Source organism: Nocardiopsis sp. CC223A, assembly GCF_030766825.1.
In the GTDB taxonomy this organism is placed as follows: domain Bacteria; phylum Actinomycetota; class Actinomycetes; order Streptosporangiales; family Streptosporangiaceae; genus Nocardiopsis.
The window spans coordinates 115,344-165,468 of the sequence record NZ_JASFDV010000003.1; the positions used below are offsets into that span (position 1 = coordinate 115,344).

39 protein-coding genes and 2 pseudogenes are annotated in these 50,125 nt (G+C 73.5%); 18 read left to right on the plus strand and 23 right to left on the minus strand.

Features of this window, described 5'->3' with window-relative positions; genetic code table 11:
• Positions 1 to 42: 42 nt before the first annotated feature.
• The gene (locus QJS33_RS02305) at positions 43 to 1,437 is read right to left on the minus strand and encodes an RNA polymerase sigma factor (RefSeq protein ID WP_306366154.1); all 1,395 of its coding nucleotides are present in this window, start codon (positions 1,435 to 1,437) and stop codon (positions 43 to 45) included.
• Between the two features lie 443 nt (positions 1,438 to 1,880).
• A complete protein-coding gene (locus QJS33_RS02310; RefSeq protein ID WP_372339568.1) occupies positions 1,881 to 3,062 on the minus strand; it encodes an AMP-binding protein in 1,182 nt (393 codons plus the stop codon).
• A gap of 223 nt (positions 3,063 to 3,285) precedes the next feature.
• On the opposite strand from QJS33_RS02310, the gene menB reads away from it, so the two are divergent.
• The 4 genes from menB to QJS33_RS02330 all read left to right on the plus strand — a co-directional run bounded on the left by menB (position 3,286) and on the right by QJS33_RS02330 (position 9,966).
• A complete protein-coding gene (gene menB, locus QJS33_RS02315; protein ID WP_306366155.1) occupies positions 3,286 to 4,125 on the plus strand; it encodes a 1,4-dihydroxy-2-naphthoyl-CoA synthase in 840 nt (279 codons plus the stop codon).
• Complete coding sequence (locus QJS33_RS02320) at positions 4,122 to 5,096, plus strand: o-succinylbenzoate synthase (RefSeq protein WP_306366156.1); 975 nt, start codon at positions 4,122 to 4,124, stop codon at positions 5,094 to 5,096. The genes menB and QJS33_RS02320 overlap by 4 nt, the downstream gene beginning before the upstream one ends.
• A gap of 157 nt (positions 5,097 to 5,253) precedes the next feature.
• Positions 5,254 to 6,969 carry a 2-succinyl-5-enolpyruvyl-6-hydroxy-3-cyclohexene-1-carboxylic-acid synthase gene (gene menD / locus QJS33_RS02325; RefSeq protein ID WP_306366157.1) on the plus strand — a complete coding sequence of 572 codons (1,716 nt, stop codon included), beginning with the start codon at positions 5,254 to 5,256 and terminating at the stop codon, positions 6,967 to 6,969.
• 2,430 nt (positions 6,970 to 9,399) lie between these two features.
• On the plus strand, positions 9,400 to 9,966 hold the full coding sequence (locus QJS33_RS02330) for a dihydrofolate reductase family protein (RefSeq protein WP_306366158.1): 567 nt from the start codon (positions 9,400 to 9,402) through the stop codon (positions 9,964 to 9,966).
• 9 nt (positions 9,967 to 9,975) lie between these two features.
• Here the strand turns inward: QJS33_RS02330 and QJS33_RS02335 are convergent, their stop codons facing one another.
• On the minus strand, positions 9,976 to 10,356 hold the full coding sequence (locus QJS33_RS02335) for a helix-turn-helix transcriptional regulator (protein WP_306366159.1): 381 nt from the start codon (positions 10,354 to 10,356) through the stop codon (positions 9,976 to 9,978).
• 264 nt (positions 10,357 to 10,620) lie between these two features.
• Between QJS33_RS02335 and QJS33_RS02340 the strand changes: the two genes are divergently transcribed.
• Complete coding sequence (locus QJS33_RS02340) at positions 10,621 to 10,944, plus strand: carboxypeptidase-like regulatory domain-containing protein (protein WP_306366190.1); 324 nt, start codon at positions 10,621 to 10,623, stop codon at positions 10,942 to 10,944.
• 413 nt (positions 10,945 to 11,357) lie between these two features.
• Here the strand turns inward: QJS33_RS02340 and QJS33_RS02345 are convergent, their stop codons facing one another.
• From QJS33_RS02345 to QJS33_RS02395, 11 genes are all read right to left on the minus strand, one after another.
• Positions 11,358 to 11,876, minus strand: coding sequence for a transposase (locus tag QJS33_RS02345; protein ID WP_306366160.1), 519 nt, complete (start codon positions 11,874 to 11,876; stop codon positions 11,358 to 11,360).
• Positions 11,873 to 12,283, minus strand: coding sequence for a flavoprotein (locus QJS33_RS02350; protein ID WP_372339565.1), 411 nt, complete (start codon positions 12,281 to 12,283; stop codon positions 11,873 to 11,875). Before QJS33_RS02350 ends, QJS33_RS02345 begins: the two co-directional genes overlap by 4 nt.
• Positions 12,284 to 12,350: 67 nt before the next feature.
• Entirely contained in the window at positions 12,351 to 13,769 is a 1,419-nt protein-coding gene (locus QJS33_RS02355) for a glutamine synthetase family protein (protein WP_306366161.1), read from the minus strand.
• On the minus strand, positions 13,766 to 15,571 hold the full coding sequence (locus QJS33_RS02360) for an IucA/IucC family siderophore biosynthesis protein (protein WP_306366162.1): 1,806 nt from the start codon (positions 15,569 to 15,571) through the stop codon (positions 13,766 to 13,768). Before QJS33_RS02360 ends, QJS33_RS02355 begins: the two co-directional genes overlap by 4 nt.
• Entirely contained in the window at positions 15,568 to 17,373 is a 1,806-nt protein-coding gene (locus tag QJS33_RS02365; RefSeq protein WP_306366163.1) for an IucA/IucC family siderophore biosynthesis protein, read from the minus strand. Before QJS33_RS02365 ends, QJS33_RS02360 begins: the two co-directional genes overlap by 4 nt.
• Entirely contained in the window at positions 17,366 to 18,634 is a 1,269-nt protein-coding gene (locus tag QJS33_RS02370) for an MFS transporter (protein ID WP_306366164.1), read from the minus strand. Before QJS33_RS02370 ends, QJS33_RS02365 begins: the two co-directional genes overlap by 8 nt.
• A complete protein-coding gene (locus tag QJS33_RS02375; RefSeq protein WP_306366165.1) occupies positions 18,631 to 19,965 on the minus strand; it encodes a lysine N(6)-hydroxylase/L-ornithine N(5)-oxygenase family protein in 1,335 nt (444 codons plus the stop codon). The genes QJS33_RS02370 and QJS33_RS02375 overlap by 4 nt, the downstream gene beginning before the upstream one ends.
• Positions 19,962 to 21,539 (minus strand): aspartate aminotransferase family protein, encoded by a 1,578-nt coding sequence (locus QJS33_RS02380; protein WP_306366166.1) that lies wholly within the window; start codon positions 21,537 to 21,539, stop codon positions 19,962 to 19,964. The genes QJS33_RS02375 and QJS33_RS02380 overlap by 4 nt, the downstream gene beginning before the upstream one ends.
• Before the next feature lie 202 nt (positions 21,540 to 21,741).
• Entirely contained in the window at positions 21,742 to 22,326 is a 585-nt protein-coding gene (locus tag QJS33_RS02385; RefSeq protein ID WP_306366167.1) for a GNAT family N-acetyltransferase, read from the minus strand.
• Between the two features lie 134 nt (positions 22,327 to 22,460).
• Complete coding sequence (locus QJS33_RS02390; protein ID WP_306366168.1) at positions 22,461 to 23,726, minus strand: alanine racemase; 1,266 nt, start codon at positions 23,724 to 23,726, stop codon at positions 22,461 to 22,463.
• Between the two features lie 103 nt (positions 23,727 to 23,829).
• Positions 23,830 to 24,849, minus strand: coding sequence for an ABC transporter substrate-binding protein (locus QJS33_RS02395; protein ID WP_306366169.1), 1,020 nt, complete (start codon positions 24,847 to 24,849; stop codon positions 23,830 to 23,832).
• 175 nt (positions 24,850 to 25,024) lie between these two features.
• Between QJS33_RS02395 and QJS33_RS02400 the strand changes: the two genes are divergently transcribed.
• The 4 genes from QJS33_RS02400 (at position 25,025) to QJS33_RS02415 (ending at position 30,411) form a co-directional block, all read left to right on the plus strand.
• On the plus strand, positions 25,025 to 26,101 hold the full coding sequence (locus QJS33_RS02400; RefSeq protein WP_306366170.1) for an iron ABC transporter permease: 1,077 nt from the start codon (positions 25,025 to 25,027) through the stop codon (positions 26,099 to 26,101).
• Entirely contained in the window at positions 26,098 to 27,216 is a 1,119-nt protein-coding gene (locus QJS33_RS02405; protein WP_306366171.1) for an iron chelate uptake ABC transporter family permease subunit, read from the plus strand. Before QJS33_RS02400 ends, QJS33_RS02405 begins: the two co-directional genes overlap by 4 nt.
• On the plus strand, positions 27,213 to 28,055 hold the full coding sequence (locus QJS33_RS02410; protein WP_306366172.1) for an ABC transporter ATP-binding protein: 843 nt from the start codon (positions 27,213 to 27,215) through the stop codon (positions 28,053 to 28,055). The genes QJS33_RS02405 and QJS33_RS02410 overlap by 4 nt, the downstream gene beginning before the upstream one ends.
• Before the next feature lie 340 nt (positions 28,056 to 28,395).
• Entirely contained in the window at positions 28,396 to 30,411 is a 2,016-nt protein-coding gene (locus QJS33_RS02415) for a PhoX family phosphatase (protein ID WP_306366173.1), read from the plus strand.
• Between the two features lie 72 nt (positions 30,412 to 30,483).
• Here QJS33_RS02415 and QJS33_RS02420 read toward each other — a convergent pair whose 3' ends face one another.
• From QJS33_RS02420 to QJS33_RS31340, 4 genes and pseudogenes are all read right to left on the minus strand, one after another.
• On the minus strand, positions 30,484 to 30,936 hold the full coding sequence (locus tag QJS33_RS02420; protein ID WP_306366174.1) for a GNAT family N-acetyltransferase: 453 nt from the start codon (positions 30,934 to 30,936) through the stop codon (positions 30,484 to 30,486).
• Positions 30,937 to 30,959: 23 nt separating this feature from the next.
• Entirely contained in the window at positions 30,960 to 32,282 is a 1,323-nt protein-coding gene (locus QJS33_RS02425; protein ID WP_306366175.1) for an isochorismate synthase MenF, read from the minus strand.
• 371 nt (positions 32,283 to 32,653) lie between these two features.
• The gene (locus tag QJS33_RS31335) at positions 32,654 to 32,854 is read right to left on the minus strand and encodes a zinc ribbon domain-containing protein (RefSeq protein ID WP_372339566.1); all 201 of its coding nucleotides are present in this window, start codon (positions 32,852 to 32,854) and stop codon (positions 32,654 to 32,656) included.
• A 24-nt stretch (positions 32,855 to 32,878) separates the two neighbouring features.
• Positions 32,879 to 32,926, minus strand: a pseudogene (locus tag QJS33_RS31340) (hypothetical protein); the annotation flags it as partial.
• 133 nt (positions 32,927 to 33,059) lie between these two features.
• On the opposite strand from QJS33_RS31340, the gene QJS33_RS31345 reads away from it, so the two are divergent.
• The 8 genes from QJS33_RS31345 (at position 33,060) to QJS33_RS02465 (ending at position 39,901) form a co-directional block, all read left to right on the plus strand.
• Positions 33,060 to 33,332 carry a hypothetical protein gene (locus QJS33_RS31345; protein WP_372339567.1) on the plus strand — a complete coding sequence of 91 codons (273 nt, stop codon included), beginning with the start codon at positions 33,060 to 33,062 and terminating at the stop codon, positions 33,330 to 33,332.
• Between the two features lie 8 nt (positions 33,333 to 33,340).
• Complete coding sequence (locus tag QJS33_RS02435; protein WP_306366176.1) at positions 33,341 to 35,020, plus strand: glycoside hydrolase family 10 protein; 1,680 nt, start codon at positions 33,341 to 33,343, stop codon at positions 35,018 to 35,020.
• 103 nt (positions 35,021 to 35,123) lie between these two features.
• Positions 35,124 to 36,212, plus strand: coding sequence for a serine/threonine-protein kinase (locus QJS33_RS02440; protein WP_306366177.1), 1,089 nt, complete (start codon positions 35,124 to 35,126; stop codon positions 36,210 to 36,212).
• A 187-nt stretch (positions 36,213 to 36,399) separates the two neighbouring features.
• Positions 36,400 to 36,801, plus strand: a complete 402-nt coding sequence (locus tag QJS33_RS02445; protein WP_306366178.1) for a molybdopterin-binding protein — start codon at positions 36,400 to 36,402, stop codon at positions 36,799 to 36,801.
• On the plus strand, positions 36,794 to 37,579 hold the full coding sequence (modA, locus tag QJS33_RS02450; RefSeq protein ID WP_306366179.1) for a molybdate ABC transporter substrate-binding protein: 786 nt from the start codon (positions 36,794 to 36,796) through the stop codon (positions 37,577 to 37,579). Before QJS33_RS02445 ends, modA begins: the two co-directional genes overlap by 8 nt.
• Complete coding sequence (locus QJS33_RS02455) at positions 37,576 to 38,400, plus strand: ABC transporter permease (RefSeq protein ID WP_306366180.1); 825 nt, start codon at positions 37,576 to 37,578, stop codon at positions 38,398 to 38,400. Before modA ends, QJS33_RS02455 begins: the two co-directional genes overlap by 4 nt.
• A complete protein-coding gene (locus QJS33_RS02460; protein ID WP_306366181.1) occupies positions 38,382 to 39,434 on the plus strand; it encodes an ABC transporter ATP-binding protein in 1,053 nt (350 codons plus the stop codon). The genes QJS33_RS02455 and QJS33_RS02460 overlap by 19 nt, the downstream gene beginning before the upstream one ends.
• 176 nt (positions 39,435 to 39,610) lie before the next feature.
• Positions 39,611 to 39,901, plus strand: a complete 291-nt coding sequence (locus tag QJS33_RS02465; RefSeq protein ID WP_306366182.1) for a DUF3040 domain-containing protein — start codon at positions 39,611 to 39,613, stop codon at positions 39,899 to 39,901.
• A 34-nt stretch (positions 39,902 to 39,935) separates the two neighbouring features.
• On the opposite strand, the gene QJS33_RS02470 is transcribed toward QJS33_RS02465, so the two are convergent.
• The 3 genes from QJS33_RS02470 to QJS33_RS02480 all read right to left on the minus strand — a co-directional run bounded on the left by QJS33_RS02470 (position 39,936) and on the right by QJS33_RS02480 (position 45,883).
• Positions 39,936 to 43,163: a penicillin-binding transpeptidase domain-containing protein gene (locus QJS33_RS02470; RefSeq protein WP_306366183.1), complete on the minus strand. Its 3,228-nt coding sequence runs from the start codon at positions 43,161 to 43,163 to the stop codon at positions 39,936 to 39,938.
• A gap of 373 nt (positions 43,164 to 43,536) precedes the next feature.
• Entirely contained in the window at positions 43,537 to 44,883 is a 1,347-nt protein-coding gene (locus QJS33_RS02475; RefSeq protein ID WP_306366191.1) for an FAD-dependent oxidoreductase, read from the minus strand.
• 304 nt (positions 44,884 to 45,187) lie between these two features.
• Entirely contained in the window at positions 45,188 to 45,883 is a 696-nt protein-coding gene (locus QJS33_RS02480; protein WP_306366192.1) for a 1-acyl-sn-glycerol-3-phosphate acyltransferase, read from the minus strand.
• A 268-nt stretch (positions 45,884 to 46,151) separates the two neighbouring features.
• On the opposite strand from QJS33_RS02480, the gene QJS33_RS02485 reads away from it, so the two are divergent.
• Positions 46,152 to 46,796 carry a cyclase family protein gene (locus QJS33_RS02485; RefSeq protein ID WP_306366184.1) on the plus strand — a complete coding sequence of 215 codons (645 nt, stop codon included), beginning with the start codon at positions 46,152 to 46,154 and terminating at the stop codon, positions 46,794 to 46,796.
• Between the two features lie 40 nt (positions 46,797 to 46,836).
• Here QJS33_RS02485 and QJS33_RS02490 read toward each other — a convergent pair whose 3' ends face one another.
• Both QJS33_RS02490 and QJS33_RS02495 read right to left on the minus strand, forming a co-directional pair.
• Positions 46,837 to 48,954 (minus strand): FUSC family protein, encoded by a 2,118-nt coding sequence (locus tag QJS33_RS02490; protein WP_306366185.1) that lies wholly within the window; start codon positions 48,952 to 48,954, stop codon positions 46,837 to 46,839.
• A 578-nt stretch (positions 48,955 to 49,532) separates the two neighbouring features.
• Positions 49,533 to 50,125, minus strand: a pseudogene (locus QJS33_RS02495) (hypothetical protein); the annotation flags it as partial.

Below are 50,125 nucleotides of genomic sequence, written 5' to 3' on the forward strand. Positions count from 1 at the left end.
AAGGGCCGCCTCCCGGGTGCGGGAGGCGGCCCTTCGCGGCGGCTAGCTGGCGAAGTCGAGCAGCTGCTGGGCACGGCTCGGGTGGCGCAGCTTGGAGAGCGACTGCTTCTCCAGCTGCCGGATGCGCTCGCGGGTCAGCCCCAGGTGCTTGCCGATCTCGTCCAGGGTGCGCGGCCGGCCGTCCATCAGGCCGAAGCGCAGCGACATGATGGTCGCCTCGCGCGGCTCCAGGTCGGACAGGGCGTTGCGCAGCTGGTCGGCCATGAGCTGGCGGTCGACCACCTCGGAGGCCTCCGAGGCGTCCACGTCCTCGATGAGGTCGCCGATGCGGGTCTCGCCGTCCTCACCGATGGTGGAGTCCAGGCTGATGGGCTGGCGGGTGACCCGCAGCAGCTCCTCGATCTGGGCCGGGGTCTTGTCCAGCTCCAGCGCCAGCTCCTCCGGGGTGGGCTCGCGGCCCAGCGCCTGGTGCATGTCGCGCTCCAGGCGGCTGACCTTGCTCAACAGCTCCAGCACGTGGACGGGCAGGCGGATGGTGCGCGCCGAGTCGGCGAAACCGCGCTGGATCGCCTGACGGATCCACCACATGGCGTAGGTGGAGAACTTGAAGCCCTTGGTGTAGTCGAACTTCTCCACGGCGCGGATCAGGCCGAGATTGCCCTCCTGGACCACGTCCAGCAGCGACATGCCCCGGTCGCTGTACTTCTTGGCCACCGACACCACCAGGCGCAGGTTGGCCTCCAGCATGTGGGACTTGGCCTTGCGGCCGTCCTCGGCGATCCACTCCAGCTCGTCCCGCTCGACCTCGGACATCGGCACGGAGGTGTCGACCTCGCCGTGCAGGCCCAGCCGGTACTCCGCGTACAGACCGGCCTCGACCCGCTTGGCCAGCTCGACCTCCTGCTCGGCGGTGAGCAGCTGTCGGCGGCCGATGGCCTTGAGGTAGGTGTGGACGGAGTCGCCCATGGCGGGGGACTGGTCGTCCAGGTCGGCCTCGCCGGTCTCCGGGTCGATGGTGGCCTGGGATGTGTCCTCGGTCTGCTTGGTGCGCCGCGAGGTGCGGGTCTTCCTCCGGGGGGAGGGGCCCTTGCGCGGTGCGACCTTGCCGGATACGGCCTTGGGTGCCTCGTCGGTGTCGGGCACCGTCGCGATGAGAGTGTTTTCCAGCACGTCGTCCTCGGCGTCGGGTTCGGCCACCGGTGCGGAGTGGTCGCCCCCGTTGGCGAGCCGGACCCCGTGGTCGGTGAGTTCACGCAGGATGGCGCGGCCGTCGCCAGCGGAGACTCCGGCCGCGGAGAAGGCGGTGCGCAGTTCGGTGAGGGACAGCTGCCCCTGGGCGCGCCCGCGGGTGAGCAGGTCGGTCAGTGCCGCGCGGTCGGCCGCGAGCGGAGCGGTGCCGTCGGTGGGCGCCGAACGGGTCCGGGCAGTGCTCGTCATCCGGACACCTCCCTCCCTTCCATGACGTGTGGCACGTGGCGGAAGGCTCCCGCCGACTGGACGCGCCAATATGTCCAACGTGTCGGGGTGTCAAATGTTCCCCGTCTCGATTGGATATCTTTCGAAGTGGCATGGATCACCGCACGTTCAGTGGCGGGCGGTGGGAGACAGCGGGTATGGGAGCCCGCTCGGACGGCCGTGCCGGGGCACGGCGCTCCAGGCGCGGGGGAGGGCGCAGGGGCGTGGGCGGGTGGACTCGTGGCTGTCGCCAACTGCGGACCTCCTTGGCAGAGGGGCCGTGGAATCCGGGCATTCGTGCTGCCCGGATACTCAGGTAGACGCCGGACGGCCCGGGGAAGTTCCCCACCACGGGCGGACATGTCCGCCTTCGGTGACGGCGGCCGGTCCCGCCCGGGGTGCGGACGGCCCGTCCGGAACCGACCTCAGCCGCGGCGCAGCGCCACCAGGTCCGGTTTGCCCGAGGCCAGCATCGGCAGCCGGTCGCGCACCTCCACCTCGCGCGGCGCCGCATAGGCGGGCAGCCGGTCGCGCACCACCGCCCGCAGGTGCTCCAGGGCGGGCGGAGCGGCCGGGTCGGCGGGCACCACCACCGCGCACACCCGCTCGCCCCACTCGGGGTCGGGGCGGCCCACCACCACCGACTCGGCCACCGCGGGATCGGCCATGATCAGTGCGTTGACCTGCTCGGGCACCACCTTGTGTCCGCCGGTGTTGATCACCTCGTCCATCCTGCCCAGGACCGTCAGCCGCTCCCCGTCCCAGCGCCCCAGGTCGTTGGTGCCCAGCACCCGGGCCCCGTCGGCGGCGGTGTCCGGGCCCGGCACCGGCTCCGCCCCCGGGGCGGTCCGGTAGCGGGTGAGCAGGACCGGCCCCGACAGCAGCACCCGGCCGGCGCCGTCCGGTCCCGGGGCGTCGATCGCCACCCCCACCCCGTCCAGGGGCACCCCGTCGTAGACGCACCCGCCGCAGGTCTCGCTCATGCCGTAGGTGGTGACCACCCGGCCCCCGGCGGCGCGCGCCGCCGCCAACAGCCCGGGTTCGGCGGCCGCCCCGCCCAGCAGGACCACCCCGAACGCCGACAGGTCCGCCCCCGCGGCCAGCAGCCGCCGCAGCTGGGTCGGCACCAGGGACACGTGCGGACGGAGCTCCTCCGCCCGGGAGAGCACCCCCTCCACCGAGAACGGCGCGTGCACCGCCTCGGTGCCCGTGACCAGGGCGCGCAGCATCACCTGTAGGCCGGAGATGTGCCCGGCGGGCAGCACGCACAGCCAGGAGTCGCCCGGCCGGGCCCCGATCCGCGACACCGACGCCCGCGCCGAGGCGAGCAGCGCCGCCGCCGACAGCTCCACGCCCTTGGGCGCACCCGTCGACCCGGAGGTGGTGACCACCAGGGCCGTCCCGGGGGCCGCGGGCAGGCCGCCCGCCAGCGGGGACTCGCCCCGGGGGGTCAGAACCGAGGAGGGGCGCATCGCCCCGAGCAGCTCCCGCACCCGGGCGTCCGGGGTGCCGGCGGGCACCGGCATCAGCGCCGGGCCGTCGCCCTGAAGGGCCGCGGCCAGCAGATCGGACAGGTGACCCGGCTCCAGCCCGACGGCGGCACGCAGGGCCGGGCCGTCGGCGGTCGTCGGGTCGGGGACGTCGGGAAGGTTCGCGGAAGCCACGGGGCACAAGGGTACGCCCGCCACGCTCACGGGGGGCGTACCCGATCGTCCCCGTCGGCCTGGCACAATGCGTAGGGTTGACGCGGGGGCCGCCCCGGGAGGGGCTCCGTGGGAGCCGGTCCGGGCGCCCGCCGTTCCGATGTTCCCGTGAGGAGAAGCAGTAGCCGTGAGCAGCGTGATCGACTGGCAGCGGTCGGGCGAGTATTCCGACATCATCTACGAGACCGCGGAGGGCATCGCCAAGATCACGATCAACCGGCCCGAGCGGCACAACGCGTTCCGGCCGCAGACCCTCTTCGAGCTCCAGCAGGCGTTCAACATCGCCCGCGACGACTCCGAGGTCGGCGTGATCATCTTCACCGGCGCCGGCGACCAGGCGTTCTGCTCCGGCGGCGACCAGAAGATCCGCGGCGACGACGGCTACATCGGCGACGACGCCGTGGCCCGCCAGGGCATCGGCCGCCTCAACGTCCTGGACCTTCAGGTGCAGATCCGCCGCCTGCCCAAGCCGGTCATCTGCATGGTCGCCGGGTGGTCCATCGGCGGCGGCAACGTGCTCCAGGTGTGCTGCGACCTCACCATCGCCGCCGACAACGCCAAGTTCGGCCAGACCGGCCCCAAGGTCGGCTCCTTCGACGGCGGCTACGGCTCCTGGCTGCTCGCCGAGACCGTCGGCCTGAAGAAGGCCCGCGAGATCTGGTACCTGTGCCGCCAGTACAGCGCCCAGGAGGCGCTGGACATGGGCATGGTCAACACCGTGGTGCCGCTGGCCGACCTGGAGAAGGAGACCGTCTCCTGGGCCCGCGAGCTGCTGGAGAAGTCCCCGCTGGCGCTGCGCATGCTCAAGGGCGCCATCAACGCCGTCAGCGACGGCGCCGCCGGGATGCAGCAGTTCGCCGGTGACGCCACCATGCTCTACTACATGAGCGAGGAGGCCCAGGAGGGCCGGGACGCCTTCAAGGAGAAGCGCCGTCCGGAGTTCGACAAGTTCCCGCGCCGCCCGTGACACCGTCCCCCGACCCCGCCGCGGAGACCGGTCCCGGAGCGGGCCGGGCCTTCGTCATCGGCCTGCGCGACCGGTTCCGCGGCATCAGCGTGCGCGAGGGCATGCTGGTGCGCGGGCCCGCCGGGTGGGGCGAGTTCTCGCCCTTCGCCGAGTACGGCCCGCGCGAGTGCGCCCGCTGGTGGGCGGCCTGTCATGAGGCAGCCCACCTGGGGTGGCCCGCCCCGGTGCGCGACCGGGTCGCGGTCAACGTCACCGTCCCGGCCGTGGACCCCGGGAAGGCCCACGCCATCGTCACGGCGGGCGGCTGCACCACCGCCAAGGTGAAGGTCGCCGAGAAGGGGCGGGACCCGGCCGAGGACCTGGCCCGGGTGGAGGCGGTGCGCGACGCCATCGGCCCCGCCGGGAAGGTGCGCGTGGACGCCAACGGGGCCTGGGACGCGGACACCGCGGTACGGATGGTCCGCGCCCTGGACCGGTACGGGCTGGAGTACGTCGAGCAGCCCTGCGCCACCCTTGACGAACTCGCCGCGGTGCGCCGCCGGGTGGACGTGCCGGTGGCCGCCGACGAGTCGATCCGCCGCGCCGAGGACCCCCTGAAGGTGCGTGCGGCCGACGCCGCCGACATCGTCGTGCTCAAGGTGCAGCCCCTGGGCGGGGTGCGCGCCGCCCTGCGGGTCGCCGATGCCTGCGGGCTGCCGGTGGTGGTCTCCAGCGCCGTCGAGACGTCGGTCGGCCTGGCCGCCGGGGTGGCGCTGGCCGCCGCCCTGCCGGAGCTGCCCTACGCGTGCGGGCTGGCGACCATGCAGATGCTCACCGCCGACGTCACCGCCGACCCGCTGCTGCCCGAGAACGGGTACCTGCCGGTGCGGCCGGTGCGGGTCGACGAGGAGCGGTTGCGCGCGGTCGAGACCGACCCCGCTCCCTGGCGCGCCCGCGCCGCGGCCGCCATCGCCGCCGAACAGCGGGGTTGACCGGTTCGGGACGCGGATCACACGTGCGGGCGTTCGCCGTTCGCACCCGGACGGGGTTCACTGGAAGGTGTGCGCCCGTGCGAAGAGGGGTGCCGTGCGGCACACCGGCACCCTGCGGTGATACTTGTTGCACACTTTGACGAACGAAAGCGTTTGCATGAATCCGTCTACCGCCCTGGCGCGGGTCCTCGTCGATGAACTGGCCCGCTGCGGCCTGGCCGAGGCCGTGGTCGCGCCGGGGTCGCGCTCGACGCCGCTCGCGCTCGCCCTGGTCTCCCACCCCGGGATCCGGGTGCACGTGCGCGTGGACGAGCGGTCGGCGTCCTTCCTCGCGCTGGGCCTGGCCCGGGTGTCGCGCCGTCCCGTGGCCGTGGTGTGCACCTCCGGGACCGCCGCCGCCAACTTCCACCCCGCGGTGCTGGAGGCCGACGAGAGCGGGGTGCCGCTGCTGGTGCTGACCGCCGACCGGCCGCCCGAGCTGCGCGGCACCGGCGCCAACCAGACCGTGGACCAGATCGGCCTGTACGGCGGGGCGGTGCGGATGTTCGCCGAGGTCGGCACCCCCGACCCGGTGCCGGGGATGGTCGCCTACTGGCGTTCGCTGGTGGGGCGCGCCTGGGGCGCCGCCCGCGGCGGGCGACCCGGCCCGGTGCACCTGAACGTGGCGTTCCGCGACCCGCTCACCCCCGACGGGCTCGGCCAGGAGTGGCCCGAGCCGCTCCAGGGGCGGGCCGACGGGGCGCCGTGGATCTCCCGGCCGGGGCCGTCGGCCGAACCGCCGGCGTTCGTGCTGCCCGACGTGGAGCGCGGCGTGATCGTGTGCGGCGACGGTGACTACGACCCGGTGCCGTTCCTGGCGCTGGCCGAGCTGACCGGGTGGCCACTGCTGGCCGAACCCACCTCCAACGCCCGCCGGACGGGCGCGGTGTCCGCCTACCGGCAGTTGCTGGCGTCCCCGGCGATCGCCGCGGGGCCCGCTCCGGACCTGGTGGTCAGCGTGGGGCGGCCCAACCTGTCCCGGCAGACACTGGCGTTCCTGCGCCGGGCCCGCCGCCACGTGGTGGTCACCGCCGGGTCCCTGGGGGACCCGTGCGCGTCGCTGCCCAACGGGTTCGCCGACCCGGCGCGCACCGCCACCGACGTGGTGGCCGCCGTCGCGGCCCCGGCGGGGCTCTCCTTCGAGGAACCGCGCCGCACCGACTGGTCGCGGCTGTGGGGGCGGGCCGAGTCCGCCGCGCGTACCGCCCTGGACGCGGTGCTGGACGAGCAGGAGACGCCGACCGAGCCGCGGTTGGCCCGCGACCTGGTGTCGCACCTGGCCGCCGGGTCGCTGCTGTTCGCGGGGTCGAGCATGCCCATCCGCGACCTGGACGCCACCATGCGCGCCCGCTGCGGGGTGCGGCTGGTCGGCAACCGGGGGGTGAGCGGTATCGACGGCACGGTTTCCGCGGCGATCGGCGCCGCCCTGGCCCACCAGGCGGCCGACCCGGCCGCGGGGGCGTTCGCGCTGCTGGGCGACCTGGCGGTGCTGCACGACCAGAACGGGCTGATCATCGGGCCGGGCGAGCCGCGCCCGGACCTGGCGATCGTGGTGGTCAACAACGACGGCGGCGGCATCTTCTCCGGGCTGGAGCAGGCGGGGCACCCGGACTTCGAGCGGGTCTTCGGGACCCCGCACGGGGTGTCGATGGAGCGGGTGGCGGCGATGGCCGACGTGCCCTACGTCCACCTGGAATGGGCCACGGACCTGCCCAAGGCCCTGCTCGGCGAGGGGGTGCGCATCGTGGAGGTGCGCACCGACCGCGCCGAGAGCGCGGCTCTGCGCAGACGTCTCCAGACGGCCGTCGACGCCGCTCTCGCCGAAGCCCTGTAGCCCGGGGCGCCCCGCACCCCGCCGGACCAGCCGAGGCCGGGGGCGTGTCCACCCGCCCCGGGGCGGTCGTCTCCTGGAACCTTCAACGCCGTGTGCGGTGCGGGTGTGCCTGTCCGGGGTCGCGGTACTTCTGGTGGGCGGACCACTTCATCCGGCTCCGAACGGTCGGGGCGGCATCCCCCGGCCCCCGGTCACGTAGGGGCCCCGGCCGCGGCCTGGAGCCCCCGACCGCAACCGGAGGGCGTCACGCGGCCTCCGCCCCGGGGGGTCACCCGCCCGGGGCGCCCGGCCCCTGCCGGAGGGCATCGCGCGACCCCGGCGCAGGGGGTGAGGGCCGCGGTGATCTGCCCGCACGGCTCCAGGGGGTGGAGGCTGCGGTGACCTGCCCGCCCGGCCTCAGGGGGTTGCCCACCGGACCGGGAACCCCGGCCCCTGCGGGAGGGCATCGCGCCGTCCCCGCCGCAAGGGGTGAGGGCCGCGGTGACCTGCCCGCCCGGCTCCAGGGGGTGGAGGCCGCGGTGATCCTCCTCGTCCGACCCCAGGGGGTGGAGGCCGCGGTGGTCCTCCCCGCCCGGCCTCAGGGGGTGCCCATCCGCCCGGGGCGCCCGGCCCCTGCCGGAGGGTGTCGCGCCGTCCCCGCCGCAGGGGGTGAGGGCCGCGGTGACCTGCCCGCCCGGCTCCAGGGGGTGGAGGCTGCGGTGACCTGCCCGCCCGGCCTCAGGGGGTTGCCCACCGGACCGGTAACCCCGGCCCCTGCGGGAGGGCATCGCGCCGTCCCCGCCGCAAGGGGTGAGGGCCGCGGTGACCTGCCCGCCCGGCTCCAGGGGGTGGAGGCCGCGGTGATCCTCCCCGTCCGACCCCAGGGGGGTGCCCACCCGACCGGGAACCCCGGCCCCAGGGGGTCTTCGCGACAGAGGTGAAGGTTTCCAAAAGCTCAGCCGCTTGGAAACGGACGGGGCGCTACGCGTGGGCCCGGCCCCGGCCGCAGTCGGCGCACCGGCAGAGCGCCGGAGGGATTCGTTGGGCGCCCGTCCGGGGTGGTGGGGGTGTGACTGCCGGAGCCGGGTGCACGTGGAGCGTGCACACCCGCACCGCTCGGGGTGGGAGGCAATGGTCCGCCTGCAAACGGCGGGATGCTCCACGCTCGTTTGAAAGCCCGACCACAGGTGGGGTGACCCCGGCGGTGCCCGCCCTCCGCCACCGAAGGGGGGTGAAGGGAAGCAAGAACCGCTCTCCTTCACTCCAGGGGGTGAGGGCCGCACGCACCCGCGACCCCGGCCCCGGACCGGAAGAAGAACCGCGACCCCCACGCAGGGGGGTGTGGACCCGGGCGTGCTCGCGACCGGGCTCCACAGGAGTGAACCAGAGCGCTCCCGCTCACTGAGGTGCCGGTGGCGAAGGCCGTGATCCCCCTTTGTTCCGGACGCCCCCGGGCGGCCAGGGCCGGAGGCCGGGTGCGGGTCGCATCCCTTTCGGGGTGGTGGAGGCCGACGGTTCTTCCTCTCTTCCCCCCGCCCCCCTTCTGCGGCGGGGGGGCGTGGACAGGCCCGGGTTCGCCCCTTCTGGGGTCGGGGCCGCAGATGTGTGCTGCCTTCACCCCGGGCGGCCGGGGTGTGCGGTCCTTCCTCCGGTCTGGGGTCGGGGGTCGTGGGAGCGCTCCGGTCCACCCCCCTGGGGTACAGGTCGCGGGAACGCCTCCCTCAACCCCCCTGTGGTGGCGGAGGGCGGGCACCATCGGGGTCACCCCACCTGTGGTCGGGCTTTCAAACGAGCGTGGAGCATCCCGCCCTGTGCAGGCGGACCATTGCCTCCCGCCCCGAGCGGTGCGGGTGTGCACGCTCCACGTGCACCCGGCTCCGGCAGTCACACCCCCACCACCCGGGACGTGCGCCCAACGATTCCCTCCACCACTCTGCCGGGCGCCGACTGCGGCCGGGGCCGGGCCCACGCGTAGCGCCCCGTCCGTTTCCAAGCGGTGGCCCTTTTGGAAACCTTCACCTCTGTCGCGAAGACCCCCTATGGCCGGGCACCCCACTGGCGTGACACGGCTCGGGCTGAGCATTCCGGTCGGGTGAACAACCCCCCGGGGCAGAGGCGGCGGTTCTCCTTCCGGCTGGGGCCGGGGTTCCCGGTCGGGTGAACAACCCCCTGGGGCGGGGGGCGGCGCGATGCCCTCCGGCTGTGGCCGGGCACTCCGGTCGGGTGAACAACCCCCCGGGGCAGAGGCGGCGGTTCGCCTTCCGGCCGGGGCCAGGCACCCCGGTCGGGTGAACAACCCCCCGGGGCCGGGGGCCGCGCGATGCCCTCAGGTTGCGGGGCGCGCTGTTCCAGGGACGGGTCACCGGGCACATGAGGGATCGTGCGGGTCGCGATGAGTTCTGCCGGGTTCGGTGGTCTTACTGTCGAACCCGTGACAGAGGAGGGTGTGAGATGCGCAGCGTGATCTGTTCGATGGGCGTGTCGTTGGACGGCTACATCGTCGGGCCGGACGGTTCCTTCGACTGGTCGGTACCTGATAAGGAGGTCTTCGACCTCGCCACCGATGAGGTGCGCCGGGTCGGCGTCCACCTGCTGGGGCGGCGGTTGTACGAAACGATGGTGTACTGGGAGACCGTCGACCAGAACCCGCAGCACGACCATTCCACCCTGGAGTTCGCCGCGCTCTGGCGGGCGCTGCCCAAGGTGGTGTTCTCCACCACGCTGTCGGAGGTGCGGGGGAACACCCGCCTGGCCTCCGGCGGTCTGGCACAGGAGATCGAGCGGTTGCGGGCCGAGCCGGGGGAGGGCGACATCGCGATCGGCGGCGCCACCCTGGCGGCCGAGGCGGCCGCGCTGGGCCTGGTCGACGAGTACCGGATCCGGGTCTACCCGGTGCTGGTCGGGGGCGGCACCCCGTTCTTCCCCCGGGCCGAGCGCCACGTGGACCTGGACCTCGTCGAGTCCCGTGCCGTCGGTCCCTCGAAGGTGGTCTACCTCCGCTACCGCGTGCGGCACTGACCGGCTCGCCTATCCGGCCGGCTGCCGGGCCCGGTCCCGGAACTTCTTGGGCGAGACGCCGACCACGCGGTGGAACGCGGTGCTGAAAGCGCTCTCGGACCCGTAGCCGGTCCGGGAGGCGAGTTCGGAGATGGACATCGTGCCCTGGCGCAGCGCCTCGCGTGCCAGGCGCATGCGCCAGTGGATCAGGTACTCCAGCGGCGGGACCCCGACCTGGTCCTTGAAGGACCGGGCGAACGCCGAACGCGACATGTGGCCGACGTCGGCGAGCTCCTGGAGCGTCCAGGCGTGCGCCAGGTCCTCGTGCATGGCCGTGCCGATCCCGTCGGCGTTGAGCGCGCAGAGCCAGCTGAAGGGCCGGTCGGCCCGGCTCGCGTGGGTGCGGAGCATGTGGATGAGCAGGACCTCCCCCAGGCGGTCCAGGATCAGCGATCCGCCGGCGGTGGCCTCGAACTACGTCACCCTAAATTCCATGCACCAGTGCCAGAACTGGTGCGCCCTTGCGATCCACACATGGGGACCGTATGGAGCCTACGAATTGAATCGGGGCACGCGCATCACCGAACCCGTTCTGGCGAACTATGTAAACTGGCGCACATGAGCTCAGGAACCTCCTCCGGAATAACGAGACACCTCCAGTCCTTGGTCGTCGCCATGGCGGCCATAGCCATAGTCACCGCATGCCAGCCTTCTGGCAACGGAACGGTCTCGGGGGTGGTCACGGACACCTCAGGGAAACCACTCCCAAATTGCAACATGATCCCCGAGATAACTTCACGCCCCCGACCACCGATGAATGAACAAGGCTACCTCACAGGGACTGACGGCAGCTATTCCATCACGTTACCGGCCGCCACCTATACCCTCACCGCACTCTGCTCCGAAACACCAGGTGCGGAAGAAGTGTCCGCTATGGAACTGGTCGTAGAGGACGGCAAGGAAGAAATCGTCGACTTCGATATCCCAATATCACCTTGAGAGATCATCTCAAAATCCATCGACGTGCTTGTCCAGGCGCTTGTCACAGATGAAAATACAGGCGATGCTGAGCGCGCCCAGGAAGACGGAGGCCTTAATACTGCAACAACGGGTTGCGGTGAGGTGGCCACAAACAGCAAATAACTGCGCGTGGCCACCACTGAATAATTCTTTCCTTTCCTCCAGTCGCTTTTGAGCTTGCCCGGAAGGCCTTCTCAAGGCGGGGCGATTTCAAAGTTGACCTCGATTCGTCAGAGGGCTGATGTGCTCTTCCGATCCGGCGCTTCGCCCGTGATGTTCCTGGTCCGGGCAGGAACGAACCCTCGCGTGTCGCCGCGGACGCGCCGGGATCCACAAGTCCCGGTGGCTTCTCCTGTCCTCCTTCCTGCTGCTCGTCGGGGCGGACCCGCAGGTCAGGTCGGAGCCGACAGGGCGGTCAGCCGCCGCCAGCAGGTGGTGAACGCCTCCGCCCAAGGCCAGGTCCGCTCGATCCGCAGGACACGGCGGCGAGCGTGGGCGGCCAGCCGGGCGGGCAGGTGGTAGAGCCGGAACCGCATGGTCTCGGGCTCGGCGTCGGCCAGATCCCCGTGATCGTGCAAGGTGAGCAGCCGCAGCCAGGCGTCCAGGTTCGCCGCGAGCACCCACCCCTGGTTCACATCCCAGGACGATGACGGCAGCAGACCCAGCCCCATGCCTTGCTCGTGCGCACCCGGTCCTGAAACCTCGGCGTGATCGCGGTGCAGCGCGTCCAGGAACTGCGCCTGGTGCGAACCGGCGATGCGGTGCATCCGGCCGATGTTCGTGGCGCACACGGAGTAACGCCACCCGGTGCGCTTCTCCAGAGCGGTCGGCTTCTTGGCGTGCCTGCGGGAGGGGCGGACCCGTCGGACGATCAGCCGCATCCCCTGCGGCCAGCCGGTGCGGGTGCTCAACCCGGTGAGCTCGGCGGCATGGTAGCGGGGTGGCCGGTCGGCCTGGCGCCGGGCTTGGGGACCAGGAACGTCGGCACACCGCACCCGAGCATCTCGCACACCAGCGCGACCGCGAACGTGTCCGTGATGCCGAGCGCCGTCTTGTTGGTGCTGTTGAACGACCACGGGCAGGCCAGAACAGCATCTGGAGGTGCCAGGCTCACGCCCGTGCCGGGGCGGCGGAAGTCCACGAGCACCGGCTCGCCGGTCAGCTCCTCCAGCGCGGCGAGGTCGTGGAAGCGGGTGCCCGTCGGCGTGCACAGCACGGTGACCCGCCACCCCTCGTTCTGGAGCAGGCGGACCAGGTCGGGGGCGGTCTCCTCCGGTGTCGTGGAGGCGGCCGAGAGCGTGAGGTAGAGGGTTCTCATGCGGTCCAGCCTGGCCGTCGCGGACGGACGGCGCCCCGCCGGGGAGGCCCGGCGGGGCGCGTCGGCGTCAGCCGCGCTCGAAGTGGCGGCGGCGTTCGAAGTCGGTGACGGTCGCCGAGAAGGCCGCCAGCTCCGCGCGCCCGGCGGCGGCGTAGTGGCGGACGATGTCGGGGCCGAACACCGACCGGGCGATCTCGCTGTTCTCCCAGGCCAGGACGGCCTCCTCCAGGGAGCCCGGGAGCCGGGGCAGGTCGGCCGCACCCGCGTCACCCGCCGTGGGCTCGGGCAGCGGCAGTGCCTGGTCGATCCCGTACAGCCCCGCGGCGATGATCGCCGCCACCGACAGGTACGGGTTCGCGTCCCCGCCCGGCACCCGGAACTCGATCCGCGCCGACTCGCCCTGCCCGACGACCCGCACCGGGCAGGTGCGGTTGTCCAGCCCCCAGGCAATGGAGCTGGGCGCGTAGGCCTGCGGCGACAGCCGCTTGAACGAGTTCACGTTGGGCGCGTGCAGCAACGAGAACTCGCGCATGCACGCCAGCTGCCCCGCCACGAAGTGCTCCATGTGCTTGGACATCCCGTAGCGCCCCGACCCGTCGTCGGCGAACACCGGCGCCCCGGTCTCGTCGCGCAGCGACAGGTGCACGTGGCAGGAGTTGCCCTCGCCCCCGTCGTACTTGGCCATGAACGTCAGCGCCACACCCGCCTGGGCCGCCAGCGCCTTGGCCCCCGCCTTGTACACCACGTGGTTGTCGCAGGTCCGCAGCGCGTCGTCGTAGCGGAACACGATCTCGTACTGCCCCGGATGGCACTCACCCCGTGCCGACTCCACCCGCATCCCCGTCCGCTCCATCGCGGTGCGGATCCGCCGCATCAGCGGGTCGATCTCGGTGACCTCCGGCAGCGCGTAGTCGGAGTTGAACCGGGTCGCCGTGGTCAGGTTCCGGTAACCCCCCTCGAACGCCTCCTGGTAGGAGTCGCGGAACACCAGGAACTCCAGCTCCGTCCCCGCCAGCGCCCGCCACCCCCGCTCCGCCAGCCGCTCCAGCTGCTCCTTGAGCACCTGCCTCGGCGCCACCGGCACCGGCCGCCCGTCGGCGTCCAGGGCGTCGCCCAGCACCAGCGCGGTCCCCGGGTCCCAGGGCAGGTAGCGCAGCGTCCCCGGGTCGGGCAGGATCGCGAAGTCCCCGAGCCCCCCGCCCCACGGGTCGGTGGCGTACCCCGGCCGCGACTCCATCTCCACGTCGGTGGCCAGCAGGTACAGGCAGGCGTCGAACCCGTTCTCCAGCACCCGTTCGGCGAAGTCGCGCGGCGCCACCCGGCTGCCCTGCACCCGCCCCTGGAGGTCGGGCAGGGCCACGATCACGTCGGTGATCCCCCCGGCCTCCACGTCGGCGCGCAGCCGCTCCAGGGGCACCGGGAACGGCGGTGGCGGGGGAGAGGGCGGCAGCGTCTCGTGCAGGGGCGGCAGTCCGTCGCCGATCATCGCTTCTCTCCCGGGGTGTGCAGCGGGTTGGGGATCGCCGGGGCGTCCAGGTGGAACTCGGCGTCGCGTTCGGCGCGGTCGTGGTAGCCGTCGCCCAGCAGCCGCTCCCGGTTCAGGCACACCCGCTCGTACTCCGGCGCCAGCAGGTCGAACAGCGCGAACCGGTCGGCCAGCTCCGGGAACTCGTCCTGGTAGCGGTCGATCTCGGCCCGCACCAGTGCCCAGAACCGCTCCTCGGACACCCCGAGCTGTTCCTCCACCAGCGGCGCCAGGTACCGGAAGTGCCCGATGAACAGGGACTTGGCCACCGACGAGGTCAGCTCGTGGGCGTCGAAGCGCATCAGCACCCCCAGCGCCTCGGCGGGCAGCCCCTCGTACTCGGGCAGGTCGGTGTCCAGGAGCTTCATGTCGTCCACGAAGTCCTTGACCGCCAGCCGCACCGGCCGGTCCCGCTCGTCGTAGACGACGATGGTGTTCTCCCCGTGCGGGTTGAACGCCAGCCCGTACCGGTAGAGCAGGTGCAGCAGCGGCGGCAGCACCGTCCCGAACAGCGCGGCCAGCCACTCCTCGGCGTCCAGCCCCGAGCGCTCCACCAGTTCGGCGGTGAACGCCCGGCCCTGCCCGTCCACGTGCAGCAGCGCCGCCAGGGTCCGGGCCCGCTCGCCCGCCTCCAGGCTCTCGGCGACCGGTTCGCGCCACAGCGCGCCCAGCAGCTGCCGGTGCCGGTACGGGGCGTCGGGGATGTCCTCCAGCACCGGGTGGCGCACCGCGACGGCGGCCACCTCACCGGGCAGGATCACCCGGTGCCGCTCGGCCAGGAACGCGTCCTTGGCGTGCAGGGCGTGCACCCACCCCGTGCTCACCGGGGCGGCCCGGCACAGCTCGGTGGGGATGCCCCGGTAGACCATGGTGTTGAGGATGGCCAGCGACAGCTTGACGTTGAACCGGTCCGGCCGGGTCAGGTTGGTGAACGTGCGGATGGACTGCTGGGGCAGGTAGTCGTCCCCCGCCTCGCCCAGCGGGACGATGAGCCCGCGCGCCAGCTCGCCCGCGAACAGCGGGACCACCACCTCGTCCCACTGCCAGGGGTGCACCGGCAGCCACACGAACGCGGCCGGGTCGGCCCCCGCCGCCGCCAGCCGTTCGGCGAACCGGGCGGTGGTCTCCTCGCCCAGTTCGCGGGCGTGCAGCACCTCCGGCTCCAGGCCGGGTACCGCGTGGTACTCGGCCAGGGAGGCGTGCACCGCGATCCACGGCAGCCGGGCGGGCCGCCGCGCCTCGGGCGGGAAGTCCGCGCGGTCGCGGGCGGAGAAGCCCACCCGCCCCTTGTTGGCGAAGATCCACGGGTGCCCGGTCTGGTACCCCTCCAGGTCGGCGTAGGACAGGTCGGCCAGGTCGGCGGCGGTGCGCCGCTCCACGGCCAGCCGGGCGTCGGCGGACAGGGTGGCGGTCAGCTCGCCGACGGTGAACGCCTCCACCGCCGGGTCCACGATCCGGGCCGCGCCCAGGTCGCGCAGCAGCGCGAACGGGGAGGCCGGGGCCTCGGCCCCGTCGGCGCCGACCCGGGTGACCCCGGGCAGCACCCGCCACCCGTCCAGCAGGGTGCGCCGCCCCTCGAACCGGTAGCGGGCCCCGCCCACGGCGGCGCTCCAGCGGCCGGGCCCGTCGGCCTCGGGGGTCAGCGCGTACTCGAAGCACAGCTCGGCGACCATCTTGGCGGCCAGCAGGTCGCAGGCCCGGTCCCAGTGCTCGGCGGTCAGTTCGGCGGGCACCGGCAACGGCGTGGCGGTCATGTCGTTCATTCCTTCTCCCCGGGGGCGGCCAGCGGGTTGTCGACCAGGCCGTGCATGACGTCGAACTCGGCGTCGCGTTCGGCGCGCTCGTGGAAGCCGCCGCCCATGAGCTGTTCGCGGTTGAGCGCGACCCGCCCCACCCGGGGCGCCAGCAGGTCGAACCAGGCGAAGCGCTCGGCCAGCTCGGGGAAGCGCGCCTGGTAGGCGAGCACCTGGGCGCGGGCCAGCGCCCACAGCCGCGCCCCCGGCACGCCCAGGTCGTGCTCGACGATGTCGGCGAGGAACCGCAGGTGCCCCGCGCAGATCGCGGACAGGACCGAGTGCGCCAGCTCCTGCGGCTGCCAGCGGTGCAGCACCGACCGCACGTGCTCGGGGATCTCGGCGTACTCGGGCAGGTCGAAGGGGAGCAGTTCCACGTCGGAGCCGAAGTCCTTCAGGGCGATGCGCACCGGGACCTCGTTCTCGTCCAGGATGAGCACCACGTTCTCCCCGTGCGGGGTGAAGGACGCCCCGTACCGGTACAGGTAGTGCAGCACCGGCGGGAACAGGGCGGCGACGAACCGCTCCAGCCAGGCCTCCACCCCGAGCCCGGAGCGCTCGATCAGCTCGGCGACCAGCGGGTGCCCGTCGGAGCCGCGCAGCAGCAGGCAGGCCATGGTGCGGGCCCGCTCGCCCTCGCGCAGGTGGCGGTGGATCGGCTCGCGCCAGATGGTGCCCAGCAGCTCGTGGAACCGGTAGGGGGCCTGCGGCATCTGTGCGAACACCGGGTGCGGGACGGTCGCCGAGGCGCGCTCGGCGAGCATCACCACCCCGGTCTCGGCGAAGTAGCCGTCGCGTTCGGCGAGGGTCCGCAGCCAGGTGCTGGTGTGCGGGGCGCAGCCGGTCTGGGTGCCCGACAGCCCGCGCCACACCAGGGTGTTGCGGATCATCAGCGGCACCTTGACGTTGAGCCGGTCGGGCCGGTCCAGGTTCATCAGGGTGCGGATGGACTGGAAGGGGCGGTACCGGTCGCGGCTCTCGCCCAGGCGGACCACCCGGCCCAGGGCGATCTCCCCGGCGAACAGCGGGGCGACGACCTCGTCCCACTGGAAGGGGTGGACGGGGATCCACAGGTAGGCGTCGGGGTCGCCGCCGCGCTCGCGGATCCGGTCGGCGAACTCCGTGCGCTGGTCCGCGTCGATCTCGGCGGCGACGAGGGCGGCCCGGTCGGTGCCCGCCATGGACTGGAACCCGCCCAGGTCGGGGTGGACGGCGATCCACACCAGGCGGAACGCGCCGCGCGCCTCTGGGGTGTAGCGGGCGGCGTCGTCGGCGGAGAACCCGAGACGGCCCTTGTTGACGAAGATGCAGGGGTGGCCGGTCTGGTACCCCTCCAGGTCCTCGTACGGCAGGTCGGCCAGCTCGGCGGCGGGGAGGGCGTCGGCCAGCAGGCGGGCGTCGGCGGCGTGGGTGGCCAGCAGGTCCCGCACCACCTCGGCCAGGGAGTCGCCGGGCAGGCCCACGGTCTTCTGGGCGTCGGTGACGAACCGGGTGGGGTCCCAGGCCTGCTCGGCGCCCTGCTCGCCGGTGCGGACGAAGGAGTCGGCGTCCACGTGCCAGGACCCGAAGCCGCCGCGCCGGGCGGTGAAGGTGTAGACGACCCCGCCGTCCACGGGCAGCCGCCAGGCGGGGGAGCCGCCGGGCGCGGCGGGCCCGGGCTCGGGGACGATCATCTCCTCGTAGGCCATCTCGCCGACCATGTGGGCGAGCAGGCGGCTCCCGGCCCGGCGCCACAGGTCGGCGTCGTGGGTGGACTGTGCGTTCTCAGACATGGTGCGGACTTTCGGTGCGGTGCGCGGACGGGTCGTCGGACGGCGCGGACGGCGAAGGGCCCGGTGCCGGGGCGGGCGTGGCGGTCGGCCGGAGGTCGTCGTTCGAGGGTGGTGGTGGAGGGAGACGGGAGGGCAGGGACAGCAGCAGCGCGAGCACGGCGAACAGCGCCGCCCCCGCCAGCAGCGGCAGCCCCAGCCCGCCCGCGGCCAGGGCGGTGGCGGCCACCGGGCTGACCAGGGTCGCCGCCACCCGCACGGTGGCCACGGCGGAGAACGCCGGCCCGTCCGTGCCGGTCACGGCGAACACCCGCAGGTCCAGGGCGACGTGCCCCAGCCCCAGTCCGACGCCGAACACCACCCGGCCCAGCGCCAGCAGCGCCGGGTCGCCGGTGAGGAACTGCCCGGCCAGCCCGGCCGCGGCCAGCAGGCACGCGACCGGCAGCAGCGCCCGGCCCAGCAGGGCGTGTGCCCGCCCGGCCAGCGGCAGCACCGCCAGCACGGCCGCCTGCGGGAGCAGGAAGAGGACGGCGGCGGCCGTGGTGCCGACGCCGCCGTCCTCGGCGTACAGGGTGAAGAACGGGCGCACGATGAGCCGGGCGATCTCCACCGCGAGCACGATCGCGCTCACCGCGGCGATCGCCGCCACCGCGCCCCGCGGCATCGCCGACCGCGGCCCGGCGGCCTCGGCGGAGTCCGTCACCGCGGGCGAACGCCGCCCCTGAGGCAGCCTGCGGTGGCACAGCATCGCCAGCGCCACGTACAGCAGCGCGCAGGCGGCGATGCCCCACCGGGGCTGGGGCAGGGCCATGATCCCCGCCCCGATGAGCGTGGCCACCACCGTGCCGCCGTTGATCACGTACGCGAACACGGTGACGTCGCGGACCCGGTCGGTGCCGGTGCCCACGAACGCCGGGTAGGCCAGGGTGAACGCCATGGTCACCGCCACCTGCACCGCCGACAGCGCCAGGAACACCGGGTACGTCGGCGAGACGGCCAGCGCCAGCTCCAGTACCGCCGCCGCCCCCAGCGACCACATCACCAGGGTCGACAGCGAGAGCCGGCGGGCGATGAGCCCCCACAGGGGCATGGCCACCAGCGCGGTCACCCGGCACACCCAGATGTACACGCCGGTGGCCGCCGGGTCGGTGACCCCGAACAGCCGCTCGAACAGCTGCGGGTAGAACGGGCTCAGCGCCACGTCGCTCACCAGGTGCAGCAGGATGACCAGCAGGTACAGCCGACGGAACGAGGCCCCGCTCACCGTCGCGCCCCGGCCGGGGCGCCGAACGACGTGAACGCCGTCCGCTCCGGCAGCCGGTAGGCGGTGCCGCCGGTGATCGCGTTGAGGATGACGGCCGCCCGCCAGGCGCCCAGGCCCAGGTCGGGGGCGCCCACGCCGTGGGTGTGCAGTTCGGCGTTCTGCACGTGGACGGGGGCGGTCAGCGTCGGGTCGGCGACCAGGCGCAGGTTCTCGTCGATGCGCGGGCGGCCCTGCTCGTCGGTCTCGATGAGCTTGGCGATGGGCGCCAGGAAGTCGGGGGAGCGGTGGGCGTACCCGGAGGCGGCGATCACCGCGCCGGTGCGGACGGTGAACTCGGCGTCCTGCTCGCGGTGGCGGAACCGCAGGGCGAACCCGTCGCCGTCGGCCTCGGCCGCCAGCAGTTCGCACTGGGCGCGCAGGCTCACCCCCACGTCGGCGCCCGCGATGCCGCGCTCGTAGAGCACGTCGTGGATCTCGCCGATGGTGTCGCCGCTGATGCCCTTGTACAGCTGCCACTGGGCGGGGACCACCCGGTCCTTGGTCTCCTGCGGCAGGGCGTGGAAGTAACGGGTGTAGTCGGGGGTGAAGTGCTCCAGGCCCAGCTTGGAGTACTCCATGGGGGCGAACGCCTGCGAGCGCGTCAGCCAGTGCACGGCGGTGCCGCGGTGGGCGGGGGAGCGCAGCAGGTCCAGGAACACCTCGGCACCGGACTGGCCCGAGCCCAGGACGGTGATGTCGTCCACCCCGTCCAGGCCCGCCACCCGCTCCAGGTAGTCGGCGGCGTGGAACACCCGCTCGCCCACCAGGGGGCGCAGCGGTTCGGGCAGCACCGGTTCGGTGCCGATGCCCAGGACCAGGGCCCGGCCGCGGGTGCGGGTCACGACGCCGGCGGCGTCGGTGTGCTCCACCGTGAAGACCCCGTCCTCGTGGTGGACGGCGGTGGCGCGGGCGTCGAACCGGCACGAGGCCAGGGAACGGGCGACCCACCGGCAGTAGTCGTCGTACTCCCGGCGCGGCACGTGGAAGTGCTCGGAGAAGTAGAAGGGGAACAGCCGGTCGTGCTCGCGCAGGTAGCACAGGAACGACCAGGGGCTGGTGGGGTCGACCAGGGTCACCAGGTCGGCGAGGAAGGGCACCTGTAGGCGCGCGCCCTCCAGCAGCAGCCCGGGGTGCCAGGAGAAGTCGGGCCGGGCCTCCAGGAAGCGCGCGGTGAGGCCGGGCACGCCGTCGGCCAGGGCGGCCAGGGCCAGGTTGAACGGGCCCAGGCCGATGCCCACCAGGTCGTACGGCTCGTCGTCCTCGTGGGGGCGGGGGTGGGGGTCGGCGGTCAACGTGACTCCTTCAGGGCGGAGAGCTCGGTGTCGCCCGCGGCGACGACCTCGGCGAGCAGGGCGGCGGTGTCCTCGACGGTGGTGCCGGGGTTGAGCAGGGTGAGCTTGAGCCACACCCGGCCGTTGATCCGGGTGCGGCCGACCACGGCCCGGCCCTCCTGGAGCAGGCGGCGGCGCAGCCGGGCGTTGACCTCGTCGGAGTCGGCCCCGGCGTCGTAGCGGAACACCACGGTGGTGAGGGAGGGCGAGGCGGCCAGCTGGAGCCGGGGGTGGGCGGTGACCTTGGCGGCGGTGCGCAGGGTCAGGTCCCGGCAGGCGTCCACGAGGCGGCCCAGCCCGTCGACGCCCAGGGCCCGCAGGGTGACGGCGATCTTGAAGACGTCGGCCCGGCGGGTGGTGCGCAGCGAGTACCCGAGCAGGCTGGGGTAGCCCGCCTCCTCGTCGTCGGCGGGGTTGAGGTAGTCCACCGAGCGGGACAGCGGGGCGAACAGGGCGCGCTCGCGGGTGAGCAGGACCCCGGCGGCCACCGGCTGCCAGCCGAGCTTGTGCAGGTCCAGGCCGACCGAGTGGGCCCGGTCCAGGCCGGCGAGCAGTCCGCGCAGCCGGCGGGAGAACAGCAGCCCGCCGCCGTAGGCCGCGTCCACGTGCAGCCACACCCCGTACTCGCGGGCGATGTGGGCGATCGCGCCCAGGGAGTCGATACCGCCCAGGTCGGTGGTGCCCGCGGTGGCGACGATCGCGACGGGGATGTCGCCGTCGGCGCGCATCCGGTCCAGGGCCTCGCGCAGCGCGCGCGGGCGCATCCGGTGCCGGGAGTCCACGTCGACGGTGACGACGGCGTCCTCGCCCAGGCCCAGCAGGGCGGCCGAGCGCTGGACGGAGAAGTGGGCGGCGGCCCCGCACAGGATCCGCGGGCGGGCCCCGCCGGCGGCCCGGGCCACGCCGTGGCGGACGGGGTCGCGCTCGGGACCGGCCAGGGCGTGGTCGCGGGCCAGCAGCAGGGCGGTCAGGTTGGACTCGGTGCCACCGGAGGTGACCACACCGCCCGCGATCGCGGGGTCGTACCCGGCCAGAGCGGCGAGCTCGCCGATGACCTGGGTCTCCATGGCGGTCGCGGCGGGGGCCTGGTCCCAGGAGTCCATGGACTGGTTGAGGACGGAGGCGACGGCGTCGGCGGCCACCGCCACGGCCAGCGGCGGGCAGTGCAGGTGGGCGGCGCAGCGCGGGTGGGAGGGGTCGGCGGCGTGCACGGCCAGGGTGTGCGTGAGCCGGGTGAGGACCCGTTCGGCCAGGTCGGGGGCGTGCCGGTCGCCTTCGGGGGCGGCGGTCACCGGCCCCAGGGCGGTCCGGACGGCCTCGGCGACCTCGTGCGGTGTGCGGGCGGGCAGCGGGCCGCCGCGCTCCTCGCGGGCCGTGGTCAGGACGTCGGCGGCGGCGGTCAGGAGGGCGGCCACGGCCTGGGGGCCGCCGGCGGCTCCGGCCAGGGCGTCGGGCAGCAGGGCGGAGGCGTCGGTGGGGACGGTGATACCGTCGGGTCCCCAGGTCACGGTGTCGCCACCGGGAGTGATGGTCATGGGGCGTGGGGCTCCTGTTTCTCTCCGAGGCGGTTCGGGACGCGCGGACGGATTCGGGGCGGGGAGTCCCGGGCCGCGGGGCCCGGTCGGTGCGATACGCCGGGGGCGACGGGGGAGGCCGCACGTCCCGGGGCCCGCCGGGGCAGGGGCGGGCGGGAGGGGGAGCTCCGGCGCGCACGCCGTCGGGCGCGCCGGGGGCGGATCAGCGCAGGGGCATGAGCAGGGCGTGGTGGCGGCGCCAGCCCGGGTGGGGCTCGACGTCGCCGACGTGGGTCCAGCCGTTGCGCAGGACCAGGTCCAGGGCGTGGGCGTTGGTCTCGGCGACCAGCCCGGCGGCGCGCTCCTCGGTACGCCCCTGGATGAGGAAGGGGAAGGCGCGTTCGACCACGCCGGAGCCCCGGAAGGGCTCGGGGATGAGGGCCTCGCACATGGCGAAGGTGCGGCCCGGGTACTCGGTGGTGATCTCGTCCGCGTCCACGCCGGCCAGCGGGGTGAAGCCGTTCCACCAGCCGGTGGTCACGGGCAGGGAGTACCCGTAGGCGAACCCGGCCAGGGTGCCGTCGACGTGGCAGGCGGTGAGTCGGAAGCCCTCTTGCCGGGCGCTGAAGGCGAGGCGTTCGGCGAAGGTCGGGTCCCGGTGGTCGGGCAGGTGCAGGGCGTGCGCGTAGACCTCCTCGTAGGCGCGGACCCAGGGGGTGGGGTCGGCGAGGACGTCGGTTCCGGTGAGGTTCTCGATCCGCCAGGTGGCGGAGGCCGGGTCGGCCGTCGGAGCGGGGGAGGCGGACACGGTGGGATCTCCTTGTTCGGGGTAGCGGGGCAGGGCCGTGGGCGGCCGCACCGGGCGACCGCATTAATTAGGACAGCCTAACCTAAAGCATGTCAAGTGGGGATCGTGTGTCCCCCGCCATAGGAGGCGGGGGCTCAGGGCAGCCGGGAGTCCACGGTGGTGCGCACCGCCGCGGGGTGGCCCAGGAACGCGGGCATGGCGAACTCGAACCCGTACGCGCCCGCGTTGGGGAAGACCAGCACGTCGCCGGCGCGCACCGACGCCACCCGCACGTCCCGGGCCAGCACGTCCTCGGGGGTGCACAGCTCCCCCGACACCGTCACCGACGCCTCGCGCGCCTCGGGCCGGGGCACGCCGACCGGCCACGGGCCGTCCGCCAGCACGGCGAAGTTGTGCCGGATCTCCCAGGAGGTCGGCAGCTGGAAGTGGTTGATCCCGCCGCGCACCACGGCGAAGGTCCCGCCGTAGGCCGCCTTGACGTCCGTCACCCGGGCCGCGTACCAGCCCGCCGGGGCGCCGATCCACCGGCCCGGCTCGAACACCACCTCCACACCCGGGTCGGGTGCGTCCGCCAGCGCGGCGCCGAAACCCTCCAGGTCGAAGGCGTCGTCGCCCGCCTCGAACGGCACCCCCAGGCCGCCGCCCACGTCCACCGTGCGCAGGTCCACCCCGTGCCGGTCGGCCGTGTCGCGCGCCCACTCCAGGCACCACAGCACGTAGGCGGCGTGCGCCGCGGCGTCGGTGTTGCCGCTCACCGCGTGCACGTGGAAGCCGGTCAGGTCCAGGCCCGGCAGGGACCGCACCGCCGCCACCGCGGCGGGCACCTCGGCCTCGGGGATGCCGAACGGGCCGGGCGTGCCCCCCATCACCAGGGAGCCGCTCACCGGAACCCGGGCCGGGTTGACCCGGATCGTCACCGGCAGCACCGTGTCCGCGTCGACCGCGGCCGCCGAGGCCCGGTGCGCCTCCAGGACGCTCTCCAGGTTGACGACCACGTCGGCGCCGCGTCCGGCGCGCAGCCGGGCCAGCCCGGCCAGTAGTTCGGGGGTCTTGCCCGGGCCGCTCACCGCGATCCTCCCGCCCGGGCCGCCGCGCCGCTCGCGCAGCGCCGCCAGGGAGGCGCGCGCCTCGCGCAGCGAGGCCGCCTCGAACCCGTCCACGGCCTCGGCCAGGTGCGCCAGCACCGGTTCGAAACCGTTGGCCTTGACCGCGAAGTACACCCGGGCCCAGTCGGGCAGCGCCTTGCGCAGCGTGCGGGCCCGGTCGGCGGCCAGCGCGGGGTCGTACACATAGCCCGCCCCCGTCCCGGCGGCCAGCTCCAGTGCGGCGGCCCGCACGCGGGCCGGGATCCGGTCGGTGTCCAGACAGGGGGCGTGCTCGAAGGAGCGGGGCGGTTCCACGGGGGTCTCCCGGTGTGGTGTCGCGGGGTGACACGGGTGCGCGGCGCCGGGTGGGCGCCGCGCACCCGTTCGAGCGGGGAGGAGGGGGAGCGGGGGAGGGCCGTTACCGCTGCGGGTCGACGTCGAAGATCTCGGCGAGGTCGTCCAGCACCGCGTGCGCGGCGATCAGGCCCACACCGGAGATCCAGTACTCGTCGTTCACCTCGGTGATCTCACCGGTCAGCTCGCCCCACAGCGGAGCGGCCATGTACTCGTCCTTGCTCTCCTGCACGCCGTCGGCGCCGCCGTCGTCGTAGGTGGCGACGAAGAGGTGGTCGGCGTCCAGGTCGAGCAGGCGCTCCTGGCTGTGGTAGGTGACGATCTCCTCGGACTCGGTGTCCACACCCGGACCGGGCTCAAGGCCCACGTCCTCCAGGATCACACCGATGTAGGACTGGGGGGTGTACAGGCGGACACCGTCGGCGTCACCGGCGAACCGGACCGCGGACACGGTGGGCGCCTCGCCGCCGTTGGCCTCCACGATCGCCTCGCCCAGGGCGGTGGCGCGCTCCTCGAACTCGGTGACCAGCCGCTCGGCCTCCTCCTCGGCGTCCAGCGCGGCGCCGGTCAGGACCAGGTTCTCCTTCCAGGTGGCGCCGGTGGTCTCGGACATGATCGTCGGGGCGACCTCGGAGAACTGCTCGTAGCCGTCGCCGTGGCGGACCTGCGCCGACAGGATCAGGTCCGGGGAGGTGCCGGCCACCGCCTCGGGGTCGACCTCCCAGAGCAGGCCCACCGGGACGGCCTCGTCGGAGGTGCCGACGTTCCAGTCGCTGTCCAGCAGGTAGTCGGGGAGCTCGGTGACGTCCTCGGCGAACGTGGTGAAGCCCACCACGTTGCCGCCCAGCGCCAGGGTGGTGTCCACGTAGGCGGCGTCCAGCGCCAGGACGCGCTCGGGGGCCGCGGTGATCTCGGTGGAGCCGAGGAAGTGCTCCACGGTCCGGGGGTAGCCGTCGCTGGGCTCGTTGGTGGCGTCGGGGTTGCCCTCGGGGCCACCGGCTCCGCAGGCGGTCAGCATGGTGACCGCGGCGGCCACAGCGGTGGCGGTCAGGGTCAGTCGGCGCGGCCGGGTGGGCAGGGTCATACGGGGGCTCCATGAGGGTCGGGGAACGCGCCGGGTCCGGGGAGGACTCGGGGGGTGTGCGGACCGCAGGGCGGTGTGTCGTTCCAGGCCGGGACGTGGCAAACTTAGATCATCCACATACGGCTAGGCAAACCTAACTAAGGCTTGCCTGGCCTTCTTCATGATAGGAGTCCGCGTGCACGATACCTCCGGTTCACCCCCCGGTAATGCGGATCCCCCTGCCCCACAGGCGATCGCGGGCACCGCGGTCGCCGCGCGCCGGGCCCGCCGCCTCGCCGGACTGGTGGTGCTCGTCCTGCTGCTGTGCGCGGTGTCCCTGGGCAGTGTGCTGATCGGCGCCCGGGCCCTGCACCCGGACACCGTCTGGCAGGCGCTCACCGCCACCGCCGGGGCCGAGGCCGACATCATCGTCAACGACATCCGGCTGCCCCGCACCGCGCTGGGGATCATGGCGGGCATCTCGCTGGGGCTGGCCGGGGCGCTCATGCAGGGCCACACCCGCAACCCCCTGGGCGACCCCAGCATCCTCGGCGTCACCTTCGGGGCGGCCCTGGCCGTGGTCCTGGGCATCGCGTTCTTCGACATCACCGCCCTGTACACCCAGGCCTGGCTCGCCTTCGCCGGGGCGGGCGTCGCCGTCGTCGTGGTCTACCTCATCGGGTCCGTACCCGGACGCGGACCCACCCCCGTCACCCTGGCGCTGGCCGGGACCGCGGTGAGCTGGCTCGCCTACTCGGTGGTGTCCGGGCTGGTCCTGCTGGACCGCTCCACCATGGACGACTTCCGGTTCTGGCGGGTGGGGTCCCTGGTCGGCCGCGACACCGAGATCCTGGTTCCGATGCTGGCCGTGGTCGCCGTGGGCGCCGTGCTGGGCCTGGCCAACGCCGGGGCGCTCAACGCCCTGGCCCTGGGCGAGGACACCGCCAAGGCGCTGGGCCACCGGGTCGGCCGGGCCCGCGTGGTGGGCCTGACCGCGATCACCCTGCTCACCGGCGTCACCGTCGCCGCCTGCGGACCCATCGCGTTCGTCGGCCTGATCGTCCCCCACCTGGCCCGCGGGATCGTCGGCGCCGACCACCGGTGGCTGCTGCCCTACTCCGCGCTCATGGGCGCGGTCCTGCTGCTCGCCGCCGACGTGCTGGGCCGCTTCCTGGCCCCGCCCGGCGAACTCCAGGTCGGTATCGTGCTCGCCCTCGTCGGTGCGCCCTTCTTCATCTACATCGTCCGCCGCCGGAGACTCCTCGCGCTATGACATCCCTCGCCCCCGAACGCCCGGCGCAGTCGGTGCGGGACAGGCTGCGCCGCAGCCGCCCCGCCCTGCGCCTGGGCCCCGTCGCGCTGCGGCTGCGCCCCCGCCTCATCGCCGTGTGCCTGGCGACCCTGGCCGCCCTCACCGTGCTGCTCGCCCTCAACCTCTCCCTGGGGCAGACCCCGCTGACCCCCGCCCAGGTGTGGGCGCACATCATCGGCACCGACTACGAGCACTACTTCACGGTGTGGCGGGTGCGGATGCCGCGCGTGGTCGTGGGGATGCTCGCCGGGGCCGCCCTGGCCGCCGCCGGGGCGGTCACCCAGACCATCATGCGCAACCCCTTGGCCAGCCCCGACCTGCTCGGCGTCACCCACGGGGCGAGTGCCGGCGTGGTCGCCGTCCTGGCGTTCGGCGGCAGCTACGGCATCCTCGCCGGGGGCAGCACGCTGTCCTCGCTGGGCGTGCCCGCCGTCGCCCTGATCGGCGGACTGGCCGCCGGGGTGCTGTGCTACACGCTGGCCCGGCGGGGCGGCGTCGACGGCTACCGGCTGCTGCTGGTGGGCGTGGGCGTCTCCACCGTCCTGATGAACCTCACCCTGTGGCTGCTCACCCTGGGCGAGGTCACCGACACCGGCCGGGCCATGGTCTGGGTCGCCGGCAGCCTGAGCATGCGCACCTGGGAGAACGCCGCCCCGGTCGCCCTGGCCCTGGCCCTGCTGCTGCCGCTCGCGCTGGCCGCCTCGCGCACCCTGGACGCCCTGTCCTACGACGACGACGTGGTGCGCGGCCTGGGCGTGGACCTGGAGCGCGCCCGCACCGCCATGCTCGTCCTGGCGGTGCTGCTGGCCGCGTTCGGCACCTCGGCCGCCGGGCCGATCCTGTTCGTGTCCCTGGCCTGCCCGCAGATCGCCCTGCGCCTGGCCGGGCCCGGCACCTCCCGGCCGCCCGTGCTGCTGTCGGCGCTCGTGGGCGCCGCCCTGGTCAGCGGGGCCGACCTGGTGGCCCGCACCGCGCTCGACAACATCCAACTGCCGGTCGGTATCGTCACCGGCTGCCTGGGCGCCCTGTACCTCATCTACCTGCTCGTCCGCGCGAACCGGAGGACCCAAGCTTGACCGCCCCGCAGACCACCCGCACCGAGGGAACGCACTCCGACCCCCGGGCGCGCCTGAGCGCCCGCGGCCTGACCCTGGCCTATGACGACCGCGTCATCGTCGACGGCCTGGACGCCGACATCGTCGAGGGCACCGTCACCTGCGTCATCGGACCCAACGGGTGCGGCAAGTCCACGATGCTGCGCGCCCTGGGACGGCTGATGCGGCCCAGGGCCGGGCTGGTGGAACTGGACGGCCGCGACATCCACCGCACCCCCACCCGCGAGGTGGCCCGGGTGCTGGGGGTGCTGCCCCAGCAGCCCACCGCCCCCGACGGGCTCACCGTCGCCGACCTCGTGGCCCGCGGCCGTCACCCGGCCCAGCGCTGGTACCGCCAGTGGTCGGGTGACGACCACGAGGCGGTCGCCCGGGCGCTGGAGCTGACCGGGCTGGCCGACCTGGCCGACAGCCCGCTGTCGGAGCTGTCCGGCGGCCAGCGCCAGCGCGCCTGGATCTCCATGGTGCTGGCCCAGGGCACCGACCTGCTGCTGCTGGACGAGCCCACCACGTTCCTGGACCTGGTCCACCAGGTGGACGTGCTCGACCTGGTGCGCGAACTGCACGACGAGGGCGGGCGCACCATCGTCATGGTCCTGCACGACCTCAACCTCGCGGCCCGCTACGCCGACACGATCATCGCCATGCGGGAGGGGCGGGTGCTGGCCAGCGGCGGCCCCGCCGACGTGCTCACCCCCGCCCTGCTGCGCGAGGCGTTCGGACTGGAGGCCGTCGTGGTGGAGGACCCCGTCACCGGCGGCCCCATGGTGGTGCCGGTCGGCCGCGCCGAGGGGAAGGTATAGGGGCGGCGGTCCCGGGCAGGGGAGGAGGACGGAGGCGGGCGGAGGCGGGCGGAGGCGAGACCCCGGGCGTGGGGTCTGGACCCGGTGGTCCGCGGTGGTGGATCATCGCGGACAAGGGCCGACGGTGGGTGTTCGCCGAGTCGCGACAGGTGACCAACTCAGCGCTGCGTCGGAGTTGTGAGGGCGTTCACCTCGGTTTCACCCGTGCGTGTGGAACCTCGGCCAAGGTCGAGAGCGACCGGTGGGACGACCCCGCCTGCCGCGACCCCGCTCGGCCCCGACCCAGCCCCGTACCAGGGCGGAGGCCGCCGGGGGAAGTCACGATCCCCAAGGAGAAGGTGTGCCCGAATCCGCGCCCCACCGCCGCTTGCTGCCGTTCGCCGACACGGTCGGCGGTGGTCGTTCCCGCAGGACCTGCGAGCTGCGCTGCGGTGATGCCTGTTTCCACCCTGCTCCCAACAAGAGCGACAACGCCTACTTCGGTGACATCTTCGCCAAGGCGCTCTCCCGCCGCTCGATGCTCGGTGCCGCCGTGGCCGGCGCCGGTGCCGGCGCCCTGGGCATGGCCGTCCCCGCCGCCGCCGACCGGGGCCCGAACCGCCCCAAGCCCGCCCCCCGGCCGACCTTCAGAAGCGTCCTGCCCAACAACGACGACCAGGTCACCATCCCCAACAGCTACAAGCAGCACGTCATCGTCCGTTGGGGCGACCCCGTCCTGCCCGGCGCCCCGGCGTTCGACGTCGAGAACCAGACCGCCGAGGCACAGGCGCAGCAGTTCGGCTACAACTGCGACTACGTGGGCTTCCACCAGCTCGACGACGACCGCGGCCTGCTGTGGGTCAACCACGAGTACACCAACGAGCACATCATGTTCCGCGGTTACACCGGCGGCGCCTCGGCGACCCCCGAGCAGATCCGGATCGCCATGGCGGCCCACGGCGGCTCCCTCGTCGAACTGGAGCGCGTCGGCCGTTCCGGGCAGTGGCGCCTGTCCGAGGGCGAGCGCCGCTACAACCGCAGGATCACCACGGAAACGCCGATGACCATCGTTGGTCCGGCGGCCGGGCACGACCTGCTCAAGACCGAGGAGGACCCCACCGGGACCACGGTGCGGGGCATGCTGAACAACTGCGCCGGCGGCTACACCCCCTGGGGCACCTTCCTCAGCGCCGAGGAGAACTTCAACCAGTACTTCGGCAAGGCCCCCGACACCGCGGAGTACGCGCGCTACGGCCTGCGCACCGGCTCCTCCGGCCGCCGCTGGGAGGGGGTGGAGGAGCGCTTCGACCTCTCCCGCCACCCCAACGAGGCCCACCGCTTCGGCTGGATCGTCGAGATCGACCCCCTCGACCCCGAGGCCCCGCCCGTCAAGCGCACCATGCTGGGCCGCTTCAAGCACGAGGGCGCCACCGTCCGCCTCGCCGACGACGGCCGCGCGGTCGCCTACATGGGCGACGACGAGCGCTTCGACTACATCTACAAGTTCGTCAGCGCGAAGAAGTTCCGCGAGGGCGACGACCGCCACAACCGCACCCTGCTGGACACCGGCACCCTCTACGTGGCCCGCCTCACCGGCAACAGCCCCGAAGAGGAGATCGACGGCTCCGGCGAGCTCCCGGCGGACGGCGAGTTCGACGGCTACGGCGACTGGATCGCACTGACCACCGACACCACGAGCTTCGTCGACGGGTTCACCGTCGCCGAGGTGCTCATCTACACCCGCCTGGCCGCCGACGCCGTCGGCGCCACCAAGATGGACCGCCCGGAGGACGTGGAGGCCAGCCCCGCCACCGGCAAGGTCTACGTGGCCCTGACCAACAACTCCGCCCGCGAGCCCGGCCAGGCCGACGAGCCCAACCCGCGCGGCCCCAACAAGCACGGCCACATCCTGGAGATCATCGAGCACAACGGCGACGCCGCCGCCGAGGCGTTCGCCTGGACCGTGCCCCTGGTGTGCGGTGAGCCCGAGGACCCCGACACCTACTACGCGGGCTTCGACAAGTCGAAGGTCATGCCGATCTCCGCGCCGGACAACATCACCTTCGACAAGGACGGCAACCTGTGGATCTCCACCGACGGCCAGCCCGGCGCCCTGGGGATCAACGACGGCCTGCACGTCATGCCGGTCGAGGGCCGCTTCCGCGGTGAGCTGAAGACCTTCGCCACCGTCCCGGTGCGGGCCGAGGCCTGCGGTCCGCTGATCAGCCAGGACAACAAGACCGTGTTCCTCGCCCCGCAGCACCCCGGTGACAACGGCACCTTCGAGTCGCCGACCAGCGTGTGGCCCGACGGCGACTTCCCCCGCCCGTCGGTGGTCTGCATCTGGCACAAGGGCGGCCGCGACATCGGCAGGTAGTCCGTACCGATGACCACCGGCCCCGGGCCTCCATCGTGGGGGAGGCCCGGGGCCGGTTCGTGTCCGCGGGTCCTAGAGGGTCTTTCCGAAGCACATTGACGAGGGCTCGTCGGCGTAGGCGCCGAAGGGCGCCACGGGGGTGTAGCCGGATTTGGTGTAGAACCGCACCGCGTCGGGCTGGCGGTCGCCGGTCTCCAGCCGGAGCCGCTTCCACCCCCGGTCGCGCGCCCATTCCTCCAGGGCGGCCAGCAGGTGGGAGGCGGCGCCCGATCCCCGGCTCCCGGGAAGGACGTACATCCGCTTGACCTCGCCGCCCTCGTCCGGGCCCAGGTCGCGCAGGCCCCCGCAGGCCACGGCGGTGCCGTCGGCGGTCCTGGCCAGCGCGAACACCGCGATGTCGGACGCGGACGGGGGAGTGCCCGGCTCGGAGTCGGGGGTGCCGTACCGCTCGGCGATCTCGGTGCGCTGCCAGGCCCGGAGAGCGGTGGCGTCGGGATCGTCCCAGACCACGAAGTCGATCTGCATGGCCGTACGGTAACCGCGGCGTATTACGCGACGGTTTCCCCGGGCGCACCCGCGCCGGCGGGGTCGTTCACGGTGTCGGTGAGGGCCTCGCGCACCGGCCGGAACTTGGACTCGGTCTCGGCGATCTCCGACTCCGGCTCGGAGCCGGCGACGATTCCGCACCCGGCGAACAGCCGGGCCGTCGCCCCGTCCACGTGGGCACTGCGCAGGGCGATACCCCATTCGGCGTTGCCCGCGCCGTCCACCCAGCCGACCGGCCCGGCGTAGCCGCCCCGGTCCATGCCCTCCACCTCGTCGATGAGCCGCATCGCGGTGGCGGTGGGGGTGCCGCCCACGGCGGCCGTCGGGTGCAGGGCGGCCACCGCGTCCAGCGCCGACACCCCCGGCCGCAGCCGGGCGTGCGCGCGGGTGGCCAGGTGCTGGACGTTGGCGAGCCGCAGCAGGTGCGGCCAGCCCGGGACCGCCAGCTCCTCGGCGAGGGGGGCCAGGGCGTCGCGCAGGGAGTCCACCGCCAGCCCGTGCTCCTCCACGTCCTTGGCCGAGGACATCAGCTCCTCCGCGAGCCGCTCGTCCTCCTTCTCGTCGGCGCCGCGCGGGCGGGTGCCGGCCAGTACCAGGGAGGTCAGTTCCTCGCCCTCCCGGCGCAGCAGCAGTTCGGGGGTGGCCCCGACCATGCCCGCCACCGAGAACGTGAAGCACTGCGGGTAGCGGGTGTGCAGCCGCTCCAGCAGGGTGCGCACGTCGATGGGGGCCTCGGCCCGGGCGATGAGGTCGCGGGCCAGCACCGCCTTGTCCAGCTCCCCGGCGCGGATCCGGGCGACGGTGCCCGCGACGACCTCGCCCCACTTTTGGGCGGTGAGCTCGCCGGTGCTCCAGGACAGGGGGCCGACGGGGCGCGGGGCGGGGGCCGGGTACAGCAGTTCCTCGGGGTGGACGCCGGGTTCTTCGGTGACGGTGGTCAGCCACGCGCGGTCGCCGCGGCGGCCCAGCAGGACACGGGGGACCACCATCGCAGAGCCGACGGAGGTGGGCGCGAAGGTGAACGTGCCGAAGGCGACGGCACCGGTGCCCGGCAGGCCGACCTCGTCCTCCACCTCGGTCCGCTCCAGCACCCCGTTGAGCCAGCGGGCGGCCTCGGCGAACCGGGTGGTGTCGGTGGGTTCGGTGCCCGTGGGCTCGGCGGCCGGGTTCCAGTGGGCGGCCCGCCCCCAGCCGACCAGGCCGTTGTCGCCGGTGAGCCACGCCAGCGGGGTTCCGGCGGGCAGCCGGCGCACCAGGGCGTCGGTGCCGCCGCGCAGCGGAACGGTCCGGACGAAGAGCTTGGGAGGGCACACAGCGGCGTTCACGTCACCCGAGTCTAGGTCGCCCGGTGCCCCCGCGAGTCCGGGGCCGGAGTGATCGGAGGGGGAGGTCAACCCCCTGGTCGGAGCGCCGCGAGGACGGCGCGACGGTTTCCGTACCCGGGGCCGGGGGAACCGTGAGGATTCCAGGGGCCGCGTTGACCTGCGGTGATGTTCCCATGCCGGAGGCTGTGCGAGGTTGTCCACAGATTGGTGGAATCGTGTCTCAAAATTGACATTGTCCTCTACGCTGGTCCACGGCACGGCGCCCCGGGGACGGGTGCCGCCCACCGGTTCCAGAGGAGACGTTGCTGTCAGCTTCTCGGCCCTGGCGGGCCGAGCTCGCAGCTCCGACGATCACACCTGGAGGGTGTGTGTCAGGCCGCGTCGTCGGCAGCGTGACTCACTGCCCGGACCGCCGCACCGCGCTTGGCGATGGTGCGGCCCGCGTTGACGTCGGCGTGCTCAGCGAAGCCGCACGACGTGCAGGTGAAAGTGGCCTGGTCGGGCCGGTTCTTCCGGTCAGTGTGGCCGCACTCGCAGCACTCCTGCGAGGTGTAGGCCGGGTCGACGTGCACCACCGGCACCCCGACCCGTTTCGCCTTGTGGGCGATATAGGAGCCGAGTCGGGCGAAGGACCATGAGTGCAGCCTGACCCGCTGGGGCGCCGGGAAAGGGCTGCGGCCGTAGGCCGTCCGTTGAGAGTGGTGGCGGGCAACGGGCGGGACGTACCCTGCCGCGGATGCCGCCCAGGTCCTCCAGGGCGATCCCGCGGCAGGTGCGTTGAGCCTCGGTCACGATCTGCTTGGCGATGCGGTGGTTGACATCGGCCGCGAACCGCCTCTCCCGGCCCGACAGGCGGCGCAGGTGCCGGTGGCGGTGGCGGACGCTGTTGACCTGTTTGCCGGAGTGGACGGTGCCGTCGGAGGTGGTGGCGATCCTGGGGTGGATGGCGTCACCTGCTTCGGTGTGGTTCTCTTGTCGGTGATCGCCTGGGTTCGGAAGCGATTCCTCCCGGACCTGAAGGATTCGGGATTCCTCGCTAGAAGCTGTTGAAGGGTTCTGTGGCACAGACCGTGTTCGTACCGCGCGCCGTGCACTGGGTGGGCGCGGCCGCCGCGTCCGTCGTCCTGCTCGTCGGATGCGCCGCGCCGGGCACCGGGGGAGCTCCCGGCGACGGTGCCAGCGGCAGCCGCAACGCCGACGGCGCCGACGACGGCCGGACCGGGGCTGGCGGGGGCGGCGCCGCGGAGGCCGACGGGGCGGGCGGCACCGCCGGTGCCGCGGACGCGCTGTGCGCGGCCGACTCCGAGCGGCGGATGCGCGGGGCCTGGCTCACCACCGTCCGCAACATCGACTGGCCCTCCGAGCCCGGACTGTCCGCCCAGGAGCAGCAGGACGAGCTGGACGCCTACCTCGACGACGCCGTCGCCATGGGCCTCAACGCCGTGTTCCTGCACGTGCGTCCCACCGCCGACGCCGTGTACGCCTCCGACAAGGAGCCCTGGGCCCGCTACCTCACCGGCGAGCAGGGCGGCGACCCCGGGTACGACCCGTTGGAGTACGCGGTGGCGCAGGCCCATGACCGCGGCCTGGAACTGCACGCCTGGTTCAACCCCTACCGGGTGGGCTGGCAGGACCCCGACATCGAGAACCTGGTGGACGACCACCCGGTGAAGCAGAACCCCGAGTGGCTGGTGGACTACGGCGACGAGGCCTACGTGGACCCGGGCAACCCCGAGGTCCGGGAGTGGGTCACCGGCGTGATCATGGACGTGGTCGAGCGCTACGACATCGACGGCGTCCACTTCGACGACTTCTTCTACCCCTACCCCAAGGACGGCGAGGAGTTCGACGACGACGCCTCGTGGGAGGCGCACGGCGGCGACTTCGACGACCGCGGCGACTGGCGGCGCGACAACGTCGACCAGCTCATGCGCGACGTGCACGGCGCCGTCCAGGAGGCGAAGCCCTGGGTGAGCTTCGGCGTCTCGCCGTTCGGGATCTGGCGCAACCGGAGCACCGACCCCAGCGGGTCGGCCAGCTCCGGGCTACAGTCCTACGACGCCCAGTACGCCGACACCCGCACCTGGATCCAGGAGGGCACCATCGACTACGTCGCGCCCCAGCTGTACTGGGAGCGCGGCTTCGACACCGCCGACTACGAGGTGCTCGCCGACTGGTGGGCGGACGAGGTCGAGGGCACCGGTGTGGACCTGTACATCGGCCAGGCCGCCTACCGCCTGGGCGAGGACGGGTGGACCTCCGACGACGCGCTCTCCACCCAGCTCGACTACTCCGGGGAACTGGAGGAGGTCGGCGGCGACGTCTACTTCTCCATCAAGAGCCTGCGCGAGAACCGGGACGCGGTGGACCACCTGCTCGGCGGCCACTACGCCGACCCGGCACTGCCCCCGCGGACCGACTCCGGCGAGGAGGCGGCCCGGGTCGGCGCGGTGGCTGGGGTGACCGCCCGTGCGGGCGAGGACGGGGACGGGGTCGAGGTGTCCTGGGAGGCCGCCGAGGGCGCCCGCTTCTACGCCGTGTACCGGCTGCCCGCCGAGGCGGCCGAGGCCGGGGAGACGGCCTGCGAGGCGCTCACCCCGGCGAACCTCGTCGGCGTGACCGGCGGCACCGGGTTCGACGACACCGGCGCCGGGGACGACGCGGTGTACGCGGTGACCGCCCTGGACGACTACCGCGCCCAGGGGCCGGTCGGCGAGATCGCCGACCCCCGCGGCTGACCGGGACCGTGCGCCGTGTGTTCCCGGAAGACGCGCTCCTGGAATAATCGCTTCTCGCGCACCGGACCCGAACAACCCCCTGCCCCGGGTGGAGAGCGATGACGTGGACCCCCTACTGCCCGTGGACCCCGAGCACATCGGCCGCTACCGGCTGACCCACCGCCTCGGCGCGGGCGGGATGGGCCAGGTGTACCTGGCCAGGACGCCGTCGGGCCGTCGGATCGTGGTCAAGGTGATCCGCCCCGAATACGTGAAGGACGACGAGTTCCGGACCCGGTTCGCCCGGGAGGCCGAGGCCGCCCGTCAGGTGGGCGGGTTCCACACGGCGCAGGTGGTGGACGCCGACCCGGAGACGGCCGCGCCGTGGATCGCGACCGCGTACATTCCGGGGCCGTCCCTGTACGCGGCCGTCCGTGATGACGGGCCGCTGCGCGGCGCGGAACTGCGTGCGCTGGCCCTGGGGCTGGCCGAGGGGCTGGAGGCCATCCACGCCTGCGGCCTGGTGCACCGGGACCTCAAACCCGAGAACATCATCCTGGCCGAGGACGGGCCGCGGATCATCGACTTCGGGATCGCACGGCCGCTGGACACCACGCACATGACGGCGACGGGCGCGGTGTTCGGGACACTGCCGTACATGTCGCCGGAGCAGACCGAGGGGCAGCGGGTGGGACCGGTCTCGGACGTGTTCTCGCTGGGGACGGTGCTGGCCTTCGCCGCGACGGGGGCCAATCCGTTCGCCGCCGAGTCGATGGCGGCCACGGTGCGCCGCCTGATCGGCCCCCCGCCCCCGCTCGTCGGCGTGCCCGACGACGTCGCCGGGCTCATCATCGAATGCTGGGACCACACCCCGGAGCGGCGGCCCGCTCTGGACACGATCCTGCGCAGGTTCGGGGCGGTCGACACCGCGATCTCTTGGCAGGGCCGCGCTGAGGCACATCACCGGCCCTTGCTGGAGGACACCCCCGCGCCCCAGGTACCGACGGCCACCCGGAAGCTCCCGGAGACCCCTGCCGCCCCCGAGCCTCCGCGGGTACGGAGCGCTGCGACGCCTCCACGGGAGGAGATCATCACGGGGATACTCCCCGCAGCGCAGGGGAAGGGGGCCGCCTGGGCGCTCGGTTGCTTCCTGTTCGGCCTCCCCGCGCTCATGGTCCTGATCGTGTTGATCCGCAATGTGCTGATGTCCTGACTCGTGCCCCTTGGCCTGTGGTGTTCATTGCATTCGGTCTGCTCTCGCTGGTGTTCCTGGGAGCCATCGGTGCGATGGCACCGTTTGGAGGATCGTCTCACAAGCGCGGCTCTTTGGCGGAAAAAGTTGTTATTCACTAGCCATAAATGGCTAACGCCCTCGCATCTGCGAGCGGTAGAGTCCTCCCATGCCCACCTTCCAGATCAGTGAGGCCGCCGAGCTGCTCGGCGTCAGCGCCGACACCGTGCGCCGCTGGGTCGACGCCGGACGCCTCGACGCCACCCGTGACGGCTCCGGCCGCCGCCTCCTGGACGGGGCCGACCTGGCCGCCTTCATGCGCGAGGGGTCCCACCAGGACCCCGACCGCCACCGCTCCTCCGCGCGCAACCGCTTCCGCGGACTGGTCACCGGGATCGTCCGCGACACCGTCATGGCGCAGGTGGAGATCCAGGCGGGACCGCACCGCATCGTCTCGCTGATGAGCCGTGAGGCCGCCGACGAACTCGGCCTGGAGGTCGGCGCCACCGCCACGGCCGTGGTCAAGTCCACGAACGTCGTGGTCGAGACCGGCGGAGGACACCATGCGTGACCTCCCCCTGGGGCTCACCGCCGCGCTGACCGCCGCCGCGGCGGCCCTGACCGCATGCGGGGGCGGAACGGACCCGGAGGCCGGGGAGATGACCGTGTTCGCCGCCGCCTCCCTCACCGACGCCTTCGAGGAGCTCGCCGCGGAGTTCGAGGCGCGCCACCCCGGCACGGAGGTGGTCCTCAACTTCGCGGGCAGCAGCGAACTGGCCGCCCAGATCAACGCCGGCGCCCCCGCCGACGTGTTCGCGGCCGCCGACACCGCCACCATGGGCCAGGTCGTCGAGGGGGAGGGGCTGAACGACGAGTGGGCCGCCGAGCACGGGGAGGACGGCGCGGTCTTCGCCACCAACGCCCTCCGGATCGCCGTGCCCGCCGACGACCCCGCCGGGATCGAGGACCTCGACGACCTGGCCGGGGCCGACGTCTCCGTCGCCTTGTGCGCCGACGAGGTCCCCTGCGGTGCCGCCACCGCCGCCGCCCTGGAGGCCGCCGGACTCGACATCACCCCCGTCACCTACGAGGGGGACGTCCGCGCCGTTCTCACCAAGGTCGAACTCGGCGAGGTCGACGCCGGACTCGTGTACGCGACCGACGTCAGGGCCGCCGGAGAGGGCGTCACCGGCATCTCCTTCCCCGAGGCGGAGGAGGCCGTCAACGCCTACCCCATCGGCCTGCTCGCCGACGCGCCGCGGCCCGGACCGGCCGCCGACTGGATCGACCTGGTGCTGTCCCAGGACGGTGCGGCCGTCCTCGCCGAGGCCGGGTTCGGCGCCCCGTGACCGGCTCCGCCGCACCGGCCGGGCCCGTCCTGCGGGCCCGGCCCGGCCGTCCGCCCTGGCCGCTCGTCCTGCCCGCGCTGGTGGGCGTCGCCTTCCTCGTCCTGCCCATGCTGGGCCTCGTCGTGCGCGCACCCTGGCCCGACATGGGCCGCCGGGTCACCGAACCCGACGTGCTGGCCGCGCTGTGGCTGTCGCTGTCCACCGCCACCGTCACCACCGCCCTGTGCCTGGTCTTCGGGGTGCCGCTGGCCTGGCTGCTGGCCCGCACCGACTTCCCCGGGCGGCGGCTCGTGCGCGCCCTGGTCGCCGTGCCCCTGGTCGTCCCGCCCGTGGTCGGCGGTGTGGCGCTGCTGCTCCTGCTCGGCCGCAACGGCCTGCTCGGGCGGTACCTGGACGCATGGTTCGGGATCACCGTCCCCTTCACGCCCGCGGCCGTGGTCCTGGCCCAGACCTTCGTCGCCATGCCGTTCCTGGTGATCAGCGTGGAGGGGGCGCTGCGCGGGGCCGACCGCCGCTACGAGGAGGCCGCGGCCACCCTGGGCGCCGGGCGGGTCACCGTGTTCACCCGCGTCACCCTGCCCATGGTGCTGCCCGGCGTCGGCGCCGGGGCGATCCTGTGCTGGGCCCGCGCCCTGGGCGAGTTCGGCGCCACCATCACCTTCGCCGGGAACTTCCCCGGCACCACACAGACCATGCCGCTGGCCGTCTATATGGCCATGCAGCGCGACCCCGAGGCCGCGATCGTGCTCAGCCTCGTGCTGTTGCTGGTGTCCCTGGCCGTGCTGGCCACCCTGCGCGAGAAATGGGTGAACACCGCGTGAGCGTGCTCTGCGCCGACCTGCGGCTGAGCCGCGGCGATTTCGACCTGGACGTCGCCCTGTCCGTGGCGGCGGGGGAGGTGCTGGCCCTGCTCGGCCCCAACGGGGCGGGCAAATCCTCGGCGCTGCGCGCCCTGGCCGGGCTGCTCCCGCTCACCGCCGGGCACGTGCGGGTGGACGGGGACGACCACACGCGCACGCCCGTGGAGCGGCGGCCCATCGGCATGGTGTTCCAGGACTACCTGCTGTTCCAGCACATGAGTACGCTGGACAACGTCGCGTTCGGGCCGCGCTGCCAGGGGGAGTCCAAGGCCGACGCCCGCGCCCGCGCCGCCGAACTGCTCGGGCACATGGACCTGGCCGGGTACACCCGCGCGCGGCCCCGGAACCTGTCCGGGGGGCAGGCCCAGCGGGTCGCGCTGGCCCGCGCGCTGGCGGTGCGCCCGCGCCTGCTGCTGCTGGACGAGCCCATGGCCGCCCTGGACGTGAGCACCCGCCTGCACGTGCGGGGACGGCTGCGCCGCCTGCTGGAGGAGTTCGACGGGGCGACGGTGCTGGTCACCCACGACCCGCTGGACGCCATGGTGCTGGCCGACCGCATCGCCGTCGTCGAAGGCGGCCGGGTGGTCCAGGAGGGCGCGCCCGCCGAGGTGGCCCGCCGCCCCCGGACCCCCTACGTGGCGCGGCTGGTGGGGCTCAACCTGTTCCGCGGCCGGGCCGACGGCACCGCGGTGGCCCTGGACGGCGGGGCGGTCGTGGAGGTGCACGAGGCGCACCACGGGCCCGCGCTGGTGGCGTTCCCGCCCCGGGCCGTCGCCCTGTACCGGCGGCGCCCCGACGGCAGCCCGCGCAACCTGTGGGAGCTGACCGTCGACGGGGTGGAGCGGTTCGGCGACCAGGTGCGGGTGCACCTGACCGGAACGCTCGACCTGGCCGCCGACATCAGCCCGGCCGCGCTGGCCGAGCTGGGGCTGGTCCGCGGCGACACCGTCTGGGCCGGGGTCAAGGCCGCCGAGGCCGAGTGCTACCCCGGATGACCGCTTGCCGAGACGCCGTTCCCGCATGTCGGAACACCGTGCGGCGGTGACCTGCGGGGGCCGGAGTCGGCCGGGAAAACCGGCGGAACCCGGGATATCCACGCCCTCCGATGGGGACACTGTAGGACACCCGGTGGCGACAGTAGACCTTCCCCCGGCCGCTGAAGGAGGGTGCCATGTCCCTGAGAGAGCACGAGCGGAGAATCCTCGAAGAGATCGAGCGGCGGCTCAGCGAAGAGGAACCGGAGCTCGCCGAGCGCCTGGATTCCTTCGGGGACCCCGACGCACCCGCCGACCCCGGCCTGAGCGGCTGGAAGCCCTGGGTGGCCTGCGGCCTGATCGCGGCCGTCACCGCCGGACTCCTGGTCCTGCTGTTCGTTCTCACACCCGGCGCGCCGCAGCCTGCCGAGCAGCCGTCCGCGCCCGCGCCCACACAGACCCTTCAGCCCGCCGACGAGGGCCGCTGAACGGCGGGCGGCCGGAGCCGCCCGCCGTCGCGCGTCACAGCGCGTTCGTGAACGCCGCGGCGATCGGGCCGGCGACGGACGAACCGCCACCGCCGCCCTCCACCACGACGGCGAACGCGACGTCGCCCTTGAAGCCGATCATCCACGCGTGGCTGGGCAGCTCCTCGCCCTCCTCGGCCGTGCCGAACTCGGCCGTGCCCGTCTTGCCGTACACCTCGCCCTGGAAGGGCAGGTCCTTGGCGGTGCCCTCGGTGACGACCGCGCGCATCATCGTGCGCAGCGCCTCGGCGTTGGGGATCGGCCGGGGCTCGGGCAGGTCCCCGGCGGCCGGCTCGGTCACCAGCAGCGGGGGCCGCCAGGTGCCGTCGGCGACCGCGGCCGGGACCGTGGCCATGTGCAGCGGCGAGGTCTCGACCTGGCCCTGGCCGATGGCCTGGGCGCCCAGCATGACGGCGCCCTCGGTGATCGGGTAGACCGGCTCGAAGGTGGGAACGCCGATGTCCATCGGGGCGTTCATCCCGAACAGCTCGGCACTGGTCAGCAGCGCGTCGGCGTCGATGTTGTCGACGGCCGCCTGGACCAGGGCGGTGTTGCAGGAGGTCGCGAACGCCTGGGTCATCGTCTGCGCGCCGTACTCGGCGCCGCCCGCGTTGGTGAACTCCCAGCCGCCCGGGTTGTACTCCTTGGGGCACTGGAACGGGGTGTCCATGGTCAGGCCGCCGTCCAGCAGCGCGTTGTAGCTGACGACCTTGAACGTCGAACCGGGCGGGTAGCGGCCCTCGAAGGCGCGGTTGAACCCGCCGGGGACGTTCACCGCGGCGAGGATCTCGCCGGTGGACGGCCGGATCGCCACCATGCCCGCCTCCTTGGGGGCGTTGATGATGGCGTCGGCGGCGGCGTTCTGCACCGCCATGTCGATGCTGGTGACGATGTTCTCACCGGGGGCGCCGTCCAGGGTGGCGACCGTGTTGTCCTCGGTCACCTCCACGGAGTCGGCCTCGGTCCCGGCGTCCACCATGACGATGGTGGTGGCGGCCTGTCCGGCCAGCCGCTCCTCGTAGGTGTACTGGAGCCCGGTGGCGCCGACGGTGTCGCCGACCCGGTAGGCGGGGCCCAGCCGCTCGACGTCCTCCTCGGTGGCCTCGCCCATCGTGCCGACGATCATCTGTAGCGAGCCGGTGATGCTCGGGTCGTCCAGGCGGGTGCCGTCGGCGGCGAGGATCTGGCCCCGCTCGCCCCACACCGCGGTGCGGGTCAGGGCCTGGCCCTCGGCGAGGCCGGGGAAGGCGACCTCGGGGGAGAAGTCGACCCGCCACTCGCCGTCCTGGCGGACCAGGGGGAGTTCGCCCTCCCAGCCCCAGTCGCCGGCGTTGGACAGCCCGACGGCCACCTCGTAGGAGGCGGTGCCGGTGTCGCCGTCGGTGGTGGGCTCGCCGACGGTGACGTCGACGCTCTCCACCCCGATCCCGGAGGCGATGCCGCCGAGGACCTCGGCGGGGTCACCGCCGGTGGTGACGGCGGCCAGCCGCTCGTAGTCCTGTGCTTCCCAGGCGGCCGCGTACTCGGTGGTCGCCTCCTCGGCCCGGGGGAGGGTGAGCACGTACCAGGAGACGCCGCCGCCGATCAGGGCCAGCACCACGAACGCGGAGACCAGGCCGATGAGCAGTCCGCGCCGGGACCTGCGCACCGGTCGGTCGGGCTGCTCCGGCGGCGCGGGGGCGTTGCCGTTGTAGAGGTACTCGAAGCCGTCGCCCCGGGGGGCGGGCTCCGCGTCCTGCGGCTCGCCGTCCCAGTCGTCCCAGTCGTCGTGCGGCCCGTCGGGCCCCTGCGGGGGTCCGCCGCGGCCGTCGCCGGAGTCCCAGGCCCCGGCGCCCTGCTGCGGTCCGCTCCACTCGTCCCGGTACCGGGGACCCGCCGGATCGTCGGGCCGCGGCCCCGCGCCGCCCCGGGGGGCGTCCGCTCCACGGGGCCGACCGTCCCACGCGGGTGCGTCATCGACGTCCCCGGCGTCGCTCCACGCCGCGGCGGTCTGCTGCGGGCCGCCGTGCGCGCCCCAGGAGTCGTCCGTTCCACGCGTGTCGCCGGGCTGCCCGTCCCATGCGCCACCGGTCTGTTGCGGGCCGTGCGGGCCGTGGTCGTCGCCGGTCCAGGTGTCGCCTGGGGGTGCGGTGCCGGGTCGGTCGTCCCAGGCGGCGGTGGTCTGTTCGGGGTCGTTGCCGCCCCAGGCGGTGTCTCCCATGGCGGGGCCGGTGCTCCGGTGGGTCCCGGCGGACCGCCCGTCCCATGCGCCACCGGCCTGTTGCGGGCCGTGGTCGGTGCCGGTCCAGGTGTCGTTCCGGTCGTCGCCGGTCCAGGTGTCGCCTGGGGGTGCGGTGCCGGGTCGGTCGTCCCAGGCGGCGGTGGTCTGTTCGGGGTCGTTGCCGCCCCAGGCGGTGTCTCCCGTGGCGGGGCCGGTGCTCCGGTGGGTCCCGGCGGACCGCCCGTCCCAGGCCGGCTCGTCGGCGTCGCCGCCGGGGGCGCCCCATGCCGCGGCGGTCTGCTGCGGGGCGCTGTGCGCGCCCCTGCCGCGGCCGTCCGCGTCGGCGCCTCGGTACGGGGCATCGGGCTGTTCGCCCCAGGTGGCGCCGGTCCGTTGTGGGTCGTGGCCGCTGCCGCCCCGGGCATCACCCGATCCACGCGCGTCGCCGGGCTGCCCGCCCCACGCGGTGCCGTCCGTCCCACGCGCATCGACCGACGGTTCGCCCCATGCGGGTACGTCGGCGTCGCCGCCGGAGGCGCCCCACGCCGCCGGAGCCGGCTGTGGCCCACTGTGCGAGCCCCATGCGGATGCGTCCGCGCCACCGGGGGTGTTCCATGCGGCGCCGGTCGGCTGCGGGCCGCTGCCGTTGCCACCCCAGGCGTCGCCTGCGGGTGCGGTGCCGGGCCGCTCGCCCCAGGCCGGTGCGGTGCCGCCGGGCCGTGCCCGGGCACCGGTGGTGTCGCCCGTGTCGGCCGGGGCCTCCCAGCCCTTCCAGGTGTCGGTGGGAGGGGCCTCTTCGGGGCGCAGGGGCGTCCACTCGCCGGTGGGGCCCTGGGCGGCCGGGTAAGGGGTGTCCCAGCTCTCGGGACGGTCGGACGCGCCACTGGCGGCCGCCCCGTCCGAGGCCGGGGGCCGCTGCGGAATGCGATAGGGGTTCTCCGGGCGCACTCCTGGGTTCGGAGTGTCGCCCGACTCCTCGGGCGGCCCGGAGGAATCCGGTTGCCGGGGGGACCGTTCGTCCACGCCTGACCGTCCTTCGTCGTTTTTCGGGGAGAATACCAAGATGCCCCGCTCCCACCTCGGTGGGAGCGGGGCACGAGGTTGATGGTCGGCATGGCGGTCGCCTCTCGGCGCGGGGCACAACGGGGCTCCGGACCGTACGGTCTCCCCTGGCGGGGGCCGTACGCGGTATTCCGCGAAGGCAATAGTTGAGGCCCGGGGGACACTTGCTACCACACCGACCAACAGTGACTCTAACCCATGGAACCGGGCCGTTGTTCCATGTTCCCCCGGCGAGTCGCATGCGCAATCTCACGGTGGAGAAGGCCTTGCGGAGGGGAATAGGGTGCCGGCCCCGCAGAGGGGCGCGGGGCCGGCCGGGACGTTCGCGCGGGGGTCAGCCCTGGCGCGCGACCGTGGTCTGTTCCTCGCGGGTGAGCAGCTTGAGGCGCTTGCGGCCGCGCTCGGCCCCCAGCTCCTCCTCGCGGGCCTCGATCCGCTGCCAGCCCTCCCAGGTCGTGTACTCCACGCCGCGCTCCTGGAGCAGGGCCCGGAACGCGACCGGGTCCGGCTCGGCGGCCGGGGTGAACGACTCGCGGTCGGCGACCAGGTTGGTGACGGTCTCCAGGGCGTCGCCCTTGGTGTGGCCGATCAGGCCCACCGGTCCGCGCTTGATCCAGCCGGTGGCGTAGACCCCGGGGATGTGGTTCTCGTCCAGGTCCAGGACCCGGCCCTCGCGGTTGGGGACGACGCCGTTCTCCTCGTCGAAGGGCAGGTCGGCCAGGGGGGAGCCCAGGTAGCCGATGGCCCGGTAGACGGCCTGGACCTCGTGGTCCACGTACTCGCCGGTGCCCCTGACCCCGCCGTCGCCGGTGAGCTCCATGCGCTCGGTGCGGAAACCGGTGACCCGGTCCTCACCGAGCACCGCCACCGGCGAGTGCAGGAAGTGCAGGTGCAGGCGGACGTCCTCACCGCGCGGGTCGCGCAGCGCCCAGTTCTGGAGCACCTTGACGTTGGTCTTGATCTGGTTGGAGTCCTCGCACGCCTGGAGGCTGCCCTCGTCCATCTCGAAGTCCTCGGGGTAGACGACGACCTCGACCCCGGGCTGCTTGTCGAGCTCGCGCAGCTCCATCGGGGTGGCCTTGCACTGGGCGATGCCGCGGCGGGCGAAGACGTGCACGTCGGTGATCTGCTTGGCGCGCAGCCCCTCGTACACGTTGTCGGTGATGTCGGTTTCGAGCAGGTCGTCGGCGTTCTTGGCGAGGATGCGGGCCACGTCGACGGCGACGTTGCCGGCGCCGATCACGGCGACGCTGGTGCCCTCGACGTGCCAGGACGGCGAGACGTCGGGGTGGGAGTCGTACCAGAAGACGAAGTCGGCGGCCCCGTGGCTGCCCGGCAGGTCGATGCCGGGGATGTCCAGGGGGCGGTCGCGGTCGCTGCCGGTGGAGAAGATGACCGCGTCGTAGTGCCTGCGCAGGTCTTCGAGCTTGAGGTCCCGGCCGTACTCGACGTTGCCGTAGAAGGTGATCTCGGGCTTGTCGAGGATCTTGTGCAGGGCCCCCTGGATCTGCTTGATCCGGGGGTGGTCCGGGGCGACGCCGTAGCGGACCAGACCGTAGGGGGAGGGCAGCTTGTCGAGGATGTCGATGCTGACGGACGTGCCGCACGCGGACAGGGTCTCGTCCTTGGTGAGCAGGTCGGCGGCGTAGATGCCCGCCGGACCGGCACCAACGATTCCCACTCGCAGGGGTCGCGTCATCGCACAGCTCCAAGTCTTCGCGCCAGGGGTCGGACGCCATCTAAAGTAAGGCTTGCCTAATCTATCCGGTGTCGACACCGGTAATCCCCACTATACTGGTGGGGAATTTCGCCCTCGTCTCCGGGATGCGGATCCGGCCCTCGGGTGGCCCTCGGCGCCCCGGTGATCCCGGCATCCCAGATGGGACGGGGGTAGCGGCGTGCCCGAAGGCATCGTTCCGCGCCCCTCAATCAAGGGTCAACGCTCCGTCGGGGGCGGATCAGCCCCGAGCATACTGTGGTGAAAGTCACCCGCGGGGGTTGCTCTGTCCCAGTTCCGCCTTGACCGAGGCCGCGTAGCGCGCCACCCGCTCCTGGCCGGACAGCTTGGCGATCGCGTCCATGATGGCGTCGGTGGCCTCTCTGCGGGGCTTGGCCCGGTCCGCCCGGCCCTGCCACGGGGACAGGTCCACGGGTTCGCCGAAGCGCACGCCCACCCGGTTGAACGAGGGCACCTTCCGCCCCTGCGGCAGGATCCGCTCGGTCCCGCTCAGTGCCACCGGTACCACCGGGACGCCGGTCGTCAGCGCCAGCCAGGCCAGCCCGGTCTGTCCCTTGTACAGGCGGCCGTCCGGCGAGCGGGTGCCCTCGGGGAAGATCCCGAAGACCTCGCCGCGCTCCAGCACCTCCAGGCTGTTGTCCATGGCCTCCTGGGCGCTCTGCCCCGGGCGGCGGTCCACCGACAGCTGGCCGAGCCCGCGCAGGACCCGTGCGAACGTCCGACGCGGCAGCGTGCCCTCGTCGAACAGTTCCTGCTTGGCGATGAACCGCACCGGCCGCGGGCAGGCGACGCCGATGAACAGCGGGTCGATGAGCGCCAGGTGGTTGGCGGCCAGGATGAGCCCGCCCGTGCGGGGGACATGGTGGGCGCCTTCGGTCCTCACGGGCCACATCATGCGGGTCGCGGGCGCGACCACGGCCTTGGCCGCTCCGTACAGTGACACCATGAGGTGGACCCTTCTCCGTGCGTGATGCGAATTCGCGGTGGCGGGGGATCTCCGAGGTGCCGCCGCCACGTGCGTTCCCCGACCTTACCGGGCCTGCGGGGCGGGTCGCCTGGCCGAGGCCGGCCGACCGCGCCCGGGGGTCCCCCGCGGGCGACCGGAACAGCGAACCGGTGGCTTGGGTCACACGCGCTACGCTTATGGTCTAGACCTCTGGCGCAGGTCGGGGGTCGCGCACCGGACACGCTCGTGAAGCGAGGAAACAGCCATGTCCAAACCGGTCGACGTCAGCCACCAGATCACCGACGGGATGACCACTTGCCCCGGTCTCCCGGAGCCGCACATCACCGAGGGCCGCGCAGGCCAGAGCGCCGGACACGGAGACGGGGGCAGGGTCACCATGGCCGGGGCCACGGGCACCTACGTGGAGATGCCCGCCCACCGCTACCGCGACGGCGCGGACCTGGCCGACCTCGACCTGGACCGGGTGGCCGACCTGCCCGGCGTGGTCGTCGACGCCGTCGGCGCCCGCCAGATCGGCCCCGAGGCGTTCTCGGGCCCGGACCTGCGCGGCCGGGCCGTGCTCATCCGCACCGGCTGGGACCGCCGCTGGCGCACCGAGGCCTACGGCGACCACGACCACCCCCACCTGACCGAGGCCGCGGCCAAGACCCTGGTCGAGGCCGGGGCGGTCCTGGTCGGCGTCGACACCGTGGGCGTGGACGACACCTCTCCGGCCGCGGAGGGGGCCCGCCCGGCCCTGGCGGTCCTGCTCGCCGCGGGCATCCCCGTCGTCTCCCACCTGTGCCTGCTCGACGAACTGCCCGCCACGGGCTTCCGGTTCTTCGCCGTCCCCGCCAAGGTGCGCGGGCTCGCGGCCTTCCCCGTCCGCGCGTTCGCCCTGGTCGACTGAGCCCGGGGACGGCCTCCCCCGGCCCGGTGGCCGTCCCGCCTCACAGGTCGGCGTCGAGGTCCCCCTGGGCCCGGCGCCGCTCCAGTTCGGCCCGCTTCTCGGCCTCCAGCCGCGCCGTCCGCTCGTCCTGGGCGACAGCGCCCGCCATGGCCGTGGACAGGGCACGCAGCTCCATGTTGATCCGCGGATAGGCGGGCAGCCGGGGCAGGGCGCCCATCCGCGGGGTGCGCCGCTCCTCCATCGCCGAGATCAGCTCGCGGAACGCCAGGTCCACCCGCTGTAGGGTGATCGTCCCCACCGGTTCGGGCCCGTCCAGGGCAAGCGCCGACAGCGCGAGGTACCCGGTGCGCTGGGTGGCCACCACCACCGGCCACAGTGGCTGTGTGGAGGCGGCGCGCGGCACGTCGCCGATGGCGCTCTCGTAGACCCCGCGCAGGCTCACCAGCGCCGCCCGCATGTCCCGCCGCAGCTCGTAGCGGAGCCGTCCGTCGATCACGGTGTCCTGGTCCAGCACCGCCGCCATGGAACGGCGGGCCTCCTCCAGCACACCGACGATCGACTGCGGCAGCCGCGTCGCCGACGCGCCCCGCCACAGCAGCATCGCCCCGGCCAGGCCCACCAGCGACCCCACCACGGTGTCGACGATGCGGGTCTCGGCCAGTTCGGTGATGGGGTGCGGGGCCGCGGTGTACGACAGCAGCAGCGCCATCGGGGTGATCAGCAGCGAGCCGTAGAAGAAGTTGCGGCCGATCACCAGCTGGGCGGCGCCCTGGAACAGCCCCGCCAGCACGATGACCCCGGCCAGTGGCGGGTGCGCGGCGATGATCAGCGCTCCGATGACCACGCCGACCAGGGTGCCCAGCGACCGCTGCACCGACCGGTTGAGGGTCAGCACCACGTTGCCGCCCTGGAGGACGGCCGTGGTGGTGATGCCCACCCAGTAGGAGTTCTCCAGCCCCACCGCCATGGCCAGCGCACCCGCCGCCGTCACCGTGATCCACATGCGCAGGGCGGTGGGCCGGATCAGCGAATCCTGGCTGAGGCTGGAACGCAGCGCGCCCCACAGCGCCGGGTAGCGCTCGTCGTGCAGGGTCCGGGCACGCTCGTCGTCGAGTCCGCCCGCGTCGCGGCGTTCGGTGGTGGCGGCCCGGGCCATCAGCCCGTACAGGCGCGCCTCCAGGGAGCGCGGGCGCATGCCCCGGCGCAATCCGTCCAGGTCGGCCGGGTCGGGCGCCTTCTCCGGGGCGGCGACCGCGGCCGCCATCCGCTCGGCGAACGCGGCGGCCTCGGGCGGCAGCGGTGTGGGCCGGGCCATGCACACCTGCGTGGTGGCCAGGTGCATGTCGGAGACCCAGCGCAGCAGGGAGCGCAGCCGGGCCGCCTCGTCGCTGGTGCGGTAGCCGCGGGTCTGCGCCAGCAGCACCAGCCGCCAGGCGTCGGCGACCGCCACCGAGGCGTCGTGCTGGGCGTGGTCGAGCTCGGGTGTGCCCACCGCCCGTAGCAGCACCGCGAGCTTGCGGTACGCCCCGGCGACCGCCTGCCGCTCGGGGTGGCGGGCGCGGACGAACACACCCGACATGGACACCGCCCAGCCGACCGCGGCGCCGGACGCGGCGATGGCCGCGTGCAGCGGCACGTCGGCCAGGCCGCCGGGGACGATGGTGGAGATCGCGCCGACCAGCACGAAGAACAGGGGCCCGGGCTTGTCCACCCGCCAGGCCGCGCAGACCCAGGTGGCCAGCCCGGCGGTCAGCCCGATGGAGAACACCGCCGCCCACGGGGACAGCGCCGAGGCCAGCGAGCCCAGGGAGACACTGATCACGAATCCCAGTCCGACCAGGGCCAGCGCGGCCGACCGGTAGACGTAGGGGGTCTTCTTCTCGTACAGGACCGTCATGGAACCCATCGCCGCCAGGGTGGCGACCTGCGGGCCGAACAGCCAGGCGGCCAGGGCGAAGGAGACGGTCATGGCGATCGCGGCCTGCGCCGCGGTGGTCCAGGCCCAGGCACCCGATTCCAGCCCGAAGACGGCGCGCAGGTCCACCCGCGGCCGGGGGCGCTCGCCGACGGCGACGCGCCGGGGTCCCGGGTGCGAGGTGTCGCCCACGTCGAGGGGTCCGGTATCACCCGTGGTTCCCAGATCTCGCACGTGCCCCATCCTAGACCGGGACGAATCGGTACTCATGCCCCAGAGGACGCGTTGCCCCTGCGCTCGGGTTCGGCCCGGTGCCGGTGTCGTGGGCCACCCTCCACCCGCGGCCGCCCGTTCCGCAGCCCGCCGTGCCGGCCGGCCGGTCCGCCGATCTGCCCCGATACCGCCGGGGCGGCCGCCCGCACGGTGCCGGGTGACCTCGGACACCCTCGGCGCGGCTCGGTGGTGTCCCACCGAGTGGTGTAATCTCGTTCGACCCTGAAATCCCAAGGGCAACAACGTGCTGGTCAGTGATCTGCTCCTGTTCGAACAGTCGGCGTTTTCGCACCACTCGACGGGACATGACCCGCGGCTCCCGGTCCGTGCGCATGCGGACCCGGGGGAGTGCCCACGGTCCCGGCCCCCGCGCGGGTGCCCGTCCCAGGCGGCACGGCGGTGGCAGGCGTTCGGTCAGATGGTGTCCCACCGAGTGGTGCGACCTCGTTCGACTCCAGAGCCCCAGAGGTGACGGCGCGCTGGTCGGCGATTCGTTCTTGTTGGAACAAACCGGTGTTCCCGCACCACTCCACGGGGCATGACCTCGGTCAGCCCTGGGTCGGGGTGGTCCCGGCGGGGCGGGCCAGGGCCTCGTCGCGTTCGGCCTCGGCGCGTTCCGCCCGCTCCAGGGCGCGGTCCCGGGCCTCCTCGGCCAGGGCCAGGCGGGCGGCCGCGGCCTCGCGGGACTCGGCCAGGGTCAGTTCGGCCGCGCGACGCTGTGCCGCCAGCTCCCCGGTCAGGCGGTCCCGTTCGGCCACCGAACGCTCCAGCTCGGCGGTGAGCCGTTCGCGCTCGGCCGCCGCCGCCGAGCGTTCGGTCTCCAACGCCCGCTCGATCCGGTCGAGCTCGGCCCTGGCACGCTCGCGCTCGGCGGTCAGCGACTCCTCCGCCCGGCGCACGCGTTCCTCGGCGTGCTCGGCCCGTTCCCGCTCGCCGCGGGCGGCGGCCAGGGCCTCGTCGCGTTCACGGCAGCGCTCGGCGGTCTCCGCCCGCAGCCCCTCGGCCTCGGCATGTGCGTGCTGTAGCCGTCGGGCGGCGTCGGCGCGCTCGCGCCCGGCCTCCTCGCGCTGCTCGGACAGACGGCGTTCGGCGTCGGCCAGCCCCGCGTTGGCCTCCGCGACGGCGGCGTCGCGCTCCTCCC

Excerpts from the sequence above, each read along its gene's own strand:
- QJS33_RS02305 (WP_306366154.1), bottom strand. The coding sequence starts at position 1,437 with ATGACGAGCACTGCCCGGACCCGTTCGGCGCCCACCGACGGCACCGCT.
- menD (WP_306366157.1), top strand. The coding sequence starts at position 5,254 with ATGAATCCGTCTACCGCCCTGGCGCGGGTCCTCGTCGATGAACTGGCC.
- QJS33_RS02330 (WP_306366158.1), top strand. The coding sequence starts at position 9,400 with ATGCGCAGCGTGATCTGTTCGATGGGCGTGTCGTTGGACGGCTACATC.
- QJS33_RS02335 (WP_306366159.1), bottom strand. The coding sequence starts at position 10,356 with ATGCTCCGCACCCACGCGAGCCGGGCCGACCGGCCCTTCAGCTGGCTC.
- QJS33_RS02340 (WP_306366190.1), top strand. The coding sequence starts at position 10,621 with ATGGCGGCCATAGCCATAGTCACCGCATGCCAGCCTTCTGGCAACGGA.
- QJS33_RS02350 (WP_372339565.1), bottom strand. The coding sequence starts at position 12,283 with ATGAGAACCCTCTACCTCACGCTCTCGGCCGCCTCCACGACACCGGAG.
- QJS33_RS02355 (WP_306366161.1), bottom strand. The coding sequence starts at position 13,769 with ATGATCGGCGACGGACTGCCGCCCCTGCACGAGACGCTGCCGCCCTCT.
- QJS33_RS02360 (WP_306366162.1), bottom strand. The coding sequence starts at position 15,571 with ATGAACGACATGACCGCCACGCCGTTGCCGGTGCCCGCCGAACTGACC.
- QJS33_RS02365 (WP_306366163.1), bottom strand. The coding sequence starts at position 17,373 with ATGTCTGAGAACGCACAGTCCACCCACGACGCCGACCTGTGGCGCCGG.
- QJS33_RS02380 (WP_306366166.1), bottom strand. The coding sequence starts at position 21,539 with ATGACCATCACTCCCGGTGGCGACACCGTGACCTGGGGACCCGACGGT.
- QJS33_RS02395 (WP_306366169.1), bottom strand. The coding sequence starts at position 24,849 with ATGACCCTGCCCACCCGGCCGCGCCGACTGACCCTGACCGCCACCGCT.
- QJS33_RS02405 (WP_306366171.1), top strand. The coding sequence starts at position 26,098 with ATGACATCCCTCGCCCCCGAACGCCCGGCGCAGTCGGTGCGGGACAGG.
- QJS33_RS02420 (WP_306366174.1), bottom strand. The coding sequence starts at position 30,936 with ATGCAGATCGACTTCGTGGTCTGGGACGATCCCGACGCCACCGCTCTC.
- QJS33_RS02445 (WP_306366178.1), top strand. The coding sequence starts at position 36,400 with ATGCCCACCTTCCAGATCAGTGAGGCCGCCGAGCTGCTCGGCGTCAGC.
- modA (WP_306366179.1), top strand. The coding sequence starts at position 36,794 with ATGCGTGACCTCCCCCTGGGGCTCACCGCCGCGCTGACCGCCGCCGCG.
- QJS33_RS02460 (WP_306366181.1), top strand. The coding sequence starts at position 38,382 with ATGGGTGAACACCGCGTGAGCGTGCTCTGCGCCGACCTGCGGCTGAGC.
- QJS33_RS02465 (WP_306366182.1), top strand. The coding sequence starts at position 39,611 with ATGTCCCTGAGAGAGCACGAGCGGAGAATCCTCGAAGAGATCGAGCGG.
- QJS33_RS02485 (WP_306366184.1), top strand. The coding sequence starts at position 46,152 with ATGTCCAAACCGGTCGACGTCAGCCACCAGATCACCGACGGGATGACC.
- QJS33_RS02490 (WP_306366185.1), bottom strand. The coding sequence starts at position 48,954 with ATGGGGCACGTGCGAGATCTGGGAACCACGGGTGATACCGGACCCCTC.